Origin of the sequence: Streptomyces sp. NPDC052107 (assembly GCF_040680215.1) — a bacterium.
Classification (GTDB): Bacteria; Actinomycetota; Actinomycetes; order Streptomycetales; family Streptomycetaceae; genus Streptomyces.
On record NZ_JBFAWG010000006.1, the window covers coordinates 1 to 57671 of the forward strand.

Below are 57671 nucleotides of genomic sequence, written 5' to 3' on the forward strand. Positions count from 1 at the left end.
GTTGATAGGCCGGATCTGGAAGCCAGGTAACTGGTGGAGGTGACCGGTACTAATAGGCCGAGGGCTTGTCCTCAGTTGCTCGCGTCCACTGTGTTGGTTCTGAAACCACGAACAGCCCCGCCGAAAGGTGGTGCGGCGTTCACAGTTTCATAGTGTTTCGGTGGTCATAGCGTGAGGGAAACGCCCGGTTACATTCCGAACCCGGAAGCTAAGCCTCACAGCGCCGATGGTACTGCAGGGGGGACCCTGTGGGAGAGTAGGACGCCGCCGAACAATCTTTGAGAAAGGCCCACGCCGTCCGGCGTGGGCCTTTCTGCGTTTCAGGACCGGCAGTACCCCGACGGGCGGAAAAGTCACGGCGGATCAGAGCCGGCCCGCCGCCTTCAGAGCCAGATACGCATCCGCCAATGCCGGCGCCAAATCCTCCGGCGTCGCGTCCACAACCGTCACGCCATGCCGTCGCAGCTGCTCAGCCGTGCGCTGACGCTCGCTCTGCGCCTGAGCCGCCGCCGCTGCCTCGTACACCGCTTCCGCGCTGCCCCGGGATTCTGCCATTCGTGCGATGTGCGGGTCGGCCACCGAGGCGACCAGAAGGGTGTGTCGTTGAGTGAGCTGTGGCAGCACGGGCAGCAGGCCCTGCTCCACGGGGGCCGCGTCGAGCGTCGTGAGCAGCACGATCAAGGATCGGCGCGGTGCCGTACGCAGAGCGGCCGAGGTGAGACCCCGGGCGTCGGTCTCGACGAGTGCCGGTTCCAGCGGGGCCATCGCGCTGACCAGGCCCGGCAGTACGTCTCCTGCCGAGCGGCCTTGCACCAGGGCCCGTACCCGGCGGTCGTACGCGAGGAGCGCCACGCGGTCGCCGGCTCGGGAGGCCAGGGCCGCGAGGAGGAGTGCGGCGTCCATGGAGGCGTCGAGGCGTGGGGCGTCGCCCACGCGGCCGGCCGAGGTGCGGCCGGTGTCCAGGACGAGCAGGATGTGACGGTCGCGCTCCGGGCGCCAGGTGCGCACGGCGACGGCGGACTGGCGGGCGGTGGCTCGCCAGTCGATGGAGCGGGTGTCGTCCCCGGGGACGTACTCGCGCAGGCTGTCGAACTCCGTTCCCTCGCCGCGGGTCAGCACGCTGGTGCGGCCGTCGAGTTCACGCAATCGGGCGAGTTTCGACGGGAGGTGCTTTCGGCTGGTGAACGGGGGCAGAACTCGTACGGACCAGGGCAGCTTGTGGGCGCCTTGGCGGGAGAACAGTCCGAGGGGGCCGTAGGAGCGGATCGTCACGCGGTCGGCCTGGCGATCGCCGCGGCGGGTGGGGCGCAGCCTGGTCGTGACGCGCCGGCGTTCGCCCGGGGGGACGGCCAGACGGTGGCGGGAGGCCTCGATCTCGGTGCCCGGCTGCCAGCTGCTGGGCGGCCACCCGTCCCGCAGTTGTGCCCGCAGGGGTCGGCGGGACGGGTTGGTGATCGTGAGCGTGACGTCGGCGGAGTCCCCGAGACGGGTGGAGGTGTCGCCGGAGCGGGACAGGACGAGCCGTCGTACGGGGGCGGCGAGCGCGTAGTCGCAGGCGCAGGCGAGGGCCAGGGGGCCGTTGACGGCGAGGATGCCCGTCCAGCCGGGATCGAGGATGCCGACGGGGATCGAACCGAGGGCCGCGAGGAGGGCTGCGCGTCCGGTGAGTGCCATCAGCGGGGGACCGGGACGTGGGCAAGGATGGCGGTGATGACGGAGTCCGCCGTCACGCCCTCCATCTCCGCTTCGGGGCGCAGCTGGACACGGTGGCGCAGGGTGGGCAGGGCGAGGGCCTTGACGTCGTCGGGGATGACGTAGTCGCGGCCCGTCAGCCAGGCCCAGGCGCGCGAGGTGGCCAGGAGAGCGGTGGCGCCGCGCGGGGACACGCCGAGGGTGAGGGAGGGCGACTCCCGCGTGGAGCGGCAGATGTCCACGACGTACGCGGTGATCTCGGGGGACACGGTCGTCTTGGCGACGGCGGCGCGGGCCGCCTCCAGGTCGGCGGGTCCGGCGACGGGGCGTACGCCGGCGGCGCGCAGGTCTCGCGGGTTGAAGCCCGAGGCGTGGCGGGTCAGGACGTCGATCTCGTCCTGACGGGACGGCAGAGGGATCGTCAGTTTGACGAGGAACCGGTCCAGTTGGGCCTCGGGGAGGGGGTAGGTGCCCTCGTACTCGACCGGGTTCTGCGTTGCGGCGACGAGGAACGGCTCGGGGAGCGGGCGGGGGGTGCCGTCGACCGTGACTTGGCGTTCCTCCATGGCCTCGAGGAGGGAGGACTGGGTCTTGGGCGGAGTGCGGTTGATCTCGTCCGCGAGCAGCAGGTTGGTGAAGACCGGGCCCTCCTGGAAGGAGAACTGGGCAGTGCGGGTGTCGTAGACGAGCGAGCCGGTGACGTCGCTCGGCATCAGGTCGGGAGTGAACTGGACGCGCTTGGTGTCGAGTTCCAGTGCGGAAGCCAGGGCGCGGACGAGCAACGTTTTGGCGACTCCGGGGACTCCTTCAAGGAGAACGTGTCCGCGGCAGAGGAGGGCGACGACGAGGCCGGTCACGGCGGGGTCCTGGCCGACCACAGCTTTGGCGATCTCGGCGCGCAGGGCTTCCAGGGAGGCTCGGGCGGTGCCCGGGCCCCCGGTGTTCCCGGCGTTGTCAGTGGTCGGGTCCATCATGAACGGCGTACCTCTCTTTCGAGGGCGTCGAGTCGGTCGGTGAGTGCGATGAGGGCCGCGTCGTCGCCGGGCGGCGGTCCGAAGAGGAGGGAGTGCAGGGCCTGTTGGTCGCCGGTGAGGTGGGCGGACAGGGCGGGGAGCAGGGCCTCGGGCGTGTGCGCCTGGGTGACGGGGATGCCGACGAGGGGGGCGAGGCGGGTGCGGGTGGTGGAGCGAAGAGCGGCGGCCGCGCGGTCGCGGGCGTCGGCCTTGCGGTAGAGGCGAGCGCGGCCTTCGGCGGTCTCCGAGGCGCGGATCGCGACGGGGAGTTTTTCGGGCACGAGGAGGCCGAAGCGGCGTGCCCGCCAGAAGGCGGCGAGGACCGCTGCGACGAAGAGCTGCAGGGTGCCCCAGAGCCAGCCCGAGGGGAGCAGGTCGAGGAAGTTCTTGCGGTCGCCGGTGCCGGTGGCCGAGGTGTCGGAGAGCGAGGGGAGGTACCAGACCAGATGGGGGCGGGAGCCGAGGAGTTGGAGGGCGAGCGAGGCGTTGCCCTGCTCGTCGAGGCGGTCGTTGTAGAGGATGTCGGGCGCGCCGAGCACGACGGTGTCGCCGCCCCCGGAAGCCTCGGGGACGCGCAGCAGGGTGGCGAGGCGTGCGCTGGGGTAGCAGCGGTCGGCGCCGAGGCGGGTGGTGGTGTAGCGGATGCCGCCGGTGTCGGCGCTGCCGGCGCGCCGGGCCTCGGGCAGGGTGCAGCCGGGGGCGAGCGTGGTGGCGCTGCTCGTGGCGGGGTCTGCGGTGACTCCGGGGGCGAGTCGTTCGACGGAGGGGCTGCCGGCCGCGACCAGGACGGTGCGTCCTCCGGAGGCCGCGGTGGCCTTGTGCAACTGGACCTGTTGACGGTTCGTCAGCAGGTCGGGCACGGCGACCAGGAGAGTGGTGTCCGGCCCGGCGGCGTCCCGTGCGGCGCCGAGCGTGGTGACCACGCGCGTGGAGACGCCCCGGTCGGCGAGGAGTTGAGCGACGGCACGGCTGCCGTAGGGGTCGGCGGAGCGCGGGTCCAGTTCGCCGTGCCGGGCGGTGGAGCGTACGGCCGCCATGGCGACGGCCGCCACCAGGATCAGCGCGGCGGCGAGCGCGATGCCTCGCGCGCGGGTCCACACCTGGCGGACGGTGGGCGCGGTGGAGGTCGTCGGCAGCGTGGCCTCGGCGGTCACTCGGCGGCCCCCTGGTGGGTGGTGCGGGCCGTGCTGGTGGTGCTGTGGGCGAGGGCGGGCCGGCTGCGTTCCAGGTCGCGGTCGAGTTCGGCGATGCGGTGGTACGACTGTTCGGTCGCCCTGCGTCCGCCGTATGTCACGTCGTCGAACTCGCGGGCTGCGGCCCGCAGTCGGTCGGTGTGCGCGGGCAGGGTCCGGGCGGCCTCGGCGGCGGCTTCGTCGGCGGTGCGGCCCGGGCGGACGTCGAGCAGGGTGCGTTCCTCCAGGGAGCGGACGATGGCCCGCATGCGTTCCTGCACGGCCTGGTTCCAGTGGCCCTGGGCCGCGTGTGCCTCGGCGGCGGCGCGGTGTTCGGCGGCGCTGCGGGGGCGGTCGTCGAACAGGGCGGCGGCGGTGGAGGAGGGTTGCCGGCGCGGGGTGCCCAGGCGCCACCACAGGGCGGCCAGGACGGCGACGACGAACAGGACCACGACGACCAGGCCGAGTGGGCCGCCGGGTGTCGCCGAGGCGGCCGAGTTGAACAGCCGGTCGAGCCAGTCCCAGAACGCGTTCAGCGCGCGCTGGAACAGTCCGGGGTCGTTCTCGTGGTACATCCGCTTGGACAGCTCGCGGCGAGCCGCCTCCCGCGCGGGACCACGCGGGATGGTCACGGGCGGCTCGTCTCCCGAGCCGCCCGCTGCGTGGACGACGGTGTCCGCCGCACGCAGCAGGCCTTCTACGACCGTGCCGACGGCGCCGGACGGGGCCGCGGCCGTGAGCACTCCCCCCGTGGGACTCACCGCATCAGCTCCCCGGGACGGGACCGGGGCCGCCGGCGCTCTGGACACCGGCGGCGCGGGCCAGTTCCAGGTCGAGGGCCTCGCGACGGATGCGCTGGTCGATGTAGAGGAGCACGGTGACGCCCGCGCTGATCGGCAGGGTGAGCGTGGTGCCGATCAGGGCGCCGATACCCCGGATGATCAGGGCGGTCCAGCCGATGTGTCCGCCGCTGGTGCCGAGCACGTCGCCCGTGCTGTCGCCACTGACGGCGGCCCCGATCAGGGTGAAGGGAATGGAGATGACCGACGCGACGATGATGGTGATCAGCAGGGTGAGCAGCACGATGCCGAAGGTGCGCCACCAGGAGCCGCGGACGAGCTTCGCGGAGCGCTTCAGGGACTTCACGATGCCCTGCCGCTCCAGCATCAGGGCCGGCGCTGCCAGGTAGAAGCGGATCCCCAGCCATACCGCGACGACGGTGGCCGCGAGGAAGCCGAGGACGAGCAGGGCGGCTCCGCCGTCGCTGTTGCCGGCGAGCAGGACGAGGAGGCCGGGCAGTCCACCGACGAGCACGACACCGGCGAAGATCAGGCCGAGCAGGATGAGCAGTCCGCAGAGTTTCAGGATCTGCGGGCGGGATTCGCGCCAAGCCTCGCCGGCGGTGACCGACCTGCCCAGGACGGCCCGGCTGGTGATGGTCGTGAGCAGGGCGGTCAAAACGATGATGGCGACCGTGCGGATCACGGCGACGATGCCGGTGCCGATCATGGTCTCGCGCAAGGCGTGGAGCGCTTCGTCGGGGCTGGCGTTGTTCGGGTCGTTGATCGTCGACTGGACGGCGGTGTCGTTCAGGACGAGGCCCTGCAGCAGGACCATGCTGGTGTTCAGGAGCAGGGACACAGCCAGCGAGATGCCGAGCACGGTGCGCCAGTGGGTGCGCATGGTGGAGACGGCGCCGTCGAGGATCTCGCCGACGCCGAGCGGGCGCAGCGGGATGACACCGGGCTTGGCCGCGGGCGGGGGGCCGCCCCAGCCGCCGCCCCAGGCTCCGTGACCGCCGGGGGCTCCGTGACCGCCGTAGCCGCCGGGAGGGCCGCCGTATCCGCCTCCGTACCCGCCGGGCGGCTGTCCGGTCCAGCCCGGGCCGGGCGGCGGGGGTGGCGGGGTCTGCTGGGGGCTTGGGGCACCGGTGGGCGCGGACCACTGGCCGGCCGGCGGCTGCTCCTTGGACCACTTCACGCCTGGGCCCTGCGCGTTGGCATCCGGCTGCGGCGCGGGTGCGGTGTCGCCGGGGCGGTCGGCAGGCTCGGCGGGACCGGACGCGCCGGGTTCCCGCCCCTCGTTCGACGGGGCGGTTCCGGGCGAGGCCCAGCCCGGAGTGTCTGTCATCGAAGCTCCTTCTCGGTGCCCGTCCGCGGTCGCGGCGGCAGGTTGGCAGCCATCGTGCCATGGGGTGGTCATCAAGGGACCGGCCGCGGTAGGCGCTGGGTGCCTTCAATTGTCTGCCGGATCCGGGGCAGACTGACCGCATGGCTGATCAGCAGGCGCGAACTGACGGGGACAAACGGCCGACCGAGATACCTGCGATTCGATGGGAGGAACCACCCGAAGGCCCTGTGCTGGTGCTTCTCGATCAGACGCGGCTGCCGGCCGAGGAGGTCGAGCTGGTGTGCACGGACGCGCCGGCGCTGGTGGAGGCGATCCGTTCGCTCGCCGTGCGCGGGGCGCCGCTGCTCGGGATCGCGGGGGCGTACGGTGTCGCGCTCGCCGCCGCGCGCGGATTCGACGTGGCCGAGGCGGCGTGGGCCCTTGAGGGCGCACGGCCCACCGCGGTGAACCTGTCCGTCGGCGTTCGCCGGGCCCAGGCCGCGTATCAGGCCGCGCTGGCGCAGAGCGGTGATCCCACCGCCGCGGCCACGGCGGCGCTGGCCGCGGCGCGGGCGCAGCACCGGGAGGACGCCGATGCCAGCGTCCGGATGGCGGCTCACGGACTGGCGCTGCTGGACGAGCTGGTCCCCGGCGGCAGGCACCGGATCCTCACCCACTGCAACAGCGGCTCGCTGGTGTCGGGCGGTGAGGGCACGGCCTTCGCGGTGGCCCTCAAAGCGCACCGTGAGGGGCGGCTGCGGCGGCTGTGGGTGGACGAGACACGGCCGTTGTTGCAGGGTGCCCGCCTCACGGCGTACGAAGCGGCCCGCACCGGCATGGCGTACACCTTGCTCACCGACAGCGCGGCGGGTTCACTTCTCGCGGCCGGTGAGGTGGACGCGGTGCTGATCGGGGCGGACCGGATCGCGGCCGACGGCTCGGTGGCGAACAAGGTGGGGAGCTATCCGCTCGCTGTGCTGGCGCGGTACCACCATGTGCCGTTCATCGTGGTGGCCCCGGTGACGACGGTGGATCCGGACACTCCCGACGGGGCGTCCATCGAGGTGGAGCAGCGGCCCGGCTTCGAGGTCACCGAGATCGCAGCGCCTCAGGTGCCAGTGACGGGAGCGGGAGGCGGGGTTCCGGTGGCGCCCCTGGGGACCCAGGCGTACAACCCGGCGTTCGACGTGACGCCGCCCGAACTGGTGACGGCCATCGTCACCGAGGAGGGAGTCGTTTCCCCCGTGACGGCCGAGGCCCTCGCGGAGCTGTGCGCCGGGTCGCGCGGGGCAACGACCAGCCAATAGCGAGATCGAAGGGCACGGCATGCCACCCGTGTGGCCCTCGCGCGTGCCCGAGGTGGCGGGCGCGACAGCCGCCACGGAGATCGACGTCAGAGGACAGGGGCAGACAGTGACGGCTCCGTACGACTATCGTCACCGGCCAGTGACCTCCCTCACCAGGGCGCCTGTCGCTGTTATGAGAATGGGATGATGTCGTTTATGAAGGGACGAGTCCTTGTCGTCGACGACGACACCGCACTGGCCGAGATGCTCGGCATCGTGCTGCGTGGTGAAGGTTTTGAGCCGTCTTTCGTAGCCGACGGCGACAAGGCGCTGGCCGCTTTCCGGGAGACCAAGCCCGATCTGGTTCTGCTCGACCTGATGCTGCCCGGTCGGGACGGCATCGAGGTGTGCCGGCTGATCCGGGCCGAGTCCGGGGTGCCGATCGTGATGCTCACGGCGAAGAGCGACACCGTCGACGTGGTCGTGGGCCTGGAGTCGGGCGCGGACGACTACATCGTCAAGCCGTTCAAGCCGAAGGAGCTGGTCGCCCGGATCCGGGCGCGGCTGCGGAGGTCGGAGGAGCCTGCGCCGGAGCAGCTGACCATCGGTGACCTGGTCATCGATGTCGCCGGACACTCGGTGAAGCGGGACGGGCAGTCGATCGCGCTGACCCCGCTCGAGTTCGACCTGCTGGTCGCGCTCGCCCGCAAGCCGTGGCAGGTGTTCACCCGTGAGGTGCTGCTCGAGCAGGTGTGGGGCTACCGGCACGCCGCAGACACGCGGCTTGTCAACGTGCACGTCCAGCGGCTGCGTTCCAAGGTCGAGAAGGATCCGGAGCGGCCCGAGATCGTGGTGACCGTCCGCGGTGTCGGTTACAAGGCCGGGCCGAGCTGACGTGTCGGGGGACAGTGCCGCTTCGGCTCCCGGCCGGTCCGGGTCCCGTCCGGGGCGGCCTGTCGGCCGGACGGCGGGAGCCCGGTTCAGAAGTCTCTTCGAGGGCGGGCTGCTCCAGGGCGGGGTCCAGGGCAGCCCGGTCATCAGGCTGCTCCTGCGATGGGTGCGTCGTCCGCTGCTGCCGGTGATGCGACTGTGGCGGCGCAACATCCAGCTGCGGGTCGTCGCCACGACGCTGGTGATGTCCCTGGGCGTCGTGCTGCTGCTGGGGTTCGTCGTGATCGGGCAGGTGCGCAACGGCCTGCTGGACGCGAAGGTGAAGGCCTCGCAGAGCCAGGCCACGGGTGGGTTCGCGGTGGCCAAGCAGAAGGCCGACGAGGCGGCCAGCGGCGCCGGTACGGGCGCGGCCGCCGGGAGCGCCACCGCCGACGGCACCGCGACCGCGGACGGCCGTCAGTCGCAGAACGTCATCCAGTGGATGAGCGACCTTGTGGAGTCGCTGTCCAGCGGCGGCGCGGGCGCGTTCGACGTCGTCACGCTGCCCGTCGGCGACGACAGCGGCGGCGGCCGCAGCCCGCGCGGCTCCGGGAACGTCAACCCGACCTCCAGCATCCCCGACGACCTGCGCGAGCGGGTCAACAGCGGTACGACGGCCGCCCAGAGCTACACCCGGATCGTCTACGCCAACGGCAAGGAGTCGCAGCCGGCGCTCGTCATCGGCAAGCAGGTCAACGACCCCAACGGGCGGCCGTACGAGCTGTACTACCTCTTCCCGCTCACGCAGGAGGAGAAGTCCCTGAGCCTGGTCAAGGGCACCCTCGCGACCGCGGGGCTGTTCGTCGTCGTGCTGCTCGGAGCCATCGCCTGGCTGGTGGTGCGCCAGGTCGTCACGCCGGTGCGGATGGCGGCCGGGATCGCGGAGCGGCTTTCCGCTGGGCGACTGCAGGAGCGGATGAAGGTCACCGGCGAGGACGACATCGCGCGCCTGGGCGAGGCCTTCAACAAGATGGCGCAGAACCTCCAGGTGAAGATCCAGCAGCTGGAGGACCTGTCGCGGATGCAGCGCCGGTTCGTGTCGGACGTCTCGCACGAGCTGCGCACCCCGCTGACCACCGTCCGTATGGCTGCGGACGTCATCCACGAGGCGCGCCAGGACTTCGACCCGGTGACCGCGCGCTCGGCCGAGCTGCTCGCCGACCAGCTGGACCGGTTCGAGTCGCTGCTCGCCGATCTGCTGGAGATCAGCCGCTTCGACGCGGGCGCGGCGGCGCTGGAGGCCGAGCCGATAGACCTCAGGGAGGTCGTCCGGCGCGTGGTCAGCGGCGCCGAGCCACTCGCCGAGCGCAAGGGCACGCACATACGCGTGGTCGGCGACCAGCAGCCCGTCGTCGCCGAGGCCGACGCCCGCCGTGTGGAGCGCGTGCTGCGCAACCTCGTCGTCAACGCCGTCGAGCACGGCGAGGGCAAGGACGTCGTCGTCAAGCTCGCCGCCGCGGGCGGCGCGGTCGCCGTCGCGGTGCGCGACTACGGCGTGGGCCTCAAGCCGGGCGAGGCGACCCGGGTCTTCAGCCGCTTCTGGCGGGCGGACCCGGCACGCGCGCGTACCACCGGCGGTACGGGCCTCGGGCTGTCGATCGCCCTGGAGGACGCGCGGCTGCACGGCGGCTGGCTGCAGGCCTGGGGCGAGCCGGGCGGTGGCTCGCAGTTCCGGCTGACGCTGCCCAGGACCGCGGACGAGCCGCTGCGCGGTTCGCCGATACCGCTGGAGCCCAAGGACTCGCGCCGTAACCGTGGCCTCGACGAGGCCGGTCTGCCCGGCGGAGGCGAGGAGAAGCGGGCGACCCTTCCCGTGCAGCAGCGCGGCGCCCAGGCGCCCGCCCTGCCACCGCGCGCCCCGATCGCGCCGCGTCCGGCTCCTGGCGCCCCCGCCGCCGACCCGGCCGCACTGCCCGGCAACGGCAACGGCGCGCGCGTGGTGCCCCGGCCCACCGGTGGCGCACGGCGCGCGGACGACAGGCCCGCCGCGCGTCCGGCACCCGACGCGGGCGCGGCACGGCCGGATGCGGCCGACACGGAGGACTCGACGGAGCCAGGGGAGGCATTTCGTGGGCGCTGACCGCAGGGGGGGCGCCCGGCCCCGGCCGGGACGCGCGGTGGCGTACGCCGCCCTGGGAACCGTACTGCTGTCCGGGTGCGCCTCGATGCCCGACAGCGGGGATCTGCGGAACGTGGAGTCCACGCCGCGGCAGGACACCGGGGTCCGGGTGTTCGCCATGCCGCCGGCCGAGGGTGCCGGGCCCGCCGAGATCATGCAGGGCTTCCTGGAGGCGCTGACCAGCGACGACCCGGCGTACGACACAGCCCGCAAGTACCTGACGTCCGCCGCGGCGCACAACTGGCGGCCGGAGCGGTCGACCACGGTCCTCGCCAACGGGCCGAGCATCGAGCCCGACTGCCGGCCGGGCACGGGGTCGGAGCCGACGAGCAGCGTCACCTGCGTCCTCGCGGGCAGCAGGGTCGCGACGGTGGACTCACAGCAGGCGTACGAACCGGTCGGCGGCTCCTACCGCAAGAAGGTGCACCTCACGCGGGACCCCAAGAACGGGCAGTGGCGCATCGACGCGCTGCCCGACGGTGTCGTCATGGGCAAGTCGGACTTCCAGCGCAACTACACGTCCGTCGACAAGTACTACTTCGCCTCCGACACGACGGTCGGGTCCACGCGGGATCCGGTGGCGGTCGCCGACCCGGTGTTCGTGCGCAGCAAGGTGGACCCGATGACGCAGATGGTCCGCTCGCTGCTGAGCGGCCCCACCCGCTGGCTCGGGCCGGTCGTCAGGTCCAGCTTCCCGACCGGTACGGCCCTGCAGAAGGACGTGTCGGGGCTGGCGCCGGACGACCAGAACAAGCTGACCGTGCCGCTCAACCTCAAGGGGGCCGAGGTCACGGCGACCAAGTGCACCGAGATGGCGACGCAGCTGCTGTTCACGCTGCGGAACCTGGCGCCGACGCTGGAGTCCGTCGAGCTGCAGGGCGTCGGCGGCCACCGGCTGTGCGACCTCAACGAGGAGCGCGCCGAGGTCACCGCCTGGCGCGGGTCGGCCAAGAGCCCAGAGAACCTGTACTACCTCGACGGCAAGCACCGGCTGGTGCGGATGCCGACCGGGAGCACCACCACCAGCGCCGTACCGGTGCCGGGCCCGTTGGGCGAGGGCGGCAAGGCGCTCGAGTCGGTGGCGGTGTCGCGGGACGAGCACAGCGCGGCCGGCGTCGGCGGCCAGGGCAGGTCGTTGTACGTGACGTCGCTGGCGTCGGGCGGTTCGCTGGGGCAGGCGCTGGTGAGCAGCCAGGGCGCGACCCTGGACGACCGGCTGACGACACCGAGCTGGGACGCCCGCGGCGACCTGTGGGTGGCCGACCGGGACTCACGCCGTTCACGGCTGTACGTCCTGGAACAGGGCGTTGCCAAACCGGAGGAGGTCGCGGTCCCGGACCTGCCCGGCCGGATCAGGGACGCGCGGGTCGCCGCGGACGGGGTGCGGATCGCGCTCGTGGTGGAGAAGGCCGGCAAGCAGTCCCTGCTCATCGGCCGGATCCAGCACGACGACGGTACGGGACAGGGCACGTCGGTGGTCGAACTGCGATCGGCTGCGCCCGACCTGGAGCAGGTCAGCGCCCTTTCGTGGGCCGGGGACAGCAGGCTGCTCGTCGTCGGCCGGGAGCAGGGCGGTGTGCTTCAGTTGCGGTACGTCCAGGTCGACGGCTCCACGCTCGACGGGCCGGCGCCGGGCGCGCTCACCGGTGTGAAGTCGATCGCCGCGTCCGAGGACGAGCGGGTGCCGCTGGTGGCCTGCTCGGAGGACGGGATCGTACGGCTGCCGTCCGGGTCGCAGTGGCAGAAGGTGGACAAGGACGGGACGGCGCCGGTCTATCCGGGCTGAGCGTCGTATCACGCACCGCCCCTTCCCCCGTGTGGGTGAGGGGCGGTGCGCGTTTCTCCGGGTTGTCCACAGCGCGTTTTCCACAGGGGTGGCCGGACCGCTTCCGTGTTGGCACAGTGGTGGACATGCGGGGGTGGTGGCAGAACCTCACCGACCTGGTGCTGCCGACCGACTGCGCGGGCTGCGGAGCACCTCGTACGGTGCTCTGCCCGCGGTGCCGGGCCGCGCTGTACGGCCGAGCGCCGCGGCGGGTGCGGCCGGTGCCGGAGCCGGCCGGGCTGCCGGTGGTGCATGCGGTGGCTCCGTACGCGGAGGAGGTGCGCACGCTGCTTCTCGCGCACAAGGAGCGGGGCGCGCTGGCCCTCGCGGGAGCCCTGGGCACGGCCCTGGCGGGAGCCGTGCGGGCAGGGCTCGGCGAGAGCGGCGCAGGTGCCACTGCCGCGGGCTCCTGGCCCGTGCTGCTCGTGCCCGTGCCCTCCGCCCGATGGGCCGTGCGGGCGCGTGGGCACGATCCGGTGCGGCGGATGGCGCTCGCGGCGGCCCGGGAGCTGCGGCGCACCGGGACGCCGGCCAGGGTGGCGGCCGTGCTGCGCCAGCGGCGGCCGGTGGCGGACCAGGCCGGGCTGGACGCGCGGCGGCGCCTGGCGAACCTCGCGGGCGCGCTGGAGGTGACGGCTGGCGGTGGCCGGCTGCTCGGCGAGGGTCGCGTCGTGCTCGTCGACGACCTGATCACCACCGGCGCCAGCCTCGCGGAGGCGGCGCGAGCTGTCCGGGAGGTGGCAGAGGAGGGAACTGGAGTGAGAACAGTCGTGTACGGAGCCGTAACTCGGGAAGGAAGGGATGAACGACGGATCGGAACACGGTGGGAGAGCGAGAAGTGGGTGCATGGTGCACCGGAAAAGACGGTCGTGAACACCGTCCGACATGCGCTCCATACGGCCGTGATCGCCGCTCCGCTGGATTCTTTCGAATAAACAGGAACTGACCGCTGACTTGCATCGTTGCAGGCAGCGAGAGGGGTAATTCACCGGAACGGAGGTACGCAGGAGTAGAGGGTGACGACATCCGTCCGGGCGAGATATGTTCGGTTGTGAGGAAAGGCGCAGGCCACACCTCTCATATCGGAATGCCGTGCCGCGGGTTTTCGGCAATCACCCGTGGCGGTGGGGTGGAGCTCTCGCCCTTGGGGGAGGAGGAGGTGGAAGTCACCGAGTCCGCGGTCCGGTGATCACCGGACCTGGTGCAAAAGGGAGATGCTCCGCCGATGGAGCGGAGCGATCCGGGAACGGAGTTCTGCGTGGACATCGTCGTCAAGGGCCGCAAGACCGAGGTGCCCGAGCGGTTCCGCAAGCACGTGGCCGAGAAGCTGAAGCTGGAGAAGATCCAGAGGCTCGATGCCAAGGTGATCAGCCTCGACGTCGAGGTGTCCAAGGAGCCCAACCCCCGACAGGCCGACCGCTGTGACCGAGTGGAGATCACGCTCCGCTCCCGCGGTCCGGTGATCCGGGCGGAGGCAGCGGCCAGCGACCCGTACGCGGCACTCGACCTGGCGGCGGAGAAGCTGGACGCGCGGCTGCGCAAGCAGCACGACAAGCGTTTCTCCCGCCGAGGCGCACGCCGGATCTCGGCGGCCGAGGTGCCCGACCACGTCCCGGGCGCGGCGACGCTGAACGGCAACGGCCTCCCCGCTCAGGAGGAAGAGACGGACGGAGTGCCGACGAAGAAGATCGGCTCGCTGGAGGTCAAGGGTGAAGGCCCCCTCGTCGTCCGCGAGAAGACCCACGTCGCCGCCCCGATGAGCCTCGACCAGGCCTTGTACGAGATGGAACTGGTCGGCCACGACTTCTACTTGTTCGTCGACGCAGAGACGAAGGAACCCAGCGTCGTCTACCGGCGACACGCCTACGACTACGGCGTGATCCACCTCAGCACGGACCCGATGGTCGCTGAGGCGCAGCCCCCCGCGGCAGGTGGCACGCTGGGCGGCTGACCCATCCGGCCCATATCGAGCCGGTGCCCCTGGAAGCGCGTGTGCGCCCCCAGGGGCACCTGTGTGCGACCAGTTCACGCCTCGCCCGTCACCCCGGTGTCGCCCGGGCATGAAATCATGGCCGGACCGGCCCAACCGGTGGGCCGCTGCCTTGGGTTGGCGATGGCACAGGACCACAGGCCACAGCCTTCAGGGGGAGGAACGATGGCGGACACCTTCGGACCGATGCGGGACGAGGATGCCGACGACGGTGTCATCGGCATGGGCCCGGACACGGGCTCCGCACACGCGGAGCCGATCAGGGTCCTGGTCGTGGACGACCACGCCCTCTTCCGGCGCGGCCTGGAGATCGTGCTCGCGGCCGAGGAGGACATCCAGGTCGTCGGCGAGGCCGGTGACGGGGCCGAGGCCGTGGACAAGGCCGCAGACCTGCTCCCCGACATCGTGCTGATGGACGTCCGCATGCCCAAGCGCGGCGGGATCGAGGCCTGCACCTCCATCAAGGAGGTCGCCCCCAGCGCCAAGATCATCATGCTGACGATCAGCGACGAGGAGGCCGACCTCTACGACGCGATCAAGGCGGGCGCGACGGGATACCTCCTCAAGGAGATCTCCACGGACGAGGTGTCGACCGCCATTCGCGCGGTGGCCGACGGGCAGTCGCAGATCAGCCCGTCGATGGCCTCCAAGCTCCTCACCGAGTTCAAGTCGATGATCCAGCGCACCGACGAGCGCCGGCTGGTGCCTGCGCCGCGGCTGACCGACCGGGAGCTGGAGGTCCTCAAGCTCGTCGCCACCGGGATGAACAACCGGGACATCGCCAAGGAACTGTTCATCTCCGAGAACACCGTGAAGAACCACGTCCGCAACATCCTGGAGAAGCTCCAGCTGCACTCCAGGATGGAAGCCGTGGTCTACGCGATGCGGGAGAAGATCCTCGAGATCCGCTAGGGCCTACCCGAGCAGGCCGGCGAGTTCCCTCGTCAGGGGCTCGCGCAGGCCGGGTGCGTCCACCCGCTCCACCCGGACGTCCGTGCAGTTCACCCAGCTCGCCGCCTCGATCAGGGCCTCGGCGACCGCAGGGACCGCCTTCGGGCCGTCCAGGGTGACCTGCCTGGCCACCAGCGTGCGGCCCTCGCGCGCCGGGTCCACCCGCCCGACCAGTCGGCCGCCTGCGAGCACGGGCATCGCGAAGTAGCCGTAGACCCGCTTCGGCCTGGGCACGTACGCCTCCAGACGGTGGGTGAAGCCGAAGATCCGCTCCGTGCGCGCCCGCTCCCAGATCAGCGAGTCGAACGGCGACAGAAGGGTGGTGCGGTGCCGGCCGCGCGGCGGTGTCGCCAGGGCCGCCGGATCGGCCCAGGCCGGCTTCCCCCAGCCCTCGACCTCGACCGGCACCAGACCCGAGTCGGCGATCACCGCGTCGACCTGCTCGCCCTTGAGGCGGTGGTAGTCGGCGATGTCCGCGCGCGTGCCGACTCCGAGGGACTCGCCGGCCAGTCGGACCAGGCGGCGCAAGCACTCGGCGTCGTCCAGCTCGTCGTGCAGCAGCGCGTCCGGGACGGCGCGCTCGGCGAGGTCGTACACCCGCTTCCAGCCGCGCCGCTCGACGCACACCACCTCGCCGTACATCAGCGCGCGCTCCACCGCGACCTTGGTGCCGGACCAGTCCCACCAGTCGCTCGTCTTCTTCGCGCCGCCCAGTTCCGTGGAGGTCAGCGGGCCTTCCGCGCGCAGTTGCTTGATGACCTGGTCGTAGACGCCCTCGGGCAGCTCGTGGTTCCAGTGTGGGCGGTCACGGTAGGCGCGGCGGCGGAAGGCGAAGTGCGGCCACTCCTCGATGGGCAGGATGCACGCCGCGTGCGACCAGTACTCGAAGGCATGGGCGCCCGTCCAGTAGGCGGCCTCGGCCGTCTTGCGGCCGACCGCGCCGAGCCGGGCGTACGGCACGAGTTCGTGGGAGCGGGCGAGGACCGAGATCGTGTCGAGCTGGACCGCGCCGAGGTGGCGCAGCACGCCGCGGACTCCGGCCCGCCGGTCGGGCGCGCCGAGGAAGCCCTGGGCCCGCAGGGCGATACGGCGGGCGTCGTCCGCGGTGAGGGTGGTCGTCGGTCGCGGAAGGGTCGTCATGCCCCGGACGATAGAGGGTGCCACTGACAGTCCGCGGTGAGCTGGGCAGACGCCCGGAGACGGCGGGGCGGAGGCCGGGCGGCGGGCTGAGCGGAGGCTCGGGGGACAGGCAGGGCAGGGGCCCAGGAGCGGGCTGGGCGGACGCCCGGGGACAGGCTGGGCGGACGCCCGGGGACAGGCTGGGCGGGCGGCCGGAGCGGTCAGGTGCGGGCGGGCAGGTACGGCGCTGTGGACGGCAGGCCCAGGTCAGAGGGGAGCAGGGAGCCGACCCAGCAGTCCCGGCGCACTCCCTTGTTGTTGAGCGCGGAGCGCAGGGTGCCCTCGATGGTGAACCCCGCGTGTTCCGCCACCGCGCGGGAGGCGCGGTTGCCGACCTCGGCACGCCATTCGACCCGGTCGACGCCGACCTCGGTGAAGATCCACCGGCAGGCGGTGAGCGTGGCCTCGGTGACGTAACCGTGGCCGCGGTGCTCCTTGGCCGCCCAGAAGCCGACCTCCGCCACGCCGAGCGACCGCATGGTGAGACCGAGCATGCCGGCGAGTTCTCCGCCGGTGAGGAACACACCGAAGGTGAACATCGAACCCTGCGCCCAGCCGTCGGGGACCAGTTCCTCGGTGAAGCCGCTCGCGTGCTCGGGCAGATACGGCGAGGGCACCGTGGTCCAGCGCTGGATCTCGGGGTCCTGCGCGGCGTCGTAGACCGCCTGGGTGTCGTGCGGGCCGACCGTGCGCAGGATCAGGCGGTCGGTGGTGAGTGTGACGGGTTCCATCGGCTGATTGTGCTCGGCGGTACGCGGCCGGGCCATCGGTTTTCGCTATATGTGAGCGCGTGATCACAGTTCGCGCAAATCCTCGCGCGGATGCGGCACTATCCGTGTGCCCCGTCCGTTGTCGGGATGAAGCAGCGACGAAGCAGCTGTCGGCCGCCAGGCCTCCCGACCCAGCCGGGGTCTCGCATACGATGGCCGTTGCTCAGTACGTCAAATGGAAACCGACCGTCCCAGGCCCGACCGGCAAGGAGACAAACCCCCGTGTCCGTCCTCTCGAAGATCATGCGTGCAGGCGAAGGCAAGATCCTGCGCAAGCTGCACCGCATCGCGGACCAGGTCAACTCCATCGAAGAGGACTTCGTGAACCTCTCCGACGCCGAGCTGCGGGCCCTCACCGATGAGTACAAGCAGCGGTACGCCGATGGTGAGAGCCTGGACGACCTGCTCCCCGAGGCCTTCGCCACCGTCCGCGAGGCCGCCAAGCGCGCCCTCGGCCAGCGGCACTACGACGTGCAGCTGATGGGTGGCGCCGCCCTCCACCTCGGCTATGTGGCCGAGATGAAGACCGGTGAGGGCAAGACCCTCGTCGGCACCCTGCCCGCGTATCTGAACGCCCTGTCCGGCGAGGGCGTCCACATCGTCACGGTCAACGACTACCTGGCCGAGCGCGACTCCGAGATGATGGGCCGCGTCCACAAGTTTCTGGGTCTGAGCGTCGGCTGCATCCTCGCCAGCATGACCCCGGCCCAGCGCCGCGAGCAGTACAACTGCGACATCACCTACGGCACGAACAACGAGTTCGGCTTCGACTACCTGCGCGACAACATGGCGTGGTCCCAGGACGAGCTCGTCCAGCGCGGACACAACTTCGCCATCGTCGACGAGGTCGACTCCATCCTCGTCGACGAGGCCCGTACGCCGCTGATCATCTCGGGCCCGGCCGACCAGGCCACCAAGTGGTACGGCGACTTCGCCAAGCTGGTCACGCGCCTGAAGAGGGGCGAGGCGGGCAACCCGCTGAAGGGCATGGAGGAGACCGGCGACTACGACGTCGACGAGAAGAAGCGCACGGTCGCCATCCACGAGGCCGGCGTCACCAAGGTCGAGGACTGGCTGGGCATCGACAACCTCTACGAGTCGGTGAACACCCCGCTCGTGGGCTACCTGAACAACGCCATCAAGGCCAAGGAGCTCTTCAAGCGCGACAAGGACTACGTCGTCCTCGACGGCGAGGTCATGATCGTCGACGAGCACACCGGTCGTATCCTCGCCGGCCGCCGCTACAACGAGGGCATGCACCAGGCGATCGAGGCGAAGGAAGGGGTGGACATCAAGGACGAGAACCAGACGCTCGCCACGATCACCCTGCAGAACTTCTTCCGCCTCTACTCGAAACTGTCCGGCATGACCGGTACGGCGATGACCGAGGCCGCCGAGTTCCACCAGATCTACAAGCTCGGCGTGGTCCCGATCCCGACCAACAGGCCGATGGTCCGCAAGGACCAGTCGGACCTGATCTACCGCACCGAGGTCGCGAAGTTCGAGGCGGTCGTCGACGACATCGCCGAGAAGCACGAGAAGGGCCAGCCGATCCTGGTCGGCACGACCTCCGTCGAGAAGTCGGAGTACCTCTCGCAGCAGCTCAGCAAGCGTGGCATCCAGCACGAGGTGCTGAACGCCAAGCACCACGAGCGCGAGGCGTCGATCGTCGCGCAGGCCGGCCGCAAGGGCGCGGTGACCGTGGCCACCAACATGGCCGGTCGTGGTACGGACATCAAGCTCGGCGGCAACCCCGAGGACCTCGCCGAGGCCGAGCTGCGCCAGCGCGGCCTCGACCCCGAGGAGCACATCGAGGAGTGGGCCGCGGCCCTGCCCGCCGCCCTGGAGAAGGCCGAGCAGGCCGTCAAGGCCGAGAAGGACGAGGTCGAGGACCTCGGCGGCCTCTACGTCCTCGGCACCGAGCGGCACGAGTCGCGGCGCATCGACAACCAGCTGCGCGGTCGTTCCGGCCGTCAGGGCGACCCGGGCGAGTCCCGCTTCTACCTCTCCCTCGGCGACGACCTGATGCGCCTGTTCAAGGCCCAGATGGTCGAGCGCGTGATGTCCATGGCCAACGTGCCGGACGACGTGCCGATCGAGAACAAGATGGTCACGCGCGCGATCGCGTCCGCGCAGTCGCAGGTCGAGCAGCAGAACTTCGAGACCCGTAAGAACGTTCTGAAGTACGACGAGGTCCTCAACCGGCAGCGCGAGGTCATCTACGGCGAGCGCCGGCGCGTGCTGGAGGGCGAGGATCTTCACGAGCAGGTCCAGCACTTCATGGACGACACGATCGACGCGTACATCCACGCGGAGACCTCCGAGGGCTTCCCCGAGGACTGGGACCTGGACCGGCTGTGGGGTGCCTTCAAGCAGCTCTACCCGGTGAAGGTCACCATCGAGGAGCTGGAGGACGCCGCCGGTGACCGGGCCGGTCTGACCGCGGAGTTCATCTCCGAGTCCATCAAGGACGACATCCACGAGCAGTACGAGGCCCGTGAGGCGCAGCTCGGCTCCGAGATCATGCGCGAGCTGGAGCGCCGGGTCGTGCTGTCGGTCCTCGACCGCAAGTGGCGTGAGCACCTCTACGAGATGGACTACCTCCAGGAGGGCATCGGCCTGCGCGCCATGGCGCAGAAGGACCCGCTGGTCGAGTACCAGCGCGAGGGCTTCGACATGTTCACCGCGATGATGGACGGCATCAAGGAGGAGTCCGTCGGCTACCTGTTCAACCTGGAGGTCCAGGTCGAGCAGCAGGTCGAGGAGGTCCCGGTCGAGGCCGCGGAGCCGGTCGGCGAGGGTGTTCCGGAGACGGTGCCGGCGCAGGCCGGGGCGCGTCCGGAGATCCGCGCGAAGGGGCTGGACGTTCCGCAGCGGAGGGATCTGCACTTCTCTGCGCCGACCGTGGACGGTGAGGGCGGCATCGTGGAGCGCGACCTCCAGGACGACGAGCCGGTGCGGTCCGAGGCGGACGGGCTGACGCGGGCGGAGCGGCGGCGGCAGGCCAAGGGCGGGCGGCGCCGTAAGAAGTAGCGGGTCGCCTGCGGTGCGTTGACCGTGGAGAAGGGCCGGGCCTCCTTTTGGGGCCTGGCCCTTCTGCGTCGTTGCGATCAGGTTGCCTGTCGCTGGGCGACGGGGGTTTCGCTTGCCCGCGCCGGCGGGGTGCCGCTGCGGCCATCCGTGCCGCCCCAGCGGCACGACTGCCCGCGGCTACGTGGGTGGGACGGCCCGCAGCCGCGCAGGTACGGCGTGTGGTGGTTGCTAGGGGCGGGGGCCTGTTTCTACTGCTGTGCAGCGCCAGCGGAGGTCCTGGCCGCGCTCCAGGCGGAAGGCCAGGGCGCGGAGTTGGTTGCCGGCGGCGATGCGGGCGAAGACCTCGAGGGCGCCCTCGGTGGGGACGTAGTAGCCGATGTCGTGGACGACGGGGCGGGCTCCGCGCGTGCGCAGGGGGCTGCGTTCGGCGAGGCGGGTCAGGTCGTCGTAGGCGCGGCCGGCGGTGTGGCGGAGCATCCAGTGGACGGGCCGCTGACCGCTCAGGACGGCCAGCAGACGATCTGCGAAGAGGTCGGTGGGGCGTACTGGGGGTGAGGCGGTCTCCGGCGTCGGGAGGGCCGTACCGGGGTTTTGGCGCGTGGTCGGCGGCAGGGCGTGCCTGCCCCTGATGGACGGCTTCCGGGGTGGGGCGCCGCCCGGGCGGCGGGTGTCGTGGCGGGTCGGCGGGCGGTGGCGGGGCTGCGGAGTGCGGTTCGTCGCCTTGGGCGCGGTGCGGCTCATGACCTTGTTCATGGGGTCCCCGTTCGGTGGGCCCGGGTGATACCGGGCGGTAACTCGCTGGTGGGGATCTTGTACGGGGGCGGGGAGTGGGGTGGCAAGGGAGGCGCGGCGGGACCGGGCGGTGCGCAGACGTTCACCTATCAGAGGGATGTGGGTGTCTTGGATCCCTGATGTGCGGCGGGTTGACCGAGTGAATGCGTGGTGCGGAGTCGACGGTCTGCGGGGAGTGGGCACAGACCCGAAAGGGGACGGGCGCACGTATCCTGAAGGCCCTCCGGGAGACGCGGCAGCCGGCGTTCCCGGGGCCTCAGCGGAGCCATTGAGCAGGAAAGAGCGGCCAGCATGCGCGTCTACGTCCCCCTGACCCTCCCCGGTCTCGCCGAGGCGCACAAGACGGGCGAGCTGGGGAGCGGCCCGTTCCTGGCGTATGCCGTCACGCCCGCACTGCGCGAGTGGTATCTCTCCGAGGACATCGAGGAACTGGAGTACGCGGCGCTCAACCGGGCCGCGCTGGCCTCGCTGCGGCTGCTGGCGGCGGATCCGGGTGCGGTACGGCGCCGGGTCGTGGTCGCCGTGGACGTGGCCGACGGCGCCGCGAGCGTCGACCCGGACCGCGGCCTGGACCCGTCCGCCCTCGGCGAGGTGACCGTGACGGCGACCGTGCCGCTCGCCAAGGCGGCCGCGGTGCATGTCGACGCCGAGGACGCGGAGCAGGACGTGGCCGCGGCGGCGGATGCGGTGGAGGCGGCCGACGGCGGGGACGACGACGCGCAGTTCGTCGTGGACGGCGCGGACGATCATGAGCTGCTGTGGTACGCCACGCAGGAGATCCCCAACCTCGTCGGACTCGCCTGACCCGATCCGACCTGGGCGGATTCATCGGCCGGCCGCGTTGTCAGTGGGGGCGGGTACGGTTTCTGGCATGGGGATGAAGGGGAGCTCGCACATCGTCTGGGACTGGAACGGCACGTTGTTCCACGACAATGACGCGATCATCGGGGCGACCAACGCGGCCTTCGCCGAGCTGGGGCTCGAGCCGATCACGCTGGAGCAGTACCGGTCGCTGTACTGCGTGCCGGTGCCGAAGTTCTACGAGCGGCTGATCGGCCGGTTGCCGACCGATGCCGAGTGGGAGCTGATGGACGGGGTCTTCCACCGGTACTACGCCGAGCACCGGGCGCGGTGTGGCCTGACCGAGGGGGCGGTGGAGTTGCTCGCGGGGTGGCGGTCGGCGGGGCGCAGCCAGTCGCTGCTGAGCATGTACGTGCACGAGGAACTGGTGCCGCTCGTGCGGGGGTTCGGGATCGAGGCGCACTTTCTGCGGGTCGACGGGCGTATGGGGCCGTCCGGGGGGAGCAAGGCCGAGCACATGGTGCGGCATCTGGAAGCGCTGAGCGGGGTTGTGGAGCCTGCGCGGACCGTGGTGATCGGGGACGCGGCGGATGACGCGGTTGCGGCGCGGGGTGTGGGGGCGCGGGCCGTGCTGTACACCGGGGGGTCGCACAGCCGGTCCAGTCTTGAGGAAGTGGGGGTGCCGGTGGTGGACACGTTGGCCGAGGCGGTGGAGGAAGCGCAGCGAATAGCGGCGTAGCCGGGGGTGCCGGGTTCTTGGTGCCCGGTGCGTGGTGGCGCCCTGTCGGCCAGGGCGGGTCCGTCGCTCGGCGATGTGCTGCGACCACCACGGCGGGACTCCGTCCCGGGCGCCCCTCGGCTCGCCGCCCCGTCTCAGTGCACCGGTGCCTTCGAGCGCAGGACCTTGAGGAACTCGCGCATCCAGGTCGGGTGGTCGGGCCAGGCTCGGGAGGAGACCAGGGTGCCGTCGACCACGGCTTCGGTGTCCTGGAAGGTCGCTCCGGCTGCCTGCATGTCCGGCTCCAGCGCGGGATAGGCCGTGACCCGGCGGCCGCGCAGGCTGTCGATCGCCGCGGTGAGCAGCGGGCCGTGGCAGATCTGGGCGACCGGCCGGTCGGAGTCGAAGAACGCCTTGAGGATCTTGCGGAGCTCGGGGTCGTTGCGCAGGTACTCGGGGGCCCGGCCGCCGGGGATGACGAGGGCCGCGTACTCGCCGGGGTCCACGTCGGCGAAGGCCAGGTCGGCGGGCCAGGTGTAGCCGGGCTTCTCGGTGTAGGTGTCGTAGCCGGGTTCGAAGTCGTGGACGACGAAGCGGAGGGTCTTGCGGGTGGGGGCCGCGATATGGACCTCGTAGCCCTCCTCGCGTAGGCGCTGGTACGGGTAGAGGACTTCCAGGGACTCCGCCGCGTCGCCGGTGACGATCAGGATCTTCGCGGGCATGTCGGCTCCTCCGGGTGCTCCGGTGCTCGGTGCTGCTGTACTCCTGGGCGGGACGCACTGTCCCTGGGCAACGTGCCAACACCGGGCGTGCTTGCCAAGGGGGCCGTCGCGGTTCTGGCCCTCGGCCGAGCGCCGGGGCCCCACCTGGCGGCAGGGTGCCCTGTTCTCAGACTGCGGTCAGGGCCCCACCGGCGCGACCGGACGAGACCGCAAGCTCACCGTCACAGGACCGGAAGCTCACTGCCCCCGGGCTCCGACGCCCGCCGCGACGAGACCGGAGGCTCACCGCCCCGCGACCGGAGGCCCACCGCCCCGGCACCGGATTCTCACCGCCCCGCGCCCCGACGCCCACTGCCCCGTGACCGGAAGTCCACTGCCGCAGGACCGGAAGCCCACCGCCCCGGCACCGGAAGCTCACCGCCCCGCGCCCCGACGCCCACTGCCCCGTGACCGGAAGTCCACTGCCGCAGGACCGGAGGCCCACTGCCCCGGCACCGGAAGCTCACCGCCCCGCGAGCCGACGCCCGCCCCACCGGCCCCAATCCCCCCGAAACCACCAGTCCCAAGCCGCACACCACCCCCCTTCATCCAACGCACCCCACTCGCACGGCCACCCCACCCCACTCCACACGCACAGCCACCCCACCCAGCCCATCCCCCGCCACCCCGAACCCCACCAACCCCACCGACCGAATACGTCACCACCCCTCACCCCACCCCTGTGCAGAACGTCAAACTTCACCCCTCGGTTTTGTACACATACGGCTCATGACGGGCCCCCGGTAAGGAGCGATAGCCTTGTGGCGTGATCAGCGCGATATCTCGCGGGGGCGATCCTGCCCCTGCCCTGCGCCCGGGTTGCACGGAGCACCTCCGTGACCGGGCGGCGGTCGCTGGTCTTCGCGGGCGGGGCGGGGCCACAGGAGCCCCCGGGACGCCGAGGACAACCCTGGACACGGCGGCGCCGAGAGCAGCGTCACACCGCTCGGGCGTGTCGAGAATGACCGAAAACCCCCCGCTCATCTCACCTCGCGGCATAGCGTCGACGCGGACCGGACACCCCGGGCCGTGGCGTCGAGCCGGAGGGAAAGAGACCGTACTTCCTTCTACGTCACGCAACGGCGCGCGACAGGAGTCAGAGGACAATGCAGACCAAGCTGGACGAAGCCAAGGCCGAGCTGCTCGAGAGGGCCGCCCGGGTAGCTGAGAACAGCCCGGTCGGGGGGCACCTACCGACCGGGACCGCGGGCGAGGGCTCCCCGGGCACCCCGGACCGCGAGTCCATGCTCGCGTTCCTCCAGCGCTACTACCTGCACACCGCCCCGGAAGACCTCACCGACCGTGACCCGGTCGACGTCTTCGGCGCCGCGGTCTCGCACTACCGTCTCGCCGAGAACCGCCCCCAGGGCACGGCGAACGTGCGGGTCCACACCCCGACCGTGGAGGAGAACGGGTGGACCTGCAGTCACTCGGTCGTGGAGGTCGTCACCGACGACATGCCCTTCCTCGTCGACTCCGTCACCAATGAGCTGACCCGGCGGGGCCGTGGGATCCACGTCGTCGTCCATCCGCAGTTCGTGGTCCGGCGCGACCTGACCGGCAAGCTGATCGAGGTGCTGCCGACCCCGCCGGGCGGCGAACTGCCGCACGACGCGTACTTCGAGTCCTGGATCCACGTCGAGATCGACCGGGAGACCGACCGCGCCGACCTGAAGCAGATCACCACCGATCTGCTGCGCGTGCTGTCCGACGTGCGCGAGGCCGTCGAGGACTGGGAGAAGATGCGGGACGCGGCGACCCGGATCGCCGGCGGCCTGGAGAGCGAGCCCGTCCCGGGCGATCTGCCCCGGCCCGAGGTCGAGGAGGCCCGCGAGCTGCTGCGCTGGCTCGCCGACGACCACTTCACCTTCCTCGGCTACCGCGAGTACCAGCTGCGCGAGGACGACACGCTCGCCGCCGTGCCCGGCACCGGTCTCGGCATACTGCGCTCGGACCCGCACCACGCCGAGGACGAGCAGCACCCGGTCAGCCCTTCCTTCGAGCGGCTGCCGGCCGACGCCCGCGCCAAGGCCCGCGAGCACAAGCTGCTCGTGCTGACCAAGGCCAACAGCCGTGCCACCGTGCACCGGCCGTCGTACCTGGACTACATCGGCGTCAAGAAGTTCGACGCGGACGGGAACGTCGTCGGTGAGCGGCGCTTCCTCGGTCTGTTCTCCTCGGCCGCGTACACCGAGTCCGTGCGCCGCGTCCCGGTCATCCGCCGCAAGGTCGACGAGGTGCTGGAGCGCGCCGGGTTCTCGCCCAACAGCCACGACGGCCGCGACCTGCTGCAGATCCTGGAGACCTACCCGCGCGACGAGCTGTTCCAGACGCCCGTCGCCGAGCTGCAGTCCATCGTCACGAGCGTTCTCTACCTGCAGGAGCGGCGGCGGCTGCGGCTCTACCTGCGGCAGGACGAGTACGGCCGCTACTACTCGGCCCTCGTGTACCTCCCGCGCGACCGCTACACCACCGGTGTCCGGCTGCGGATCATCGACATCCTCAAGGAGGAACTCGGCGGTGTCAGCGTCGACTTCACCGCCTGGAACACCGAGTCGATCCTCTCCCGGCTGCACTTCGTCGTCCGCGTCCCGCCGGGCACCGTGCTGCCCGAGCTGTCGGACGCCGACAAGGACCGCATCGAGGCCCGCCTGGTCGAGGCCGCCCGGTCCTGGGCCGACGCGTTCGCGGAGGCGCTGACCGCCGAGTGCGGTGAGGAGCACGCGGCCGAGGTGCTGCGCCGCTACAACCACGCCTTCCCCGAGGGCTACAAGGCCGACCACAGCCCGCGCGCCGCGGTCGCCGACCTGGTCCACCTGGAGCAGCTCAGCGAGGACAGGACCTTCAGCCTGAGCCTGTACGAGCCGGTGGGCGCCGGGCCGGAGGAGCGCCGTTTCAAGATCTACCAGAAGGGCGGCACGGTCTCCCTCTCCAAGGTGCTGCCGGTGCTCAGCCGCCTCGGCGTCGAGGTCACCGACGAGCGGCCGTACGAGCTGCGCTGCGCGGACCGCACCACCGCCTGGATCTACGACTTCGGTCTGCGCATGCCCAAGGCGGGCAGCGGCGACCACCTCGCCGACGACGCCCGTGAGCGCTTCCAGGAGGCCTTCGCCGCCACCTGGACCGGCAAGGCGGAGAACGACGGCTTCAACGCCCTGGTGCTGCGCGCCGGGCTGAACTGGCGTCAGGCGATGGTGCTGCGCGCCTACGCCAAGTACCTGCGGCAGGCCGGTTCGACCTTCTCGCAGGACTACATGGAGGACACCCTCCGCAACAACGTCCACACCACCCGGCTCCTGGTCTCGCTGTTCGAGGCGCGGATGTCGCCGGACCGGCAGAAGGCCGGTCTCGAGATCACCGACGCCCTGCTGGAGGAGCTGGACGCGGCCCTGGACCAGGTGGCCAGCCTGGACGAGGACCGGATCCTCAGGTCCTTCCTGACCGTCATCAAGGCGACCCTGCGCACGAACTTCTTCCAGGAGGCGCTCGGCGGCAAGTCGCACGACTACGTCTCCATGAAGTTCGACCCGCAGGTCATCCCGGACCTGCCGGCGCCCCGCCCGGCGTACGAGATCTGGGTGTACTCGCCGCGGGTCGAGGGTGTGCACCTGCGCTTCGGCAAGGTCGCGCGCGGTGGTCTGCGCTGGTCCGACCGGCGTGAGGACTTCCGCACCGAGATCCTGGGCCTGGTCAAGGCGCAGATGGTGAAGAACACCGTCATCGTCCCGGTCGGCGCCAAGGGCGGCTTCGTCGCCAAGCAGCTGCCGGACCCGGCCAAGGACCGTGACGCATGGCTGGCCGAGGGCGTCGCCAGCTACAAGACGTTCATCTCGGCGCTGCTCGACATCACCGACAACATGGTCGCCGGCGAGGTCGTGCCGCCGCAGGACGTGGTCCGGCACGACGGCGACGACACCTACCTGGTCGTCGCGGCCGACAAGGGCACCGCGACCTTCTCGGACATCGCCAACGGCGTCGCCGAGAAGTACAACTTCTGGCTCGGCGACGCCTTCGCCTCCGGCGGCTCGGCCGGCTACGACCACAAGGGCATGGGCATCACCGCGCGCGGCGCCTGGGAGTCCGTGAAGCGGCACTTCCGTGAGCTGGGCGTGGACACGCAGACCGAGGACTTCACGGTCGTCGGCATCGGTGACATGTCCGGTGACGTGTTCGGCAACGGCATGCTGCTGTCGGAGCACATCCGCCTGGTCGCCGCCTTCGACCACCGGCACATCTTCATCGACCCCACCCCGGACGCGGCCGCCTCCTACGCCGAGCGCCGCCGCCTGTTCGAGCTGCCCCGCTCCAGCTGGGCCGACTACAACACCGAGCTGCTGTCGGCGGGCGGCGGGATCTTCCCGCGCACCGCCAAGTCGATCCCGGTCAACGCCCACATCCGCGAGGCCCTCGGCATCGAGGGCAGGGTCACCAAGATGACCCCGGCCGACCTGATGAAGGCGATCCTGCATTCCCCGGTGGACCTGCTGTGGAACGGCGGCATCGGCACGTACGTGAAGGCGTCGGCGGAGTCGAACGCGGACGTCGGCGACAAGGCCAACGACGCCATCCGCGTCGACGGCGCCGACCTGCGGGTCAAGGTCGTCGGCGAGGGCGGCAACCTGGGCCTGACCCAGCTCGGCCGCATCGAGTTCGCGCTGCACGGCGGCCGGATCAACACCGACGCGATCGACAACAGCGCCGGCGTGGACACCTCCGACCACGAGGTGAACATCAAGATCCTGCTGAACGGCCTGGTCGCGGACGGCGACATGACCGTCAAGCAGCGCAACAAGCTGCTCGCCGAGATGACCGACGAGGTCGGCGCGCTGGTCCTGCGCAACAACTACGCGCAGAACACCGCCCTGGCCAACGCCCTGTTCCAGGCCAAGGACATGCTCCACGCCCAGCAGCGGTTCCTGCGCCACCTGGTGCGCGAGGGCCACCTGGACCGTGCGCTGGAGTTCCTGCCGACCGACCGTCAGATCCGCGAGCGCCTCGGCCAGGGTCAGGGCCTGACCAGCCCGGAGACCGCGGTCGTGCTGGCGTACACGAAGATCACGGTCGCCGAGGAGCTGCTGGCCACCTCCCTGCCGGACGACCCGTACCTGCGCGGCCTGCTGCACGCGTACTTCCCGACGGCGCTGCGCGAGCGGTTCGCGGACGCCGTCGACAACCACCCGCTGCGCCGTGAGATCACCACGACCGTGCTGGTCAACGACACGGTCAACACGGGCGGTACGACGTATCTGCACCGTCTGCGCGAGGAGACCGGCGCCTCCCTGGAGGAGATCGTCCGGGCCCAGACCGCGGCCCGCGCGATCTTCTGCTCGGCGCCGGTGTGGGACGCGGTGGAGGCGTTGGACAACAAGGTCGACGCGGCCGTCCAGACCCGGATCCGGCTGCACTCGCGCCGGCTGGTCGAGCGCGGCACGCGCTGGCTGCTCAACAACCGGCCTCAGCCGCTGCAGCTCGCCGAGACGGTCGAGTTCTTCGCCGAGCGGGTCGAGCGGGTCTGGCAGGAGCTGCCGAAGCTGCTGCGTGGCGCGGACCTGGAGTGGTACCAGCACGTGTACGACGAGCTGTCCGCGGCCGGCGTCCCGGACGAACTCGCCACGCGCGTGGCCGGGTTCTCCTCCGCCTTCCCGACGCTCGACATCGTGTCGGTGGCCGACCGCATGGGCAAGGAGCCGCTCGACGTCGCCGAGATCTACTATGACCTCGCCGACCGGCTGAACATCACCCAGCTGATGGACCGCATCATCGAGCTGCCCCGCGCCGACCGCTGGCAGTCCATGGCCCGCGCCTCCATCCGCGAGGACCTGTACGCGGCGCACGCGGCGCTCACCGCGGACGTCCTCGCGGTCGGCAACGGCACCTCCACTCCCGAGCAGCGCTTCAAGGCCTGGGAGCAGAAGAACGCGCCCATCCTGAGCCGGGCGCGCACCACCCTGGAGGAGATCCGCGGTTCGGAGACCTTCGACCTCGCCAACCTGTCGGTGGCGATGCGGACGATGCGGACGCTGCTGCGTACGCATTCGTAGGACTACGGCAATGACAGCGCCCCGGGCCGACGTCGAATCGGTCCGGGGCGTTCCCTTTCTTGCCGAGCCTTAGGCAAAAACGATCAGCGAATTTACCGTTTCCTGCTAATCGGTGCCTTTCGGATAGGGTCTGCGCTGTGACTGTTCAACTCACCGAGATCACCGAGATCACCGAGACCCGCCCGGCGGCACCCCCCGCGCCGGCTCCGGCCCGGCCTGTCACGCGTGTCGTGCTGGAGGTCGTGAAATTCGGGATCGTCGGCGGCAGCGGTGTCCTCGTCAATTTCCTGATCTTCAACCTGCTGCTGCACGGCCTGGGTTGGCAGGCGATGACCGCGACCGTCCTGGCCAGCTGTATCGCGATGGCGACCAATTACCTGGGCTTCCGCTATTTCGCCTATCGCGACCGGGCCTCGCGTACCCGGGGTCAGATCATCCTGTTCTTCGTGTTCAGCGGCCTCGGTGTCGTGATGGAAATCGGCCTGTTCTGGGTCGGTTACCAGGGTCTCGGCCTGCACGGCGTGCTGGCATCGAATGTGGCGAAGGCGCTGTCGATCGTGCTCGCCTCCGCCTTCCGGTTCCTCGTCTACCGCACCTGGGTGTTCCAGCAGGATGCACACCGCACCGTCTGACACCGAGCCGGTGAGCCGCACGCAGCCCCCATCGGGCGCCGCGCGGGCCGGCCGGGTGCTGCCGCAGGCCGCCGCCGCGCTGGTCGTGGCACTGTTGCTCCTGGTGATCGTCCGCCTGCCCTGGGCGGGCGACCTCGGCATGCACGCCGCCACCGTCCAGCGCCTGAGCCACAACCTGTTCCATCCCGGCAACCCGCTGGTCGACGCGGACACGCCGAGCCCCTACTACTCGCCGTGGATGCTGGTCCTGGGCCTGGTCGCCAAGCTGACCGGCCTGTCGGTGTTCGTGGTCCTGCGGCTGGCCGCGCTGGCCGGCCTGTCCCTGCTCGTCACCGGAGTCTGGCGCTACGTCCGCACGCTCAGCTCCCACGGCATGGCACCCGCGCTGGCGCTGCTCAGCCTGCTCTTCCTCTGGGGCCCGCTGCTGTTCAACTGGTCCGGTTTCCTGGGCCTGAACTCCCTTGCGCTGACGGTGTCGTACCCCAGCGTCTTCGCGCTCGGCCTCACCTTCCACTTCTGGGCCTGGGTCACGCGGGCGACGCGGGGGGAGACCGCGTGGGGACGGTGGCTGTGGCTCGGTGTGCTGTGGGCGCTGATTCTGCTGTGCCACCAGTTCACCGGCGTGGTGGCCTCGCTGGGCGCGCTGGCGATGGTGATCGCGGCGCGGCCGTCCCGCCCGGTGCTGCTGCGACTGTCCGCCGCGCTCGCCCTGGGACTGCTCCTGTTGTGGCTGTGGCCGTACTACGACTTCTTCTCCCTCTTCTCCGCCGGCGCGGACCTGGAGGCCATTCACAAGCCGCTGTACGAGGACCTGGCCGCGCGGTTCGGCCTGGTGCTGCTCGGGGTGGCGGCGCTGGTGCTCCGCTTCCGCCGCGACCGCTGGGACCCGCTGGTGCTGTTCTTCGCGCTGGGCGTGCTGGTGTTCGCCGCGGGCGGGCTGTCCGGTCACTACTCCTGGGGCCGCGCCCTGCCCGCCGCACTGATCCCGGCGCAGCTCGCGGCCGCGCTGGAGGTCGTCTCGGCGGGGCGGCGGGCGGTGCGGGTGGGTTGGGCGTGCGTGTTGGGTGCCGCCCTGCTTGTCGGCGCGTGGACGCAGGTGGGGACGCTCGGTTATGTGACGGGGCGCGCTGCTCTGCCGTCCGTGGTCGCGTCCAGGTACCGGACGCCGTGGGTGGGGTACCACTGGATCACGCCGTGGGTGAAGTACGGGGACGTGGTGATGGCTCGGACGACTCCGGCGCGGCAGATCCCCGCGTATGGGCCGTACACCGTGACACCGGGGTATCCGGATGTCTTCCTGCCGGACGCTGCGCGGCGGGAGGATGCCGTGGCTCGGTACTTCGCCGCGGGGACGCCTTCCGCTGACCGGACGGGGATTCTGCGGGAGTACGGCGTGAAGTGGGTCGTGGGTCCGGGGAGTTTGGCGGGGCCGGGGCTTCGCAAGGTGACGGTGGGCCCAGGTTCCCAGGTCCTGTACCGAGTGGTGCCCTGAGCCGCGGCCGGCCGGGGGTGGGTGTCGCGCACCGGCGCGGCACCAGGTGGCCGACGGCGAGGGCAACTCCCCAAGGGGCGCGGGGAGCTGCGCGACCAGCCACTACGGGCCCGCAGTCGCTCAGGCGTCTTCAGCGCAACAGCGCTTCGGAACTGACCCTGTGCCACGACGGACCCGCGCTCGCCCACGCGCCCTCAGCCCAACGGCGCTTCGAAACCGGCCCTTTTACCTGAGCACGCTGGACAGCAGCTTCGCTACCTTGCGGATCTTCGGGCGGGCCACCTTGCGGACGACCGGGCGGATGACACGGGCCGTGACTCCCACCGGGCGCCAGCGGAACTGCAGGCGACCGGGGTTGCGGCCCTCCGGCTCTATGGTCAGCTCGTGCGGGGTCGCGCCGGAGCGGTACTCGATGCGGGCGGTGAGGGTGGGGAAGGCCAGCGGGGCCAGCAGGAGGCTGGAGTTGGACAGGCCCTGCTGCTGGAGGCGGACCAGGGGGTGGCGTACGCCCGCGAAGCCCTGCAAGGGGAGCGGGGCCTCTGTCAGGTTCAGATGGACCGTGCCCTCGAACACTCCGGGGTGGACCGGGTCGAGGCGGAAGGGGACCGCCATCCGGCGGTTGCCGGGGGAGAGGAGCAGGCCGGCTCGCTGCGGGCCGACAGGGAGGCGCAGACCGGGGTCGTAGGTGCGGACGGCCAGGGTGAGGGAGGCACCGGGGCCCGGGGTCAGCTCCGTGATCTCATGGCGGAACTGCGCGCTCGGGAACGGGCGCGTGTCCAACTCCAGGTCGGACACGTCCAGTTCATTGCGGGCACGGTCGGACGTGGGCACGCTGTCGCCCCAGTACGGCACACCGGACGCGTCGGCCGTGACCTGCCTCGGCGCCACCCCGTGCCCGAGCCCGCGGGCCGCGAGCCGGACCTCCTCCAGGCGGCCTTCCCGCAGCAGCTCCAGCACCACCCGCTCGGGGCGGGGCAGGCGGGCGTACGCGCCGGGAGACAGGCTCTCCAGGTACGGGTTCATGATGTCGGCGAAGGAGCTCAGCCACTCCTCGTCCCGGTAGGGCAGGTCGCCCGCATACATCCGGAAGTCGTGCTTGAGGAACTTGTAGTCCTTGTCCTCGCGGAGCCCCGCGTGCCCGCTCTCCACCAGGAAGTCGTCGATCAGACGCTGGACGTGGACCCGGTCGCGGACGTTCGTGACCTTGTGCCGCTGATTCGAGATCGAGGCCGTCGCGGCCGCCGCGAACGGGTCGATGTACCAGACGTACACCGGGTCCGGAATGATCGTGAACGCCTTCGCCAGGCAGTACGCCTGCGCCGAGAACAGCTGGTCCTCGTAGTGGATGCCCTCCGGGAAGCGCAACTCGTGCCGGTCCAGGAAGGAACGCGCGTACATCTTGCTCGTCGACAGGTGCTCGAACAGCAGCCGCGGGTCGGCCTCGATGCCGTCCACCGTGCGGCGCTCGGCGACCAGGTGCCGCATCCACGTCGTACGGCGGCCGTTGTCGACCCGCACCCGGCGCACCGCGCCCATGGCGAAGTCCACCTCGCGCTCGCGGTGCGCGGCGAGCAGCAATTCGACGGCGCGGGGCGGGAGTTCGTCGTCGCTGTCGAGGAACATCAGATACGGCGCCCGGGCGATGTCGATGGCCCGGTTGCGCGGGGCGCTGCAACCGCCGCTGTTCTCCGGCAGACGGAGGTAGCGGATACGGGGGTCCTGCGCCTCCAACTCGCGTGCCACCGTGGGCGTGTCGTCCGTCGAGTGGTCGTCGCTGATGATGATCTCGATGTTCGCGTGCGTCTGCGCGCGCAGCGAGGCGACCGCCCGGGGCAGGCGGGCGGCGTCGTTGTAGACGATGACCGTCACCGTCACGTCGGGGGTCGTCATGCCGAGGCCTCCTCGGGGGTCGGGGCGGGGGTGCGTTCCTCGAGCGGGATCACCGGTGGCAGTGACTCCTCCGGTTCGCCCAGGAACACCCGTCGTACGACCCGTTCGGCGGCACGGCCGTCGTCGTACTCGCAGAACCGGCGCCGGAAGGCGGCCCGTGCCTTGGCAGCGCTCTCGTCGCGCCAGGCGCCGGAGGCGAAGATCTCCGTCAGCTCCTCCTGGGTGCGGGCGACCTGGCCGGGGTGGTCGGTCATGAGGTCGAAGTAGACGCCGCGGGTGGTGCGGTAGGTCTCCCAGTCGTCGGCGTAGACGACGATCGGGCGGTCGAGGTTGGCGTAGTCGAACATGATCGACGAGTAGTCCGTGACCAGCGCGTCGGCGGCCAGGCACAGCTCCTCGACGGGGTCGTAGGAGGAGACGTCGATGATCCGGCCGGAGCGGCGCAGACCGGTCAGCGGCGAGGCGGCGCCGCCGTAGAAGTAGTGGGCGCGGACCAGGAGCACGGTGTCCTCGCCGAGGCGATCGGCGAGGGCCGCGAGGTCCAGGCGCGGGGTGAAGCCGGCCTCGTAGTCGCGGTGGGTGGGGGCGTACAGGACGGCCGTCTTGCCGGGTGGGATGCCCAGGCGTTCCCGGGCGGTGCGGACTTCCTGGGCCCCGCTCGTGTAGAAGACGTCGTTGCGCGGATAGCCGTAGTCGAGGGAGGTGTAGCGCGCCGGGTAGGCGCGCTCCCACATGCGGGTCGAGTGGCTGTTGGCGCTGAGGCTGTAGTCCCACTTGTCGATGCGGGCCAGCAGCGCCTTGAAGTCCAGGCCCTTGGCGGCGGCCGGGTGTTCCTTCTGGTCCAGGCCCATACGCTTGAGCGGGGTGCCGTGGTGGGTCTGGAGGTGGATCGCGTCGGGGCGTTTGACCACCGCGTTGGGGAAGTTGACGTTGTTCGTCAGGTACTTGGCGGTGGCCAGCGTCTCCCAGTAGCGGCGGGTGCCGGGAACGACGTGGTCGGTGCCGGGCGGCAGCAGCGCCGTGTTCTCCTTCGACACCGTCCACACCTGGTGGATGTGCGGGGCGAGTTCGGCGAGCTTGGCGGCGATGGCGGCCGGGTTGCAGGACACCCCGCGGTCCCAGTAGGCGGCGAACACGGCCAGGTTCGGGTCGACCGGACGGTTCAGGGCGCGGTGGTACTGCTGGTCGCGGAGCTTGGCGCCGACCTGCTTCTTGCGGGTCCGTACGGCCTTCTTGGCGGCGCGGCGGGCGCGGTTGGCGGCCTGGAACGCGCGGTACTTGGTGTACGCGCCCTCCTCCAGCAGGGCGTGCCGTACGCCCTCCACACCGGCCGGGTGCTCGTGTTTCTCGGGGCGCCAGCGGACCGCGGTGAGGGAGGCGCGGCGGAAGAACTCGCGGGCGACGGCGTCGGGCAGGTTCTCGCCGGCGAAGGTGCGCACGAGGTCGCGCATCATCAGGTCGTACAGCACCGTGCGGGCGGCGCGGCGGTCCTTGGCGAGGGAGAGCAGCGAGTCGTAGCGGTCGATCAGCGCGAACCGGTCCTCGGGGGCGAGCGGCGGCAGGCTCTCGGGGCGCAGCAGGCGGTTCTCGTACGCCACCTGGTTGAGGCAGGCGACCCGGCCGGCGTGCAGCAGGGCGGCGTGGGCGGCCTGCGGTTCGTCGCCGGTGGTGAGCTGCTGCTCGTGCGCCCGCCAGAACGCGGCGCGCAGGGCGCGGTTGCCGAGCAGCGGGGTGAGGCGCAGCAGGTCGGCGGCCTCGTCCAGGGGCAGGCCGTCGCGGCCGACGGCGGCGAGCAGCCGGCCGTCACGGGAGGGGGTGCCGGCGGTCTGCCAGGTGGTGGTGACGTGGTCGAAGACGAGTACGTCCACCCCGGCGCCGTCGGCGGCGTCCAGCTCGGCGGTCCGCTCGGCGATCAGCCGGGCGGCGCCGGCCGGCAGGCTGTCCTTGGCGTGCACGAAGTGCAGCCAGCGGCCGGTCGCGCGGGCGGCGCCGGCCGCCCGGGCCGCCGCGTCACCGGTGCCCTCCGGCAGCGAAACGACCACCGTCTCGGGGGCGTGGCCCTCGGCCGTCTCCCGCGCCCAGTCGCCGACCGCGGCGACGATGACCTCGGCGGCGGGGAGCGGGCGGGCTTCCAGGGAGTCCAGCAACTCTGTCAGATGCCCCTGTGCGTTCGGTCCGTAGACGATGACGCTGAGTTGGGGCATCGCAGTGGACTCCTTCGGCTCGTCGACTTGGGGCACCCTTCATAACATACTGTTGCTAAGCGGATGAAAGGGATAAGCACACGCGAAGTAAGAGAGGGCCCACGAAGGAAGAGCAAGTTCCGTGGCCTGTGGTTTCGCTCCCGGTAACTTTCGTGCCACCTTCTTACTCCGAACCGGTCAGGCCGCCTTCTTGGGCGCCGGCTTCTTCGCCGTCTTGTCGCTCTTGTCGCCGGTGAAGGCCTCGTACTCCTTCATGACGTCCTCGGTCGGCCCGTCCATGCGCAACTCGCCGCGCTCCAGCCACAGGACCCGCTCGCAGGTGTCGCGGATCGACTTGTTGTTGTGGCTGACCAGGAAGACCGTGCCCGCGCGCTCGCGCAGTTCACGGATGCGTTCCTCGGAGCGCATCTGGAACTTGCGGTCGCCGGTGGCCAGTGCCTCGTCGATCAGCAGGACGTCGTGGTCCTTGGCGGCGGCGATGGAGAACCGCAGGCGGGCGGCCATGCCGGAGGAGTACGTGCGCATCGGCAGGGTGATGAAGTCGCCCTTCTCGTTGATCCCGGAGAAGTCGACGATGTCCTCGTAGCGCTCCTTGACCTCATCCCGGGACATGCCCATGGCGAGACCACCGAGGTAGACGTTGCGTTCACCCGTCAGGTCGTTCATCAGGGCCGCGTTGACGCCGAGCAGGGAGGGCTGGCCGTTGGTGTAGATGTGTCCGTTCTCCACCGGGAGCAGCCCGGCGACTGCCTTCAGCAGCGTCGACTTGCCGGAGCCGTTGGTGCCGATGAGCCCGACGGCTTCACCTTTGTAGGTGACGAACGACACCTTCTTCACCGCGTGTACCCGGCGGACGCCGGCCGCCTGCTCGGCCTGCTTGCGGCGCAGCATGCGGTTGAGGGCGGCGGTGGCGGTGCCGCGGCCGGCGCCGGTGCCGTTGACCCGGTAGACGATGTCGACGTTCTCGGCGACGACGGTGGGGATGTTCTCGGTGGGGGTCTGCTCAGCCACGGCCGTACGTCTCCTCAGCCTTCCAGAAGTAGATGAAGCCGCCGATGCCGGCGAGCAGGGCCCAGCCCGTGGCCGCCGCCCAGACGTGCGGGGGCAGCTGCGTGCCGTGGAAGCTGTGGATCAGGGCGTACCGCATGAGGTCGATGTAGACCGCGGCCGGGTTGGTCTCCAGCAGGATCGTGACGATGTGCGGCAGGTGGTCCTTCTTGGTGAGCTTGCTGATGCTCCACATCACGCCGGACACGTACATCCAGGTGCGCAGGATGAACGGCATCAGCTGGGCGATGTCCGGAGTCTTGGCTCCCCACCGCGCCATGATCATCGACACGCCCGCGTTGAACAGGGACTGCAGGATCAGCGCGGGGATCGCGACCAGCCATCGGGGGGTGATCGGGAGCCCGAAGGACAGGATGATCACGACCAGCGCGGTCATCGAGAACAGCAGCTGCTGGAGCTGCTGGAGGCAGAAGGAGATCGGCAGTGCGGCGCGCGGGAAGTGCAGGGCGCGGACCAGGCCGAGGTTGCCCGAGATCGCCCGGGTGCCCGCCATGATCGAGCTCTGCGTGAACGTCCAGATGAACACGCCGGTGACGAGGAACGGAATGTAGTCCGGCACCCCGTGGCTGGTGCCCAGGAGTACGCCGAAGATGAAGTAGTACACCGCGGCGTTCAGCAGCGGGTTCATGACCTGCCAGATTTGGCCGAGCTTCGCCTCGCTGTACTGCGCGGTGAGCTTGGCGGTGGCGAAGGCGGTGATGAAGTGGCGCCTGGCCCACAGCTGGCGGACGTACTCCGGCAGGGAGGGGCGCGCGCCGCTGACCGACAGGCCGTGTCGGGCGGCCAGTGCCGCGAGGTCGTCGTCGGCCGGGGCCTGGGTGGGGGGCGGTGTGTCGAGGACCTGGCTCACATCCGCTGCTTTCGCTCGGGGGGAGGGTGGCGCGTCCGGCGGGGCCGGGGTCGCGTCGGGGCCCGCCGTCCGACGTGCGTTCGTTTCCTTACGCTTCTCTTCACGTTCTCTTACGTCGGGACGGGACCGTATCGTCGCAACGGGAGCGTAGAACCAATCGACGTCGGAACGCAACCGTTTCGTCGTAACGGCCTATGCTGTGAGTCATGACGACGAACGCCGACGACCCGCCGACGCGTCCGCCCCGCCGGACCCCTGCCGGGGCCGCCGTACTCCGGGAGGACGTGACCGAGGCCATCCGGGCGGCGGTCTTCGAGGAACTCGCGGCCGTCGGATACGCGCGGATGTCCATCGAGGGCATCGCGCGGCGGGCGGGCGTCGGCAAGACCGCGGTGTACCGGAGGTGGCGGTCCAAGCTGCACCTGGTGCTGGACGTCGTCTCGGCGATGGCGGTCCTGGGCTTCCCGGTCCCCGACACGGGCTCCCTGGAGGGCGACCTCCGTCTCCTCTACGAGGTGACCTCCCGCGCCCTGCGCCACCCGGTCGCCTCCCAGATCATCCCCGACCTCCAGGCGGAGGCGGCCCGCAATCCCGACATCGCCGACGCCTTCCAGAAGGCCCTGCGGGACGGCCAGGAGGGTGTGGCCAGCAAGATCGTGGCGGCCGCGGAGGAGCGCGGGGAGGTGCGGGCGGGCGTCGATCCCGACCTCGCGCTCGACCTGATCTCCGGCCCGCTGTACTGGCGCGCGGTGGTGATCAGATCACCGAAGCTGCCGAGGGGGTACCTGGAGAACCTGGCGCGGGCCACCGCAGGGGCGCTCAAGGCGTTGTGACAGCACCCGGTGCCGCGGCTGGGCCCGCAGCTCCGGCGCCGCGAGGGCCGACCGCGCTGCGGCTCCCAGGGCGCGGGCGCGACCAGCCACCGACTACCCGCAGACCGGTCTGTCGAGGAGCTTCACGGTGAGTTCGGTCAGCTCCGGCGCGCGTAGTACTCGGCCGTCGAACCCGGGTAGCGGTACATGCAACCGCTCAAGCCAGCGCGGCGGTATCGCGTCGGCCCCGTACACCGCCCCCGCCAGCGCCCCCGTGACCGCCGCCACCGTGTCCGTGTCTCCGCCGAGGTCGATCGCCGCGCGGACCGCTTCCTCGTACGACGTCGTGGTCCGCAGGGCCCATACCGCCGAGCCCAGGCAGGGCCACACCGCGCCGTTGAACTCGGTCGCCCGGTCGGGGTGCCAGTCGGGGGAGAGGACCACCTCGTACCGGGGGCGGTGGGCGGGGTGGAGCGCGGCCAGCGTCGCCGGTACGGCGGTGAGGGGGTTCTCGCCGGTCAGGGCCACGCGGATCAGGTCGTGCAACGCCGCCGTGCCCTCCCATGCCGCGCCGTCGCCGTGGGTGAGCGCGGAGAGGCGGCGGGCGGCGTCCATGGTGGGCTCGCGGCCGTCGCGGGCGAAGTACACCGCCGAGGCGGCCGCTCGCATCAACGCGCCGTTGCCCGCCGCGCGCAGGTTGACCTGGAAGTGCAGGGCGGCGGCCGTGTCCCAGGGGTCGCCGCTGGTCAGGACCGCCTCCGTCTGGAGGCCGATGTCCTTCGGGTCGGCTGCCGCCCAGCGCTGGAAGCGGCGGAAGAGGTCCGGCAGGTCCATGCCGCCGTGGTCCAGCAGGGACTCGGCGGTCAGGACGGCCATCTGGGTGTCGTCCGTCGCCTCGCCCGGCTCCCAGCCGCCGCCTCCGCACATCTCGCCGCCGTGTCCGGGACCGGGGAAACGGGCGGAGAAGGCGCCCTCAGGGCCGAACTCGAAGGGCGCTCCGAGCGCGTCGCCGACGGCGGAGCCGAGTACGGCGCCGACCGCGCGTTGGAGAACTCCGTGAAGGGGCACCGGCAGAGCCTACGACCGCGCCGCCTCCGGGTGGTGGCGTACCCAGCCCTCCCAGGCGGAGGTGATCATGTCCTGGACGTCGTACTTGGCCTGCCAGCCCAGTTCCGTGGCGATGCGGGCGGCCGAGGCGACGACGCGTGCCGGGTCGCCGGGGCGGCGAGGGGTGACGGTCGGCGGGCGGTTGTAGCCGGTGACCGCGTTGATGCGGTCGATCATCTCGCGGACCGACACACCCTCGCCGCGGCCGATGTTGAGGGTCATGTCGGTGCCGGGGGAGGAGGCCAGGGCGCGGGCGACGGTGACGTGGGCCTCGGCCAGGTCGACCACGTGGATGTAGTCGCGTACGCAGGTACCGTCCGGCGTCGGGTAGTCGTCGCCGAAGATGCGCGGCGGCGCGCCCTCGGTGAGCTTCTCGAAGACCATGGGGACGAGGTTGAAGACGCCGGTGTCGGCGAACTCGGCGGCGGCCGCGCCCGCCACGTTGAAGTAGCGCAGGGACGCCGTGGACATGCCGGTCGCCCTGCCCGTCGCGCGCACGAGCCACTCGCCGGCCAGCTTCGTCTCGCCGTACGGGGACATCGGCAGACAGGGGGTCTCCTCCGTGACCAGGTCGACGTCCGGCATGCCGTAGACGGCGGCCGAGGAGGAGAAGACGAAGGACGGGATCTCCGCCCGTGTCACCGCGTCCAGGAGGGTGCGCAGGCCCTCGACGTTCTCCCGGTAGTAGTGCAGCGGGCGCTCCACCGACTCGCCCACCTGCTTCTTCGCCGCCAGATGCACGACCCCGCTGATCTCGTGCTCGGCGAGCGTGCGGGCCACAAGCTCCGCGTCCAGGACCGAGCCCCGCACCAGGGGGACCTCCGCCGGTACGCGCTCGGCGACGCCCGTCGTCAGGTCGTCGTAGACGACCGTGCGCTCGCCCGCCTCGGTCATCGCCCGTACGACATGTGCCCCGATGTATCCGGCACCGCCGGTGATCAGCCAGGTCATTGCGGCCGTCCCCTCGTCAGTTGGCCCGTTCTGCCGCTCGGTGGAGCGGCGGGCGTCTCTCAGTGAAGCAGTGGGCGTCCCGCCGGATCAGCGGGTGTCCCGGTGAAGCGGCAGGCGGTCTCAGTGAAGCAGGCGGCGGAGTCGGCCGCGCACCACCTGCAGTACCCCGCGCACGCCGGTCGCCACGCGCACGGCCAGCGCGCCGGAGTGCGTGGCGTACGGCTGCACCAGGAGCACACCGTGCCGGGCGCTCGGGACGGCGCGCCGACCCAGCCGGCCGGAGCCCGCCAGGGCGTGCGCCGTCACATCGCGCTGTGCGCCGTCGGCGAAGCACACGGTCAGCCGCAGGTCCCAGGTGCCGGCGCCGAGCGCGGCCAGGTCGACGGGCAGCTCGGCCGACCAGCTCTCCGGGCCGCAGGGGGTGAGCGGGACCGTGGTGCGTCCCCGCTTCCGGGCGTCGTCGTCCCGGGACTGCCACTCCACGTCCACCTCGCGCGGGCCCGCCTCGGCCACCCTGCCGTACAGCTCGTGCAGCCGCAGACGGAGCAGCGAGGCACGCGCGCGTCGCCGCAGTTCCGCGTCGACCACGAGCGGGAGGACACCGGTGGGGCGGGTCAGGAACGGTGTGAGGGTGACCTGGGGGAGGTCGGTGGACCAGACCGGGACGCCGTCGGGGCTGCGGGCGTAGGGCGGCAGCAGGCGCGCCGGACGGGCGGCCAGCTCGCGCAGCCGGGGCAGGTCGCGGGGCTCGGGCGACTCCAGGACGACCCGTGCGAGCAGCCGGCCCGGAGCGCTCGGGTTCAGCTCCCAGTCGGCGGCGTCGTAGCGCGCGAGGTACTCGCGGGTGTGCGCCCACCACGCGCGCTGGTAGTGGGCGTCGCGCAACCCCAGCTCGCGCGTGTACATCCGCACCTCGTGGTCGAGGAACTTGGCCCGCGCCGCCCGCGCCAGCTCCTTCTGCCCGGCGCCCAGCAGAATGTCGTACGCCAGCGCGCACGCCTCCACGCGCGCCTTCCAGTTGTCGATGTGCTCCCGGTCCAGCGAGAGCGACAACTGCTCGGCGGCGCGGCGCACATGCCACACGTACACGCGGTCCGGTACGAGCGCGATGCGCGGGCCGGCCGCCAGCACGCGCGCGGTGAAGACGATGTCCTCGTAGAGGAAGCGGCCCTCGGGGAAGCGGATGCCGTGCTCGCGCAGGAAGTCGGTGCGGTACAGCTTGTTGACGCACAGCGTGTCGTGGACCAGGCGCGGCCGCTGCGCGGGGCGCGCGAGCACGGTGTTCGCCGTGTAGAGGGGCGCCTGCCAGGGTTGTTCGCGCCCCGAGGGCAGCTCGCGGCGCACGCACAGCCCGCTCGCCACCTCGGCGTGCGCCCCCGTGGCCGCCGCCAGCAGCGTGTCCACCGCACCGGGCGGCAGCACGTCGTCGCTGTCCAGGAACATCACGTACGGCGTCGTCACCGCGTCGATCCCGGCGTTGCGCGGGCTGCCGCAGCCGCCGCTGTTCACGCTCCGGCGCACCACCCGCAGGCGTGGCTCGCCGGCGGCCAGCCGGTCGAGCAGGTCGGCGCTGCCGTCCGTGGAGCAGTCGTCCACGGCGACGACCTCGGCGACCGCCGGCCCCTGGGCGAGCGCCGACCGCACGGCGTCACCCACATGGGTACTGTCGTTGAAGCCGATGACGACGACACCGACCTGCGCCGGACGCGGCGACTCGGCGGTACCTGCTGTATCGGGTGTGTCGGTCGGGTCTGATCGCATCGGGTCCACAGGCCAGGAGCGTAGAAATGTTCGGTAATAAGCCGTTAAGAGATGCTTAGCGCTCGGTCCGGAAGACGGTCGGAATCGGGTCGGGGTTCCGTTGTTTGCACGCTCTTTCCATCCGCACCCGTCGAGCGCCACAACCGCACGAACGACAGCACGGCCGCGGCCGCCAGGATCCCGTTGCGGGCCAGCATGAGCAGACAGCCGGTCCAGGTGCCCTCGACCACCTCGGCGTAGTGCATCGGGAACACCAGGGTGGTCAGTGCGGCCGCCGCCAGAAGCAGCGCCGCCACCGGCCGCTGACTGGTGTGCCGCGAGGACACGCACACCGCGGCGAGACCGAGCAGCCAGATCATGTACTGCGGGCTGATCACCCGGCTGGTGACCGTGAAGAGCAGCACCGCGCTCAGCGCCGCGTCGTACGGCGTGGCCTCGCTCCAGCGTTGCGCCTGCATCCGCCACAGCACCAGCAGCGTGAGGGAGACCGCCGTCAGTGTCAGGGAGGCGGTGACGACGGCGGACACGTGCGGGCCGACCAGCTCGGTGGCGCCGTACTGGTAGCGCGCCCGGCCCGGCCAGCCGGCGTGCCGCGCCAGGTTCAGCACCGTACCGCCGAGCGACTCGATCTGTACGCCCCGCCCGCCCTGCTCCCGCAGAAAGGACAGGGGGTGGTCGAACGACACGGCGAGCGCTCCGAAGGAGGCGAATCCGGCGGCCGCCGCCCACCCCCATGCCCGGCGCGTCGACCGCCCCGGGGGCGTGCCCAGCAGCACCAGCGCCGGCCACACCTTGACCAGCGCGCCCAGCGCCCCCAACACCCCGCACGCGCGCGTGGAGCGCTTCAGCGCCAGTAGGGAGAGCACCGCGAGGGCGGTGACCTGGACGTCGTACCGGGCGAGCGGGAGGTGCAGCAGCAGCGGCAGGCCGCCCGTCCACAGGGCCGCGCCGAGCAGGCTCCGCCCGGGACGTCCGCCCGCGCGCGTCAGTGCTGTCGTGACCAGCGCGTCCACGGCCAGGGTGAGCAGCACGAACGCGGGGAAGTACGTCAGCCACGGCAGCAGGCGCGGCGCGAGCAGCACCACGCCGGCGCCCGGGGGGTACTGCCACAGCGTGTCGTGCGCCGGGAACGAGCCGTGCGCGAGGACGCCGTACCAGTGGCCGTACAGCCCCGACACCTCACGGCTCACCGTGCCCCAGCCCAGCAGTGGGGCGTTGTCGTGGGTGAGCAGCCACAGCATCACGGCGCGGGTGGCCAGCCAGAGGGCAGTGACGCCGAGCACCGGACCGGAGTTGACACGGAGACGGTTCATCGCATGGGAGCCTAAGCGCCGCGAATGGCGTATCCATGCCGATACGCCGTCATGCTCGGAAAAGGATTGGCTAATCGCAATAGATCGGGCGGACCGTGGTGAACGTCGGGCTTGTGAAACCGCAGTCGCGCAGGGCGGCTGCGACGGCAGTCGTCGCGCCGGCCGGCGGGGCGACGCGCGCGCCCCGCTGCCACCGGGCCCGGATCCGCCGCCGGACCGCCGTGGGGGTGCCCGCGCTGGTGATGCTCGCGGTCGGGCTCTGGGGGCTGGACCGGGGCGGGATGTGGCGCGACGAAGCCGTCAGCCTCCAGGTCGGGCGGCGTACGGTGCCGCAGATCTGGCTGCTGCTGCACGACGTGGACGCCGTGCACGGGCTGTACTACCTCCTCGTGCACGCCGTCCTCGCCGTCCACCCCGGCGAGGTCGTCCTGCGGCTGCCGTCGGTGTGCGCGGCGGCGGTGACGGCCGCGCTGGTGGCGGCGCTCGGCACCCGGCTGGCCCGGCCGCGCGTCGGGTTGTGGGCCGGGCTGCTGTACGCCGTAGCGCCGATGGCCGGCCACTATGCCCAGGAGGGCCGCAGTTACGCCCTGGTGGCCGCCGGGGCCACTGGGGCGACGCTGCTGTTCGTGCAGGCCGTGCAGCGCGGTTCCTCGCGCTCCTGGGCGGCTTACGGCGCCGTCCTCGGCCTCACCTGCTGGCTCCACGAGTTCGCGGTGCTGCTGCTGTGCGCCCACGCGGTGTCGCTGGCGCTCGGCCGGGTCGGGGGCCGGACGTGGCGGGGGTGGGGGTGTGCGGCGAGCGCGGTCCTGGTGTCACTGGTGCCGATGGTTCTTGTGTCGCGGGGGCAGGCGGCGCAGGTGGCGTGGCTGCGCAGGCCTACGGCGGTGACGGCGGAAGAGCTGTTGCGGGGGTTTCTCGGACCTTCGGGCGCGGTGTACGCGGTGTGTCTGGGCCTTGCGTCCGTCGGACTGGTGGGGCTCTTCGGGCGGCGGGGGGAAATCACTCTTGTGGGGGTGGCGTTGCCGTTGACCGTGGTGCCGCCCGTGGTGTTGATGCTGGCTTCTCAGGCCTCGCCGCTGTTCGTGGACCGGTATGTGCTGTACGCGTTGAGCGGGGCTCCGTTGCTGGTGGCGGCGGGTGCCGAGCGGGTGGCTGGGATGGTGGCGCGGCCGGCCGGCGACGGCAGGTTCAGACGGCACCCCATGTCGCAGTCCCGCCTCGTCACCCTCACCGGTGTCTTGGCGATCGCGCTGGCCTTTCTGCATCAGCTCCCCGTCCTCCGCGCGGACCGCAATCCGGGCACTCGGCCCGACGATCTCGGTGCCGTTTCCCGGGTCACGGCACGGGAGTTGATGCCCGGGGACGCCGTGCTGTTCCTGCCGGCGCATGCGCGGAACGTGGCCCTGACCTATCCGGGAGCGTTCCGGGGGGCGCGGGATGTGGTGCTGGTGGAGGGGGCCGCCGGGTCGGGGACGCTGTACGGGCGGGAGGCCGGGCCGCGGGAGGTACGGCGGCGGCTGGAGCGGCTGGACCGGGTGTGGGTCGTGGCGGACCCGAGTCTGCTCGCCGGGCGCTGGAGCCCGCGCAGACCCACCGAGCGGGCCAAACTCGCGGTGCTGCAGGCGGAGTTCGCCGGGCGGGAGCAGGTCCGGCGGGGCGGGATGGTCGTACGGCTGTACGTCCGTAAGCCCATGAGGCCCCGTCATTAAAGCCCGCGTCGGCTAGCCCCCCTCACGCCCCGCTTCCAGGGCCGCCGTGTCCAGCGCGGCCGTGAGCCGGTCGAGGCGTTCGTGCAGTTCGGTGATCTCCGCCAGGTCGAAGCCGGTCGCCCGGGCGATGCGGCGCGGCACCTCCAGGGCCCGCTCGCGCAGCGCCACGCCCTCCTCGGTGAGCCGGACCTGTACCGAGCGCTCGTCCTGGGGGCTGCGCTCCCGGCGCACCAGGCCGGCCGCTTCCAGCCGCTTGACCAGCGGGGACAGCGTGCCGGAGTCGAGCCGCAGATGCTCGCCGAGCTTCTTGACGGGCAGGTCGCCCTGTTCCCAGAGCACCAGCATCACCAGGTACTGCGGGTAGGTGAGCCCGAGGTCCTTGAGGATCGCGCGGTAGACGCCGTTGAAGGCGCGGGACGCGGCGTGCAGGGAGAAGCAGATCTGGCGGTCCAGGCGGAGCCAGTCGGCTTCGGCGGCGGCGGGCGAGGCGGTCATGGGTCCAGGATAGCTCTTGCCAACCATTTAGTTGTGCACAACTTAATTGTGTGCTCTACTCGTACTCGCAACCACGCGGCAACGCCGCAGCGGACACCGCATCGAACCGAGAGGACGGGTCCCATGGACGCGCTCTACACCGCAGTCGCCACCGCCACCCACGGCCGTGACGGTCGTGCCGTCTCCTCCGACGGCAGGATCGACCTCCAGCTCGCCCCGCCGGTGGAGCTGGGCGGCAACGGCCAGGGCACCAACCCCGAGCAGCTCTTCGCCGCCGGTTACGCCGCCTGCTTCGGCAGCGCCCTCGGCCTCGTCGGCCGGCAGGCCAAGGTCGACGTCAGCGACGCCGCGGTGACCGCCGAGGTCGGCATCGGCAAGCAGGGCGAGGGCTTCGGGCTGAAGGTGACGCTGCGCGTCGAGCTGCCCGACACCGTGGACCAGGACACCGGCCGCAAGCTGGTCGAGACCGCCCACCAGGTCTGCCCGTACTCCAACGCCACCCGCGGCAACATCGACGTCGACCTCGTCATCGAGTGACCCACGCGTCCCGGGGTGCCGGCGGCCGCCTCGGCACCGGCACCCCGGCGCCCTACGCCGAGGCCAGCGCGTCCCGGCCGGCCGTCTGGCCCGGGATCAGGACCGCACCCGGGCCGGTCATCGGCTCGCCCAGCAGCAGTGTCCGTACGACGCGCCCGGCGGCCCGGCCGTCGTCGAACTCGCAGAACCGGGCCCGGAATCGCGCGCGCAGCCGGGCCGACTCCTCGTCCCGCCAGGACCCCGAGGTGAACAGCCGGGCCAGCTCCCGGTAGGAACGCGCGACATGGCCCGGCGGCTCGGCGGTGATGTCGAAGTACGCACCCCGGCCGGCCGAGTACGCGGGCCAGTCGTCGGCGTGCACCACGATCGGCCGGTCCAGGCAGGCGTAGTCGAACATCACCGCCGAGTAGTCCGTGACCAGCACGTCCGCCGCGAGCAGGACGTCCTCCAGGCGCGGCTCGTCGGTCGCGTCGACCACGATCCCGCGCCGCGCCAGCTCGGCCAGACCCATGCCGCGCGCGGGACCGGTCGCCAGCGACGGGTGCAGCCGGACCACCAGGGTGTGCCCCTTGCCCAGGCCCCCGCCCCCGCCCTGGTCCTCGTCCAGGCTCTCGCCCAGGTCCGCCGCGAACCGGGCGAGGTCGATCCGGTCCACGTGCCCGCTGCGGCGGTAGTCCCGGCGGGTCGGGGCGTACAGCACGACCGTGTCCGTCTCCGGGATGCCGTGACGCTGCCGGAAGTCGCTGTCGCCGCCGTTCACCAGCACGTCGTTGCGCGGGCTGCCGGTGCGCAGCGATGTGAAGTGGCAGGGGTAGGCCCGTTCCCAGACCAGCTCGGAGTGGCGGTTGGCGACCAGGCTGTAGTCCCAGCGGTCGGCTCGGCGCAGCATCTGCGGCACGTCGAAGCCGAGCCGGGCGCCAGGTTTGTCCAGCAGGTCGGCACCCATGTACTTCAGCGGGGTGCCCTGATGGGTCTGGATGTGCACGCTGCCGCGCCGCTTGGCCAGCGTGCCCGGCCAGTTGACGTCGTTCACGAAGAACTTCGCCCGCGCCGTGACCTCCAGATAGCGCCGGGAGCCCACGATCACGTGCTCCACGTCCGACGGCAGCTGGGCGGCGGTCTCCTCGTCCTTCACCACCCACACGCCGCGCAGCTGCGGGGCGATCTCCCGGGCCTTGGCGTACACGGCGGCCGGGTCGCCGAGCATGCCCCGGTGCGAGGACGCCGAGTAGACGACCAGGTGCGGGTCCAGCGGCCGGTGCGCGTGCACGGCGGCCCAGCCGGAGCGGGCCCGCGCGGCGGCCGCACCGCGGAGCAGACCGGCCTGGCGTGCCGTCTCCCGTCCCACCCGCGCCGTCTGCCGCCTGATCCGGTACGCCGTCCAGGAGCCCTCCAGCAGGCCGGCCTCGCCGTCGGTCAGGGCGCCCTCCGCCGGCTTGTGGCGCCGGAACGTCTCCCGTGTACGCCGGAAGAACTCGGCCTTGTCCGCGGGCGGCAGCCGGTCCGGCTTGGCCAGGATGTCCAGGCAGTGCTCGCCCATCTTGCGGTGCAGATACGGCCGCCAGTGCGCGAGCCGGGGCCGCTGCTCGACGAACGCGAAGACCCGCTCGTACTGGTCGTGGATGTCGAAGTGCTTGCGGCTGGTCGTGGACAGGATGTTGCCCTGCCGGCGCTGCCGGTAGTTGAGGCAGATCCGGTCCAGCGTGGCGATGCTCCGGGCGCTGAGCATGACCGGGAAGGTCCAGGGGGTGTCCTCGTAGTAGCCCGGCGGGAACTCGAAGCCCTCCGACTCCACGAACTCCCGCCGGTAGACCTTGTTCCACACCACCATCAGCAGGTCGAGGATCCGCGGGTAGGCGTCGGCGGTGAAGGTGTCCGGGCCGGCCTCGGCCAGCACCTCGGCCAGGACGTTGCGCCGGGTGCCGCCCCACCAGTAGGTGCGCGCGTAGTCGAAGACCAGCACGTCCGGGTCCTCGGCCTCCGCCAGCCGGTCGGCGATCGCCCCCAGCGCGCCCGGGGTGAGGGTGTCGTCGCTGTCCAGGAAGAACAGGTAGTCGCCGGTGGCGTGCGGCAGCCCGGCGTTGCGGGCGCGGCCGAGGCCCACGTTCTCCGGCAGGTGCAGCACCTTCACGCGCGGGTCGCGCCCGGCGTACTCGTCGAGGATCGCGCCGCAGCCGTCCGGGGAGCGGTCGTCCACGGCGATCAGCTCGAAGTCGTTGAAGGACTGCAGCAGCACCGAGTCCAGGCACTCGCGCAGAAAGCCCTGCACCTTGAAGCAGGGCACGATCAGACTGAAGCGGGGCACGGCGGGTCAGCTCCTCACGAGGGTCGCGGCGGCGGGGGCGGGCACGCGCTGCGCGAGCGGGATCACGGGCGGGACCGCCTCGGGTGGCTCGCCGAGCAGCACCCGCCGTACGACGCGCTCGGCGGCCCGTCCGTCGTCGAACTCGCAGAACCGCTCCCGGAACGCGGCCCGCAGCGCCGCGGCCTCCGCGCCCGCGTACGAGCCGTCACGGAAGACGGCGGCCAGCTCCTCCGGGGTGCGCGCGACCGGTCCCGGCGGCTCGGCCATCAGATCGAAGTAGACACCCCGCGTCTCCCGGTAGACGTCCCAGTCGTCGGCGTACACGACGATCGGCCGGTCCAGGTTGGCGTAGTCGAACATGATCGACGAGTAGTCGGTGACCAGCGCGTCCGCGGCGAGGCAGACGTCCTCGGAGGAGCGGTGCGCGGTGACGTCGATGATCCGGCCGTCACCGCGGCCGGGACCCCGGTCGTAGAAGTAGTGGGCGCGCAGCAGGACGACCACGTCCTCGCCGGCCGCCTCGCAGAAGGCCTCAAGATCCAGGCCGGGCTCGAAGCCGGTGTGGTGGTCGCGGTGGGTCGGCGCGTACAGCACGGCCGTCTTGTCCTCCGGGACACCCAGCCGGCACCGGATGCGGGCCACGTCCTCGGCGGTCGCCGTGTAGTAGACGTCGTTGCGCGGATAGCCGTACTCCAGCGCCTCCCAGGAACCGGGGAAGGCGCGCTCCCACATCTGGGTGGAGTGGCGGTTGGAGGAGAGGTTGAAGTCCCAGCGGTCCACCCGGCCGAGCAGCCTGGTGAAGCTGCCCGACTGGGCGGCCACCACCGGGTACGTCGACTGGTCCACGCCCATGGTCTTCAGCGGGGTGCCGTGCTGGGTCTGCAGGTGCACACTGCCGGGCCGCTTGACGACTCCCTCGGCGAAGTTGGCGTTGTTGATCAGGTACTTGGCCCGGGCCAGCACCTCCCAGGAGCGGCGGGAGCCGATCACCGCGTACTCCACGTCCTCCGGCATCGCGTGCGCCTGGTCGGCCTCGACCAGGAACACCGAGCGGATGTGCGGGGCGAGTTCGCGGGCCTTGGCGTGAATCGCGGCCGGGTTGCAGGCGTAGCCCCGGCCCCAGTAGGCGCAGTACACGGCCAGGTTCTCGTCGAGCGGGCGGCGCAGGTCGCGGGCGTAGCGCAGCCGGGTGCGCACCGCGCGCGGGCGGGGCAGACGCTCGGCGGTGTTCGTGGCCAGCCGGTTGGCGCCGCGCAGCGCCCGGAACGCGCTGTACGCCCCGGTCGCCAGCATCCGGTGCTGTACGCCCAGGCTGCCGTGGGGCGCCCGGAAACCGGCCGGCCGGTGGCGCCGGTAGAGGCGGGCGGCGCGGCGGAAGAACGCCCGGTGCCCGGACGGCAGCCGCTCCGGCCGGGACGCGGTCTTCAGCACATGGGTGAACAGCTGCTCGAAGAGCGCGCGTGTTCGCTCGACGGGCAGGTCCTGCTCGGCGGCCCGGATCAGCACGAGCTCCACCTGATCGAGCAGCTCGTGCTGGTGCGGCCCCGGCAGATTGAGCCGGCTGCCCTGCCGGCGCAGCCGGTGCCGCACGACGACCTGGCGCAGCACCGCGATCCGCCCGGCCGCGAGCGTGGTCAGCCCGCCCCAGCCGAGGTCGGTGAAGTGGCTGTCGGGGAAGGCGAGTCCGTGCTCGGTGAGGAAACTGCGGCGGTAGACCGCACTCCACGCCGGGAGTCGCACACCGGTCAGCTCCGGCAGGTCGGCGGGGGCGAAGGCGCCCTTCGGGGCCCCGGCGAACAGCGGCCTGGCCGGGTTGGTGGGCTCGCCCTCCCACCAGGGGGCGCGCTCGTGCTCGACATGGAGCACGTCCACACCCGCGGTCTCCGTCAGCCGGGCGTCCAGCGCCGCGAGCGCGCCAGGAAGCAGCAGGTCGTCGCCGTCGAGGAACAGCACGTACGCGCCGGTCGCCGCCTGGACACCCGCGTTGCGCGCCCCGCTCAGACCGGCGGACGGCGGCGAGTCGACCGGGGTCACCCGGGAGTCCCGCTCCGCGTATCCGGCGGCCACGGCGGCGGCCGGGGAGTCGGGGGCGTCGCAGACCGGGATCAGCTGCAGATCGTCGAACGACTGGCCGAGTACCGAGTCCAGCGCCTGGGGCAGCCGGGCGGCGACCCCGTGGGACGGGACGATGATGCTGAAGCGGGGCATTCTGCTCTTTCTGTTCTCTTGCGGACCGTGTCCTGCGGACGAGGCCTGCCACGCGACCGGGCCGCCCCGCCGGACGCCAGGTGGACGGCCGGCTCGGGGTGGGCCGCGTCGAGCCGAGGGGCACGGGAACTCCCGGAAGGTCCAACGCCGTTCAGCACCTCTCGGTGACGGCAAGGGGACCGGGAGGTTGCGGCACGGTGGCCAGCGGCGACCTCCCGCAGGCCGACGGCACCGGCTTGCGCTCCGCGAGCGGCACCACCGGCGGCAGACCCGTCTCGCCCAGCACCACATGCCGTACGACCCGCTCGGCGGCGCGTCCGTCGTCGTACGGGCAGAACCGCTGCCAGAACGCCGCCCGCAGATGGGCCGAGCGCGAGCCGCGCCAGTGCCCGGTCGCGAAGATGTCGATCAGCTCGTCCTCACTGCGCCCGACCGCGCCCGGCGGGAAGGCCCGCAGGTCGAAGTAGGTCCCACGGGCCGCCCGGTACGCCTCCCAGTCGCCGGTGTGCACCACGATCGGCCGGTCCAGGCCCGCGTAGTCGAACATGATCGACGCGTAGTCGGTGAGCAGGGCGTCCGAGGCCAGACACAGGGACTGCACGCTCGGGTGGTCGCGGACGTCGATGACCCGGGGGCCCTCGGGACACGGGTCACCGTGGGTACGGGCCAGGATCACGAACCCCGGGCCGAGGCGGCGCACGATCCGCTCCAGGTCCAGCAGCGGGCGCTGGGTGCGCAGGTAGTCCCGGTGGGTCGGCGCGTACAGGATCGCGACCGCGCCCTCCGGGATGCCCAGCGATGCGCGCAGCCGGGCCACGTCCGCCGAGGTCGCCCGGTGGAACACGTCGTTGCGCGGGGCGCCGTACTCCAGCGTGGCGTAGCGGCCCGGCAGGACCCGCTCCCAGGTCAGGGTCGAGTGCCGGTTGCCGGACAGCACCAGGTCCCACTGGTCGACGCCGCGCAGCAGCCGGGCGAAGTCGGTGTCGCGGGCCGCCGCCGGGCGCTCCTGCAGGTCCAGGCCCATGTGCTTGAGGGGCGTGCCCTGCCGGGTCTGGACCAGGATCTGCCCGGGCCGCTTGCGCAGGTCAGGATCCAGGACGTCGTCGGTGACCAGGTACTTGGCGCGGGCCAGCGCCGTCCAGTAGGCGGCGGTGCCGGGCCGCAGCCGGCGCGGGCCGGGCGGGACCGTGCGCTCGTGCTCGGGACGGGCGACCCAGGCGGTGTGGACGTGCGGGGCGTGGGTGCGGAAGGCCTCCTCCAGGGCGCCCGGGTCGCCGCCGTGGCCCCGGCCCGCACCGGAGGTGAACACCGCCCGGTCGGCGCGGACGGGCAGCCGCAGCTGGATCCGGTAGTGCAGCCGCAGCACGCCGGTCCGCAGGGCCCGGGCCGGCTTCACCACCGCCTTGAACGTGCGCCGGCGCACGGCCGAGACCAGCCGGAACGCGCGGAAGGTGCGGTGCAGACCGAAGCGGACCAGAACGTTCCGGCGCCGCATCCGGGTTCCGGGGACGCGATAGCGGCGGTAGTGGGCGCGGGCCCGGCGCAGGAACTCGCCGTGGCTGCCGCGCGGCAGCCGGTCCCGCTTGGTGAACACCGTGGCGTAGTGGTCGATCATGCGGCGGAACAACTCCGGCCGCCATCGCGCCAGTTCGGGGTGCTCCTCGACGTACGCGAACACCCGGTCGTACTGCTCGAAGAGATCGAAGTGCTTGCGGCTCGTAGTGCCGAGGATGTTGCCCTGCCGGCGCTGCCGGTAGTGCACGCACACCCGGTCCAGGGTGGCGATCGACTCCGCCGCCATCAGCACCGGGAAGGTCCAGGGGGTGTCCTCGTAGTAGCCCGGCGGGAACGCGAAGCCGTGGGCCTCGACGAACTCCCGCCGGTAGGCCTTGTTCCAGGCCACCATCAGCACCCTGAGCAGCCCCGGCCGGTCATCCAGGCGGAACGGCGCGGGGCCCTGCTCGGTGAGCGTTCCGGCGAGCTGGTTGCGCACCACCCGGCCGTCCCAGTACGTGCGCGCGTAGTCGTACACCAGGACGTCCGGCTCGCCGGACTCCTTGATCCGGTCGGCGATCGCCCTGAGCGCGTCCGGGGTGAGGGTGTCGTCGCTGTCCAGGAAGACGAGGTAGTCACCGGTCGCCTCGGCCAGCCCCGCGTTCCGGGCCCGCCCGAGGCCCTGGTTCTCGGCCAGGTGCACGGGCCGCACCCGCGCGTCCCGGGCCGCGTACTCGTCGATGATCGTCCCGCAGGCATCCGGTGAGCAGTCGTCCACGGCGATCAGTTCCAGATCGGGGTACGACTGCGAGAGCACCGAGTCCAGGCACTCGGAGAGATACGCCTGGACCTTGTACGCGGGGACAATGACACTGAACCTGGGCAAGGGACATCCAAGGGTCGTCGGTCGGCGCGGGGGTTCTGAACCGGAAACGGCCGATGGTGTGAATTGGTTACGGTTCGTGTGGCATATGGGGGACGGCGGGGGGACGGCGGATGAACGGCGAGGGGCGGGCCCTCTGGAGGCCCGCCCCTCGGAAGAGTGCTGAGAAACGTCGTCACTTGACCGCGCCGGCCATCACTCCGGACACGAACTGCCGCTGGAACGCGAAGAACACGGCCAGCGGGATCACCATGGAGATGAACGCGCCGGGTGCCAGCACGTCGATGTTGTTGCCGAACTGCCGTACCTGCGTCTGCAGCGCGACCGTGATCGGCTGGGTGCCCGACTTGGTGAACACCAGCGCGACCAGCATGTCGTTCCACACCCACAGGAACTGGAAGATGCCGAGGCTCGCGATGGCCGGCCCGCCGAGCGGCAGCACCACCCGCGCGAACAGCCGGAGTTCACCGGCGCCGTCCAGCCGCGCCGCCTCCAGCAGCTCGCGCGGGATCTCCGCGAAGAAGTTCCGCAGCAGGAACACCGCGAACGGCAGTCCGAAGCCGGTGTGGAACAGGATCACGCCGAGGATGGTCCCGAACAGGCCGAGCTTGCCGAACAGTTCGGCGATCGGGATCAGCGCCACCTGCACCGGCACCACCAGCAGACTCACCACACCCAGGAACCACCAGTCCCGGCCCGGGAACTCCATCCACGCGAACGCGTAGCCGGCGAGGGAGCCGACCACGACGACCAGCAGCGTCGCCGGGACCGTGATCAGCACGGTGTTCCACAGGGAGTGGGTGATGTCGCCGTTCTCCAGCAGCTTCCGATAGCTGTCGAAGGTCAGCTGGGACGGCTCGGTGAACACCTTCCACCAGCCGCTCGCACTCATGTCCTCCGGCGCGCGCAGCGAGGAGACGAGCAGCCCGATCGTCGGCACCAGCCAGAACAGACCGACCACGATCAGGAACACGCGGACCAGGCCGCCGCTCAGCCTCTCGGCGATCTTCGAGCCGAGGGACTGGCGTGCCTTCACCGTCTGGACGGGCCCGACCTTCCCGATGCTCCCGGCGGTCGCCGTCATCGCCGCACCTCCCGCCGCAGCCGACGAATGTTGAACAGCATCACGGGAATCACCAGCACCAGCAGCAGCACCGCGATCGCGCTCGCGACGCCCGGCTGGTTCTCGGCGAAGCCCTTGCGGTACAGCTCCAGGGCGAGCACGTTGGCGTCGTCCTGGGAGGAGCCCGGGGCGATGATGTAGACGAGGTCGAACACCTTCAGCACATTGATCATCAGCGTGACGGTGACGACCGCGAGGACCGGCGCGAGCAACGGCACGGTGACCTTGCGGAACACCTGCCACTCGTTGGCGCCGTCCACCCGCGCCGCCTCCAGCAGCTCCCGGGGCACGCCCGCGAGCCCGGCCGCGATCAGCACCATCGCGAAGCCCGCCCACATCCAGACGTACGCCCCGATGACCGCCGGGGTGACCAGCGCCGGGCCGAGCCACTCGACCCCGTTGTACGGCTCCTTGAAGTTGCTCGCCGGGAGGCGCAGCTGTGCGCCGTCGGCGGAGGCGGGCAGCGTGAACGTGCCGTCGCCGGCCGCGTCGGTGGAGGCCACCACCTTGCCGTCCTTCACCGCCTCGATCCGCATCCCGGCGTAACCCAGCTCGGACGGGTCGGGCGCGCCGAGCCGTCCCACGCCCTTGCCGCGCGTGAAGTCCTGCCAGGTGGTGCCGGTGATCTTGCCCGGCTCGGGCTGGGCGGCCACGGCCTTCTTCGCGCCGTCCGGCATCTGGTCCGGGGCCACGCCGACGAGGGGGAGGGTGACCGCCTGGCCGGCGTGGACGGTGGCCCTGGTGACGAAACCGCCGTTCTGCGGGACGAGCGGCGACTCGCGGCCCGGGTGGGCCTTCGGGAACGCCGACGACTGCGCGAAGGTGTCGTGGACACCCACCCACACTGCGTTCGCGACCCCCTTGTGCGGATCCTGGTCGTACACCAGCCGGAAGATGATCCCGGCCGCCAGCATCGAGATCGCCATCGGCATGAAGGCGACCAGCTTGAACGCCGTCCCCCAGCGCACCCGTTCGGTCAGCACCGCGAAGATCAGACCGAGCGCGGTGGAGACCGTGGGCGCGAATATCACCCAGATGACGTTGTTCTTCAGGGCGGTGCGGATGCCGTCGTCGGTGAAGAGCGTCTTGTAGTTGTCGACGCCGGTGAACCCGTCGCCGGAGGCGTTGTAGAAGCTGCGGATGACCGAGTACCCGATCGGGTAGACCACGAGCGCGCCGAGCAGCACCAGGGCGGGCAGCAGGAACAGGGCTGCCACGGTCCTGCGGGTGCCGGTCACGCTCCTACGACTGCGGGGTGCGACGGGACCCGGTGAGGCCCCCGCCGCCGTTGCCGCCGACGCCATCGCCGGATCAGCTCCCGCTTCCGTACGCGGCCGCCGCGTCCTTCTCCAGCCTCGCCTGGGTGCCCGCCACGTCCGTCGGGTTCTTCAGGAAGTCCTGCAGATCCTTCCACTCACCCTTGCCGGGGGTGCCGCCGAAGGCCTGCGGGGCCTGGTCGGACATGTCGAAGCGGAAGTTGTCGCCGGACGCGATCAGCGCCTTGGCGATCTTCTGCTGCACCGCGTTCGGGTACGCCGTGACCGGCACGTTCTTGTTCGGCGAGAGATAGCCGCCGAGCTTCGCCTGGATCGTCGCCGCGTCCGGCGAGGCGAGGAAGGTGACCAGGGCCTGGGCCGCCTTGGAGTCCTTCAGGATCACCGCCGCGTCACCGCCGGAGACCACCGGCGCGGCCGACCCGACCGCCGGGAACGGGAACACCTTCGCGTCCGTGCCCACCTTCGCCTTGGTCTCACCGATGTTGACCTGCACGAAGTCGCCCTCGTAGACCATCGCGGCCTTCGGCTGGTCGCCGCCGGTGAAGGTCTGGGTGACCGAGGACGGGAACTCCGTCTGCAGCGCGCCGTCCTGGCCGCCCGCGAGGTAGTCCTTCTTGCCCCAGATCTGCGCCAGCGTCGTCAGCGCCTGCTTGACCGAGGGATCCGTCCACTTGATCTTGTGCTGGGCGAGCTGGTCGTACTTCTGCGGGCCGGCCTGGGACAGATAGACGTTCTCGAACCAGTCCGTCAGCGTCCAGCCGTCCGCACCGCCCACCGAGAACGGCGTGACCCCGGAGTCGTACACCGCCCGGGTGGTGGTCAGCAGGTCCTGCCAGGTCTTCGGCTCCTTGGCGCCCGCGTTCCCGAAGACCTTGGTGTTGTACCAGATCAGCGACTTGTTGGCGGCCTTGTAGTAGACGCCGTACTGCTTGCCTCCGACCTTCCCGATGTCCTGCCAGCCCTGGGAGTAGTTCTTCTGCAGCTCCTTCAGGACCTCCGGCCCCAGCGGCTTGGCCCAGCCCCGCTGCACGGCCTGCTTGATGGCGCCGGGTTGCGGCAGCATGGCCACGTCCGGCGGCTGGCCACCGGCGATCTTCGAACCGACGAAGTTGATGATCGGGTCCTGGGCCGGCACGAAGGTGACCTTCGCGCCGGTGCGCTTCTCGAACTCGGCCAGGACCTGCTTGAAGTTCTTCTGCTCCTGACCGGTCCAGACGGCGGCGATCTCCAGGTTCGCGCCGTTCAGCTTCGGCAGGGTGACGGTGGAGCCGGTGGCTGCGCCGGTCTTCTCGCCGCTGCCCTTCCCGCCGTTGCCGTCGCTGCTGGAGCAGGCGCTCAGGGCGAGGGCTCCCGTGAGCAGCGCGGCGAATGTGGTGACGGTCCTGCGTGTCCGGATGGTGCTGCTCTTGCTGTGCATCACTTCCCCGTTCGTCGTTCTCCATTGAACGTAAAGAAGACTGTCCCGTGCGGTCCGGTGTACGCCGGGCCGCTCGGGGCGGGCAAGAGCGCCTGCTGTGTCAAACGGGTCATCGTGACCGGCTCGTGACCGGCGGTGTATGCGTGCCTCTTCGGCTACAGCAGAGACGGCACCTCCGCCGCCGACACCTCACGGGCCGCGCGCTCCACCGCGCTCGCCAGCAGGGCCAGGTCGGTGGGGCCGTTGCCCAGCTCCCGTACCGGCCGGCGGGCCGGGGGGTCGCCCATGCGCTGCCAGTCCAGCGGGACCACCGTGGGCCGCTGGGTCGCGGTACGCGGGATACGGCCCGTCACCCGGCCGCCCTGGAAACCGACGGCCCGCCCGTCCGCGTACGCCAGCCGCCCACGCCCAGGCGCCGGTTCGTCCGGCCCCTGCTGGGGAGCGTCCAGCACGACCCGCAGGGCCGCCCTCCGCGCGGGCTCGGTCTCCGCCGTACGACCGCCGGTCCCGGCCGCCGCCACCAGATGCACCCCGAGCCGCTCGCCCTCCCGGGCCACCGCCTCCAGCGCGCGCATCACCGAACCGGCGGCGGGCCGGCCCGGCGAGCCGAGCGCGGGTGAGACCAGCGCGTCCAGGTCGTCCACGACGACCACGAGCCGCGGCAACCGCGGCGCCGCCTCGGCCCGTTGCCGCGCGGCCGACCCCGGCCGCAGCCGCAGGGTGGAGCTGGGCGGCGCCTCTATGTCACCGGTGGCGGGGGCCGGCGTGCGCTGGGCGACGATCCGGCCGGACACCTCACGCCCCGCGTGCCACTGCGCGAAATCGGTCCGCCCCAGCAGCTCCGCCCGCCGCTTGAGCTCGGAGGCCAGCGACTGGGCGAACTCCCGCATGCGCACGGGGTCGTTGGCCATGAGGTGGGTGGTGACATGCGGTATGTCGGTGCACACGCGCAGCCCCTCAC

The 57671-nt window shown here is 71.3% G+C and carries 41 protein-coding genes and 1 rRNA gene (1 of these 42 running past the window's edge); 17 read left to right on the forward strand and 25 right to left on the reverse strand.

All coding sequences use genetic code 11. The annotated features are described in order from the left end of the window. Positions 1-156 precede the first annotated feature (156 nt). Positions 157-273 (forward strand): 5S ribosomal RNA (gene rrf / locus AB0M27_RS08255). Positions 274-363: 90 nt separating this feature from the next. Here the strand turns inward: rrf and AB0M27_RS08260 are convergent. From AB0M27_RS08260 to AB0M27_RS08280, 5 genes are all read right to left on the reverse strand, one after another. Then, complete coding sequence (locus AB0M27_RS08260) at positions 364-1674, reverse strand: DUF58 domain-containing protein (protein WP_365719236.1); 1311 nt, start codon at positions 1672-1674, stop codon at positions 364-366. Then, entirely contained in the window at positions 1674-2663 is a 990-nt protein-coding gene (locus AB0M27_RS08265) for a MoxR family ATPase (protein ID WP_365719676.1), read from the reverse strand. The genes AB0M27_RS08260 and AB0M27_RS08265 overlap by 1 nt, the downstream gene beginning before the upstream one ends. Continuing rightward, positions 2663-3859, reverse strand: a complete 1197-nt coding sequence (locus tag AB0M27_RS08270) for a DUF4350 domain-containing protein (protein ID WP_365719238.1) — start codon at positions 3857-3859, stop codon at positions 2663-2665. The genes AB0M27_RS08265 and AB0M27_RS08270 overlap by 1 nt, the downstream gene beginning before the upstream one ends. Next, a complete protein-coding gene (locus AB0M27_RS08275; RefSeq protein WP_365719678.1) occupies positions 3856-4569 on the reverse strand; it encodes a DUF4129 domain-containing protein in 714 nt (237 codons plus the stop codon). Before AB0M27_RS08275 ends, AB0M27_RS08270 begins: the two co-directional genes overlap by 4 nt. A 73-nt stretch (positions 4570-4642) precedes the next feature. Continuing rightward, a complete protein-coding gene (locus AB0M27_RS08280) occupies positions 4643-6007 on the reverse strand; it encodes a glycerophosphoryl diester phosphodiesterase membrane domain-containing protein (RefSeq protein ID WP_365719240.1) in 1365 nt (454 codons plus the stop codon). A gap of 140 nt (positions 6008-6147) precedes the next feature. Between AB0M27_RS08280 and mtnA the strand changes: the two genes are divergently transcribed. The 7 genes from mtnA to AB0M27_RS08315 all read left to right on the forward strand — a co-directional run bounded on the left by mtnA (position 6148) and on the right by AB0M27_RS08315 (position 15048). Continuing rightward, on the forward strand, positions 6148-7293 hold the full coding sequence (mtnA, locus tag AB0M27_RS08285; RefSeq protein WP_365719242.1) for an S-methyl-5-thioribose-1-phosphate isomerase: 1146 nt from the start codon (positions 6148-6150) through the stop codon (positions 7291-7293). Positions 7294-7476: 183 nt separating this feature from the next. Beyond that, a complete protein-coding gene (gene mtrA / locus AB0M27_RS08290) occupies positions 7477-8166 on the forward strand; it encodes a two-component system response regulator MtrA (RefSeq protein WP_191870552.1) in 690 nt (229 codons plus the stop codon). Between the two features lies 1 nt (position 8167). After that, a complete protein-coding gene (gene mtrB, locus AB0M27_RS08295; RefSeq protein ID WP_365719244.1) occupies positions 8168-10282 on the forward strand; it encodes an MtrAB system histidine kinase MtrB in 2115 nt (704 codons plus the stop codon). Further along, a complete protein-coding gene (locus tag AB0M27_RS08300; protein ID WP_365719246.1) occupies positions 10272-12107 on the forward strand; it encodes an LpqB family beta-propeller domain-containing protein in 1836 nt (611 codons plus the stop codon). The genes mtrB and AB0M27_RS08300 overlap by 11 nt, the downstream gene beginning before the upstream one ends. Positions 12108-12232: 125 nt before the next feature. Then, entirely contained in the window at positions 12233-13081 is an 849-nt protein-coding gene (locus AB0M27_RS08305) for a ComF family protein (protein ID WP_365719248.1), read from the forward strand. A gap of 290 nt (positions 13082-13371) precedes the next feature. Next, entirely contained in the window at positions 13372-14097 is a 726-nt protein-coding gene (gene raiA / locus AB0M27_RS08310; RefSeq protein ID WP_351809381.1) for a ribosome-associated translation inhibitor RaiA, read from the forward strand. 204 nt (positions 14098-14301) lie between these two features. Then, positions 14302-15048, forward strand: coding sequence for a response regulator transcription factor (locus AB0M27_RS08315; protein WP_365719250.1), 747 nt, complete (start codon positions 14302-14304; stop codon positions 15046-15048). A gap of 3 nt (positions 15049-15051) precedes the next feature. Here AB0M27_RS08315 and AB0M27_RS08320 read toward each other — a convergent pair whose 3' ends face one another. Then, positions 15052-16227 carry a crosslink repair DNA glycosylase YcaQ family protein gene (locus tag AB0M27_RS08320; RefSeq protein WP_365719252.1) on the reverse strand — a complete coding sequence of 392 codons (1176 nt, stop codon included), beginning with the start codon at positions 16225-16227 and terminating at the stop codon, positions 15052-15054. Between the two features lie 200 nt (positions 16228-16427). Further along, on the reverse strand, positions 16428-16997 hold the full coding sequence (locus tag AB0M27_RS08325; protein ID WP_365719254.1) for a GNAT family N-acetyltransferase: 570 nt from the start codon (positions 16995-16997) through the stop codon (positions 16428-16430). A gap of 261 nt (positions 16998-17258) precedes the next feature. Between AB0M27_RS08325 and secA the strand changes: the two genes are divergently transcribed. Then, complete coding sequence (gene secA, locus AB0M27_RS08330; protein ID WP_365719256.1) at positions 17259-20069, forward strand: preprotein translocase subunit SecA; 2811 nt, start codon at positions 17259-17261, stop codon at positions 20067-20069. 228 nt (positions 20070-20297) lie between these two features. On the opposite strand, the gene AB0M27_RS08335 is transcribed toward secA, so the two are convergent. Further along, positions 20298-20822 (reverse strand): Rv3235 family protein, encoded by a 525-nt coding sequence (locus tag AB0M27_RS08335; RefSeq protein ID WP_365719258.1) that lies wholly within the window; start codon positions 20820-20822, stop codon positions 20298-20300. A gap of 330 nt (positions 20823-21152) precedes the next feature. Between AB0M27_RS08335 and AB0M27_RS08340 the strand changes: the two genes are divergently transcribed. Further along, positions 21153-21665 (forward strand): hypothetical protein, encoded by a 513-nt coding sequence (locus AB0M27_RS08340; RefSeq protein WP_365719260.1) that lies wholly within the window; start codon positions 21153-21155, stop codon positions 21663-21665. Positions 21666-21732: 67 nt separating this feature from the next. Beyond that, positions 21733-22401, forward strand: coding sequence for an HAD family hydrolase (locus AB0M27_RS08345; RefSeq protein WP_365719262.1), 669 nt, complete (start codon positions 21733-21735; stop codon positions 22399-22401). Positions 22402-22535: 134 nt separating this feature from the next. Here the strand turns inward: AB0M27_RS08345 and AB0M27_RS08350 are convergent, their stop codons facing one another. Then, positions 22536-23102, reverse strand: coding sequence for a DJ-1/PfpI family protein (locus AB0M27_RS08350; protein WP_365719264.1), 567 nt, complete (start codon positions 23100-23102; stop codon positions 22536-22538). Positions 23103-24247: 1145 nt separating this feature from the next. Between AB0M27_RS08350 and AB0M27_RS08355 the strand changes: the two genes are divergently transcribed. The 3 genes from AB0M27_RS08355 to AB0M27_RS08365 all read left to right on the forward strand — a co-directional run bounded on the left by AB0M27_RS08355 (position 24248) and on the right by AB0M27_RS08365 (position 31306). Beyond that, on the forward strand, positions 24248-29182 hold the full coding sequence (locus AB0M27_RS08355) for an NAD-glutamate dehydrogenase (RefSeq protein ID WP_365719266.1): 4935 nt from the start codon (positions 24248-24250) through the stop codon (positions 29180-29182). A 230-nt stretch (positions 29183-29412) separates the two neighbouring features. After that, the gene (locus AB0M27_RS08360; RefSeq protein WP_365719268.1) at positions 29413-29814 is read left to right on the forward strand and encodes a GtrA family protein; all 402 of its coding nucleotides are present in this window, start codon (positions 29413-29415) and stop codon (positions 29812-29814) included. A gap of 10 nt (positions 29815-29824) precedes the next feature. Next, entirely contained in the window at positions 29825-31306 is a 1482-nt protein-coding gene (locus AB0M27_RS08365; RefSeq protein ID WP_365719270.1) for a hypothetical protein, read from the forward strand. A 225-nt stretch (positions 31307-31531) separates the two neighbouring features. Here the strand turns inward: AB0M27_RS08365 and AB0M27_RS08370 are convergent, their stop codons facing one another. From AB0M27_RS08370 to AB0M27_RS08385, 4 genes are all read right to left on the reverse strand, one after another. Continuing rightward, on the reverse strand, positions 31532-33196 hold the full coding sequence (locus AB0M27_RS08370; protein ID WP_365719272.1) for a glycosyltransferase family 2 protein: 1665 nt from the start codon (positions 33194-33196) through the stop codon (positions 31532-31534). Continuing rightward, positions 33193-35400, reverse strand: a complete 2208-nt coding sequence (locus AB0M27_RS08375) for a CDP-glycerol glycerophosphotransferase family protein (RefSeq protein ID WP_365719274.1) — start codon at positions 35398-35400, stop codon at positions 33193-33195. The genes AB0M27_RS08370 and AB0M27_RS08375 overlap by 4 nt, the downstream gene beginning before the upstream one ends. 177 nt (positions 35401-35577) lie before the next feature. Beyond that, a complete protein-coding gene (locus AB0M27_RS08380; RefSeq protein ID WP_365719276.1) occupies positions 35578-36411 on the reverse strand; it encodes an ABC transporter ATP-binding protein in 834 nt (277 codons plus the stop codon). Beyond that, the gene (locus tag AB0M27_RS08385; RefSeq protein WP_365719278.1) at positions 36404-37318 is read right to left on the reverse strand and encodes an ABC transporter permease; all 915 of its coding nucleotides are present in this window, start codon (positions 37316-37318) and stop codon (positions 36404-36406) included. Before AB0M27_RS08385 ends, AB0M27_RS08380 begins: the two co-directional genes overlap by 8 nt. Before the next feature lie 206 nt (positions 37319-37524). On the opposite strand from AB0M27_RS08385, the gene AB0M27_RS08390 reads away from it, so the two are divergent. Then, complete coding sequence (locus AB0M27_RS08390; protein ID WP_365719280.1) at positions 37525-38151, forward strand: TetR/AcrR family transcriptional regulator; 627 nt, start codon at positions 37525-37527, stop codon at positions 38149-38151. A gap of 93 nt (positions 38152-38244) precedes the next feature. On the opposite strand, the gene AB0M27_RS08395 is transcribed toward AB0M27_RS08390, so the two are convergent. The 4 genes from AB0M27_RS08395 to AB0M27_RS08410 form a co-directional block, all read right to left on the reverse strand. Continuing rightward, the gene (locus AB0M27_RS08395) at positions 38245-39198 is read right to left on the reverse strand and encodes an ADP-ribosylglycohydrolase family protein (RefSeq protein WP_365719282.1); all 954 of its coding nucleotides are present in this window, start codon (positions 39196-39198) and stop codon (positions 38245-38247) included. Between the two features lie 9 nt (positions 39199-39207). Further along, positions 39208-40188, reverse strand: coding sequence for a UDP-glucose 4-epimerase GalE (gene galE / locus AB0M27_RS08400; protein ID WP_365719284.1), 981 nt, complete (start codon positions 40186-40188; stop codon positions 39208-39210). 120 nt (positions 40189-40308) lie between these two features. Continuing rightward, positions 40309-41949, reverse strand: coding sequence for a glycosyltransferase family A protein (locus AB0M27_RS08405; protein ID WP_365719285.1), 1641 nt, complete (start codon positions 41947-41949; stop codon positions 40309-40311). 44 nt (positions 41950-41993) lie between these two features. Continuing rightward, the gene (locus tag AB0M27_RS08410; protein WP_365719287.1) at positions 41994-43262 is read right to left on the reverse strand and encodes a glycosyltransferase 87 family protein; all 1269 of its coding nucleotides are present in this window, start codon (positions 43260-43262) and stop codon (positions 41994-41996) included. A gap of 113 nt (positions 43263-43375) precedes the next feature. Here AB0M27_RS08410 and AB0M27_RS08415 point away from each other — a divergent pair, with 113 nt between their 5' ends. Then, entirely contained in the window at positions 43376-44971 is a 1596-nt protein-coding gene (locus AB0M27_RS08415; protein ID WP_365719289.1) for a glycosyltransferase family 39 protein, read from the forward strand. Positions 44972-44983: 12 nt separating this feature from the next. Here AB0M27_RS08415 and AB0M27_RS08420 read toward each other — a convergent pair whose 3' ends face one another. Continuing rightward, positions 44984-45466, reverse strand: a complete 483-nt coding sequence (locus AB0M27_RS08420) for a MarR family transcriptional regulator (protein WP_365719291.1) — start codon at positions 45464-45466, stop codon at positions 44984-44986. Between the two features lie 123 nt (positions 45467-45589). Here AB0M27_RS08420 and AB0M27_RS08425 point away from each other — a divergent pair, with 123 nt between their 5' ends. Further along, positions 45590-46003 carry an organic hydroperoxide resistance protein gene (locus AB0M27_RS08425; protein WP_365719293.1) on the forward strand — a complete coding sequence of 138 codons (414 nt, stop codon included), beginning with the start codon at positions 45590-45592 and terminating at the stop codon, positions 46001-46003. A gap of 52 nt (positions 46004-46055) precedes the next feature. On the opposite strand, the gene AB0M27_RS08430 is transcribed toward AB0M27_RS08425, so the two are convergent. From AB0M27_RS08430 to AB0M27_RS08460, 7 genes are all read right to left on the reverse strand, one after another. Continuing rightward, positions 46056-48308 (reverse strand): bifunctional glycosyltransferase family 2 protein/CDP-glycerol:glycerophosphate glycerophosphotransferase, encoded by a 2253-nt coding sequence (locus AB0M27_RS08430; RefSeq protein WP_365719295.1) that lies wholly within the window; start codon positions 48306-48308, stop codon positions 46056-46058. Between the two features lie 6 nt (positions 48309-48314). Beyond that, positions 48315-50516: a CDP-glycerol glycerophosphotransferase family protein gene (locus AB0M27_RS08435; protein ID WP_365719297.1), complete on the reverse strand. Its 2202-nt coding sequence runs from the start codon at positions 50514-50516 to the stop codon at positions 48315-48317. Positions 50517-50667: 151 nt separating this feature from the next. Beyond that, on the reverse strand, positions 50668-52896 hold the full coding sequence (locus AB0M27_RS08440; protein WP_365719299.1) for a bifunctional glycosyltransferase family 2 protein/CDP-glycerol:glycerophosphate glycerophosphotransferase: 2229 nt from the start codon (positions 52894-52896) through the stop codon (positions 50668-50670). A 172-nt stretch (positions 52897-53068) separates the two neighbouring features. Then, positions 53069-53977 (reverse strand): carbohydrate ABC transporter permease, encoded by a 909-nt coding sequence (locus tag AB0M27_RS08445; RefSeq protein ID WP_365719301.1) that lies wholly within the window; start codon positions 53975-53977, stop codon positions 53069-53071. Beyond that, positions 53974-55254, reverse strand: a complete 1281-nt coding sequence (locus AB0M27_RS08450) for a sugar ABC transporter permease (protein WP_365719303.1) — start codon at positions 55252-55254, stop codon at positions 53974-53976. Before AB0M27_RS08450 ends, AB0M27_RS08445 begins: the two co-directional genes overlap by 4 nt. Positions 55255-55327: 73 nt before the next feature. Continuing rightward, a complete protein-coding gene (locus AB0M27_RS08455; RefSeq protein WP_365719305.1) occupies positions 55328-56710 on the reverse strand; it encodes an ABC transporter substrate-binding protein in 1383 nt (460 codons plus the stop codon). Positions 56711-56865: 155 nt separating this feature from the next. Beyond that, positions 56866-57671: the final stretch of an FHA domain-containing protein gene (locus tag AB0M27_RS08460; protein WP_365719307.1), read on the reverse strand. Its footprint extends 2725 nt past the window's final position; only the last 806 of its 3531 coding nucleotides appear in the window; the start codon falls outside the window, past its right edge; the stop codon is at positions 56866-56868.

What these genes read in the sequence shown, in the direction of transcription:
- AB0M27_RS08410 (WP_365719287.1), bottom strand. Translation starts at nt 43,262, where the DNA reads ATGAACCGTCTCCGTGTCAACTCCGGTCCGGTGCTCGGCGTCACTGCC.
- galE (WP_365719284.1), bottom strand. Translation starts at nt 40,188, where the DNA reads ATGACCTGGCTGATCACCGGCGGTGCCGGATACATCGGGGCACATGTC.
- AB0M27_RS08390 (WP_365719280.1), top strand. Translation starts at nt 37,525, where the DNA reads ATGACGACGAACGCCGACGACCCGCCGACGCGTCCGCCCCGCCGGACC.
- AB0M27_RS08320 (WP_365719252.1), bottom strand. Translation starts at nt 16,227, where the DNA reads ATGACGACCCTTCCGCGACCGACGACCACCCTCACCGCGGACGACGCC.
- AB0M27_RS08445 (WP_365719301.1), bottom strand. Translation starts at nt 53,977, where the DNA reads ATGACGGCGACCGCCGGGAGCATCGGGAAGGTCGGGCCCGTCCAGACG.
- AB0M27_RS08315 (WP_365719250.1), top strand. Translation starts at nt 14,302, where the DNA reads ATGGCGGACACCTTCGGACCGATGCGGGACGAGGATGCCGACGACGGT.
- AB0M27_RS08345 (WP_365719262.1), top strand. Translation starts at nt 21,733, where the DNA reads ATGGGGATGAAGGGGAGCTCGCACATCGTCTGGGACTGGAACGGCACG.
- AB0M27_RS08370 (WP_365719272.1), bottom strand. Translation starts at nt 33,196, where the DNA reads ATGACGACCCCCGACGTGACGGTGACGGTCATCGTCTACAACGACGCC.
- AB0M27_RS08435 (WP_365719297.1), bottom strand. Translation starts at nt 50,516, where the DNA reads ATGCCCCGCTTCAGCATCATCGTCCCGTCCCACGGGGTCGCCGCCCGG.
- AB0M27_RS08340 (WP_365719260.1), top strand. Translation starts at nt 21,153, where the DNA reads ATGCGCGTCTACGTCCCCCTGACCCTCCCCGGTCTCGCCGAGGCGCAC.
- mtnA (WP_365719242.1), top strand. Translation starts at nt 6,148, where the DNA reads ATGGCTGATCAGCAGGCGCGAACTGACGGGGACAAACGGCCGACCGAG.
- AB0M27_RS08335 (WP_365719258.1), bottom strand. Translation starts at nt 20,822, where the DNA reads ATGAACAAGGTCATGAGCCGCACCGCGCCCAAGGCGACGAACCGCACT.
- AB0M27_RS08405 (WP_365719285.1), bottom strand. Translation starts at nt 41,949, where the DNA reads ATGCGATCAGACCCGACCGACACACCCGATACAGCAGGTACCGCCGAG.
- AB0M27_RS08325 (WP_365719254.1), bottom strand. Translation starts at nt 16,997, where the DNA reads ATGGAACCCGTCACACTCACCACCGACCGCCTGATCCTGCGCACGGTC.
- AB0M27_RS08420 (WP_365719291.1), bottom strand. Translation starts at nt 45,466, where the DNA reads ATGACCGCCTCGCCCGCCGCCGCCGAAGCCGACTGGCTCCGCCTGGAC.
- mtrA (WP_191870552.1), top strand. Translation starts at nt 7,477, where the DNA reads ATGATGTCGTTTATGAAGGGACGAGTCCTTGTCGTCGACGACGACACC.
- AB0M27_RS08375 (WP_365719274.1), bottom strand. Translation starts at nt 35,400, where the DNA reads ATGCCCCAACTCAGCGTCATCGTCTACGGACCGAACGCACAGGGGCAT.
- AB0M27_RS08305 (WP_365719248.1), top strand. Translation starts at nt 12,233, where the DNA reads ATGCGGGGGTGGTGGCAGAACCTCACCGACCTGGTGCTGCCGACCGAC.
- AB0M27_RS08425 (WP_365719293.1), top strand. Translation starts at nt 45,590, where the DNA reads ATGGACGCGCTCTACACCGCAGTCGCCACCGCCACCCACGGCCGTGAC.
- AB0M27_RS08260 (WP_365719236.1), bottom strand. Translation starts at nt 1,674, where the DNA reads ATGGCACTCACCGGACGCGCAGCCCTCCTCGCGGCCCTCGGTTCGATC.
- AB0M27_RS08455 (WP_365719305.1), bottom strand. Translation starts at nt 56,710, where the DNA reads ATGCACAGCAAGAGCAGCACCATCCGGACACGCAGGACCGTCACCACA.
- AB0M27_RS08355 (WP_365719266.1), top strand. Translation starts at nt 24,248, where the DNA reads ATGCAGACCAAGCTGGACGAAGCCAAGGCCGAGCTGCTCGAGAGGGCC.
- AB0M27_RS08350 (WP_365719264.1), bottom strand. Translation starts at nt 23,102, where the DNA reads ATGCCCGCGAAGATCCTGATCGTCACCGGCGACGCGGCGGAGTCCCTG.
- raiA (WP_351809381.1), top strand. Translation starts at nt 13,372, where the DNA reads ATGGAGCGGAGCGATCCGGGAACGGAGTTCTGCGTGGACATCGTCGTC.
- AB0M27_RS08265 (WP_365719676.1), bottom strand. Translation starts at nt 2,663, where the DNA reads ATGGACCCGACCACTGACAACGCCGGGAACACCGGGGGCCCGGGCACC.
- AB0M27_RS08280 (WP_365719240.1), bottom strand. Translation starts at nt 6,007, where the DNA reads ATGACAGACACTCCGGGCTGGGCCTCGCCCGGAACCGCCCCGTCGAAC.